Source organism: Streptomyces sp. NBC_01429 (genome assembly GCF_036231945.1).
In the GTDB taxonomy this organism is placed as follows: Bacteria; Actinomycetota; Actinomycetes; order Streptomycetales; family Streptomycetaceae; genus Streptomyces.
The window spans coordinates 5102843-5158406 of sequence record NZ_CP109599.1 but is presented as its reverse complement, the minus strand read 5'-3'; the positions used below and the strand labels follow the sequence as shown (position 1 = coordinate 5158406).

General features: G+C 69.7%; 55 protein-coding genes, 1 tRNA gene, 1 pseudogene and 1 riboswitch (2 of these 58 cut by a window edge). Of the genes and pseudogenes, 25 read left to right on the top strand and 32 right to left on the bottom strand.

What is annotated here, in order from left to right; translation table 11 throughout:
- Nucleotides 1-152 carry the 3' portion of a NaeI family type II restriction endonuclease gene (locus OG627_RS22730; RefSeq protein WP_329067904.1) on the top strand. It extends 811 nt beyond the left edge of the window, so only the last 152 of its 963 coding nucleotides appear in the window; its start codon lies off the left edge, out of view; its stop codon occupies nt 150-152.
- A 14-nt stretch (nt 153-166) separates the two neighbouring features.
- On the opposite strand, the gene OG627_RS22725 is transcribed toward OG627_RS22730, so the two are convergent.
- Complete coding sequence (locus tag OG627_RS22725) at nt 167-991, bottom strand: NgoMIV family type II restriction endonuclease (protein ID WP_329067902.1); 825 nt, start codon at nt 989-991, stop codon at nt 167-169.
- 71 nt (nt 992-1062) lie between these two features.
- On the opposite strand from OG627_RS22725, the gene OG627_RS22720 reads away from it, so the two are divergent.
- Entirely contained in the window at nt 1063-1530 is a 468-nt protein-coding gene (locus OG627_RS22720; protein ID WP_329067900.1) for a very short patch repair endonuclease, read from the top strand.
- Here OG627_RS22720 and OG627_RS22715 read toward each other — a convergent pair.
- Complete coding sequence (locus OG627_RS22715) at nt 1447-2601, bottom strand: DNA cytosine methyltransferase (protein WP_329067898.1); 1155 nt, start codon at nt 2599-2601, stop codon at nt 1447-1449. The two genes, OG627_RS22720 and OG627_RS22715, sit on opposite strands and share 84 nt — an antisense overlap.
- A 158-nt stretch (nt 2602-2759) precedes the next feature.
- Here OG627_RS22715 and OG627_RS22710 point away from each other — a divergent pair, with 158 nt between their 5' ends.
- Nucleotides 2760-3512, top strand: a complete 753-nt coding sequence (locus OG627_RS22710; RefSeq protein ID WP_329067895.1) for an HNH endonuclease — start codon at nt 2760-2762, stop codon at nt 3510-3512.
- A 20-nt stretch (nt 3513-3532) separates the two neighbouring features.
- Here the strand turns inward: OG627_RS22710 and OG627_RS22705 are convergent, their stop codons facing one another.
- Nucleotides 3533-4108, bottom strand: a complete 576-nt coding sequence (locus OG627_RS22705) for an ATP-binding protein (protein ID WP_329067893.1) — start codon at nt 4106-4108, stop codon at nt 3533-3535.
- Between the two features lie 268 nt (nt 4109-4376).
- On the opposite strand from OG627_RS22705, the gene OG627_RS22700 reads away from it, so the two are divergent.
- The 3 genes from OG627_RS22700 (at nt 4377) to OG627_RS22690 (ending at nt 6624) form a co-directional block, all read left to right on the top strand.
- Complete coding sequence (locus tag OG627_RS22700) at nt 4377-5222, top strand: helix-turn-helix domain-containing protein (RefSeq protein WP_329067891.1); 846 nt, start codon at nt 4377-4379, stop codon at nt 5220-5222.
- Nucleotides 5222-5434 carry a DUF397 domain-containing protein gene (locus OG627_RS22695; protein WP_329067889.1) on the top strand — a complete coding sequence of 71 codons (213 nt, stop codon included), beginning with the start codon at nt 5222-5224 and terminating at the stop codon, nt 5432-5434. The genes OG627_RS22700 and OG627_RS22695 overlap by 1 nt, the downstream gene beginning before the upstream one ends.
- A 278-nt stretch (nt 5435-5712) precedes the next feature.
- A complete protein-coding gene (locus OG627_RS22690; RefSeq protein WP_329067887.1) occupies nt 5713-6624 on the top strand; it encodes a hypothetical protein in 912 nt (303 codons plus the stop codon).
- Here the strand turns inward: OG627_RS22690 and OG627_RS22685 are convergent.
- Nucleotides 6605-7612, bottom strand: a complete 1008-nt coding sequence (locus OG627_RS22685; RefSeq protein ID WP_329067885.1) for a hypothetical protein — start codon at nt 7610-7612, stop codon at nt 6605-6607. The genes OG627_RS22690 and OG627_RS22685 overlap by 20 nt on opposite strands.
- A gap of 199 nt (nt 7613-7811) precedes the next feature.
- Between OG627_RS22685 and OG627_RS22680 the strand changes: the two genes are divergently transcribed.
- Nucleotides 7812-8126, top strand: coding sequence for a hypothetical protein (locus OG627_RS22680; protein WP_329067883.1), 315 nt, complete (start codon nt 7812-7814; stop codon nt 8124-8126).
- A gap of 253 nt (nt 8127-8379) precedes the next feature.
- Here OG627_RS22680 and OG627_RS22675 read toward each other — a convergent pair whose 3' ends face one another.
- A complete protein-coding gene (locus tag OG627_RS22675; RefSeq protein ID WP_329067881.1) occupies nt 8380-9879 on the bottom strand; it encodes a DUF445 domain-containing protein in 1500 nt (499 codons plus the stop codon).
- A 178-nt stretch (nt 9880-10057) separates the two neighbouring features.
- Here OG627_RS22675 and OG627_RS22670 point away from each other — a divergent pair, with 178 nt between their 5' ends.
- Nucleotides 10058-11470, top strand: coding sequence for an SGNH/GDSL hydrolase family protein (locus OG627_RS22670; protein ID WP_329067879.1), 1413 nt, complete (start codon nt 10058-10060; stop codon nt 11468-11470).
- A 64-nt stretch (nt 11471-11534) separates the two neighbouring features.
- Here the strand turns inward: OG627_RS22670 and OG627_RS22665 are convergent, their stop codons facing one another.
- From OG627_RS22665 to OG627_RS22640, 6 genes are all read right to left on the bottom strand, one after another.
- A complete protein-coding gene (locus OG627_RS22665) occupies nt 11535-13148 on the bottom strand; it encodes a VWA domain-containing protein (protein ID WP_329067877.1) in 1614 nt (537 codons plus the stop codon).
- Between the two features lie 57 nt (nt 13149-13205).
- Nucleotides 13206-14525, bottom strand: a complete 1320-nt coding sequence (locus OG627_RS22660; protein ID WP_329067875.1) for an AAA family ATPase — start codon at nt 14523-14525, stop codon at nt 13206-13208.
- Between the two features lie 4 nt (nt 14526-14529).
- Nucleotides 14530-15210: a DUF1707 SHOCT-like domain-containing protein gene (locus OG627_RS22655; protein ID WP_329067873.1), complete on the bottom strand. Its 681-nt coding sequence runs from the start codon at nt 15208-15210 to the stop codon at nt 14530-14532.
- 31 nt (nt 15211-15241) lie between these two features.
- A complete protein-coding gene (locus tag OG627_RS22650) occupies nt 15242-16222 on the bottom strand; it encodes an ABC transporter ATP-binding protein (RefSeq protein ID WP_329067871.1) in 981 nt (326 codons plus the stop codon).
- A gap of 12 nt (nt 16223-16234) precedes the next feature.
- The gene (locus tag OG627_RS22645) at nt 16235-17041 is read right to left on the bottom strand and encodes an ABC transporter permease (protein ID WP_329072888.1); all 807 of its coding nucleotides are present in this window, start codon (nt 17039-17041) and stop codon (nt 16235-16237) included.
- A gap of 76 nt (nt 17042-17117) precedes the next feature.
- Nucleotides 17118-17918 carry an ABC transporter permease gene (locus OG627_RS22640; protein ID WP_329072887.1) on the bottom strand — a complete coding sequence of 267 codons (801 nt, stop codon included), beginning with the start codon at nt 17916-17918 and terminating at the stop codon, nt 17118-17120.
- Between the two features lie 296 nt (nt 17919-18214).
- Here OG627_RS22640 and OG627_RS22635 point away from each other — a divergent pair, with 296 nt between their 5' ends.
- Complete coding sequence (locus tag OG627_RS22635) at nt 18215-20689, top strand: transglycosylase domain-containing protein (RefSeq protein ID WP_329067868.1); 2475 nt, start codon at nt 18215-18217, stop codon at nt 20687-20689.
- A gap of 61 nt (nt 20690-20750) precedes the next feature.
- Here OG627_RS22635 and OG627_RS22630 read toward each other — a convergent pair whose 3' ends face one another.
- The 3 genes from OG627_RS22630 to OG627_RS22620 all read right to left on the bottom strand — a co-directional run bounded on the left by OG627_RS22630 (nt 20751) and on the right by OG627_RS22620 (nt 22049).
- A complete protein-coding gene (locus OG627_RS22630) occupies nt 20751-21071 on the bottom strand; it encodes a DMT family transporter (RefSeq protein WP_329067867.1) in 321 nt (106 codons plus the stop codon).
- A gap of 36 nt (nt 21072-21107) precedes the next feature.
- Nucleotides 21108-21176: riboswitch (guanidine-III (ykkC-III) riboswitch) on the bottom strand.
- A 126-nt stretch (nt 21177-21302) separates the two neighbouring features.
- The gene (locus OG627_RS22625) at nt 21303-21605 is read right to left on the bottom strand and encodes a GroES family chaperonin (protein ID WP_051746386.1); all 303 of its coding nucleotides are present in this window, start codon (nt 21603-21605) and stop codon (nt 21303-21305) included.
- 123 nt (nt 21606-21728) lie between these two features.
- Nucleotides 21729-22049, bottom strand: coding sequence for a DUF3618 domain-containing protein (locus OG627_RS22620; protein ID WP_329067866.1), 321 nt, complete (start codon nt 22047-22049; stop codon nt 21729-21731).
- A gap of 197 nt (nt 22050-22246) precedes the next feature.
- On the opposite strand from OG627_RS22620, the gene bcp reads away from it, so the two are divergent.
- From bcp to OG627_RS22600, 4 genes are all read left to right on the top strand, one after another.
- Nucleotides 22247-22714 (top strand): thioredoxin-dependent thiol peroxidase, encoded by a 468-nt coding sequence (gene bcp / locus OG627_RS22615; protein ID WP_329067864.1) that lies wholly within the window; start codon nt 22247-22249, stop codon nt 22712-22714.
- Between the two features lie 110 nt (nt 22715-22824).
- Nucleotides 22825-24321: a glycine betaine/L-proline transporter ProP gene (gene proP, locus OG627_RS22610; protein ID WP_329067862.1), complete on the top strand. Its 1497-nt coding sequence runs from the start codon at nt 22825-22827 to the stop codon at nt 24319-24321.
- A gap of 172 nt (nt 24322-24493) precedes the next feature.
- Nucleotides 24494-25495: an HNH endonuclease signature motif containing protein gene (locus tag OG627_RS22605; protein WP_329067860.1), complete on the top strand. Its 1002-nt coding sequence runs from the start codon at nt 24494-24496 to the stop codon at nt 25493-25495.
- A gap of 48 nt (nt 25496-25543) precedes the next feature.
- Nucleotides 25544-25627: transfer RNA gene (locus OG627_RS22600), tRNA-Leu, on the top strand.
- Between the two features lie 62 nt (nt 25628-25689).
- Here the strand turns inward: OG627_RS22600 and rdgB are convergent.
- The 3 genes and pseudogenes from rdgB to OG627_RS22585 form a co-directional block, all read right to left on the bottom strand.
- Entirely contained in the window at nt 25690-26292 is a 603-nt protein-coding gene (rdgB, locus tag OG627_RS22595) for an RdgB/HAM1 family non-canonical purine NTP pyrophosphatase (protein WP_329067858.1), read from the bottom strand.
- A gap of 112 nt (nt 26293-26404) precedes the next feature.
- Nucleotides 26405-27136, bottom strand: coding sequence for a ribonuclease PH (gene rph / locus OG627_RS22590; RefSeq protein ID WP_329067856.1), 732 nt, complete (start codon nt 27134-27136; stop codon nt 26405-26407).
- A gap of 144 nt (nt 27137-27280) precedes the next feature.
- Nucleotides 27281-27541: pseudogene (locus OG627_RS22585) on the bottom strand (glucose PTS transporter subunit EIIB); the annotation flags it as partial.
- A 158-nt stretch (nt 27542-27699) separates the two neighbouring features.
- Here OG627_RS22585 and OG627_RS22580 point away from each other — a divergent pair.
- Both OG627_RS22580 and OG627_RS22575 read left to right on the top strand, forming a co-directional pair.
- Nucleotides 27700-29001, top strand: coding sequence for a PTS transporter subunit EIIC (locus OG627_RS22580; RefSeq protein ID WP_329067854.1), 1302 nt, complete (start codon nt 27700-27702; stop codon nt 28999-29001).
- A 211-nt stretch (nt 29002-29212) separates the two neighbouring features.
- Nucleotides 29213-30499 carry a PTS transporter subunit EIIC gene (locus tag OG627_RS22575; protein ID WP_329067853.1) on the top strand — a complete coding sequence of 429 codons (1287 nt, stop codon included), beginning with the start codon at nt 29213-29215 and terminating at the stop codon, nt 30497-30499.
- A 96-nt stretch (nt 30500-30595) separates the two neighbouring features.
- On the opposite strand, the gene OG627_RS22570 is transcribed toward OG627_RS22575, so the two are convergent.
- The 8 genes from OG627_RS22570 to clpS all read right to left on the bottom strand — a co-directional run bounded on the left by OG627_RS22570 (nt 30596) and on the right by clpS (nt 36727).
- Nucleotides 30596-31348 carry an MBL fold metallo-hydrolase gene (locus OG627_RS22570; protein ID WP_329067851.1) on the bottom strand — a complete coding sequence of 251 codons (753 nt, stop codon included), beginning with the start codon at nt 31346-31348 and terminating at the stop codon, nt 30596-30598.
- 615 nt (nt 31349-31963) lie between these two features.
- Nucleotides 31964-32914 carry a PLP-dependent cysteine synthase family protein gene (locus OG627_RS22565; RefSeq protein WP_329067849.1) on the bottom strand — a complete coding sequence of 317 codons (951 nt, stop codon included), beginning with the start codon at nt 32912-32914 and terminating at the stop codon, nt 31964-31966.
- Entirely contained in the window at nt 32914-33216 is a 303-nt protein-coding gene (locus tag OG627_RS22560; RefSeq protein WP_329067847.1) for a MoaD/ThiS family protein, read from the bottom strand. The genes OG627_RS22565 and OG627_RS22560 overlap by 1 nt, the downstream gene beginning before the upstream one ends.
- Nucleotides 33217-33348: 132 nt before the next feature.
- Nucleotides 33349-33453 (bottom strand): putative leader peptide, encoded by a 105-nt coding sequence (locus OG627_RS22555; RefSeq protein WP_329067845.1) that lies wholly within the window; start codon nt 33451-33453, stop codon nt 33349-33351.
- An 83-nt stretch (nt 33454-33536) separates the two neighbouring features.
- Nucleotides 33537-33950 (bottom strand): M67 family metallopeptidase, encoded by a 414-nt coding sequence (locus OG627_RS22550; protein ID WP_329067843.1) that lies wholly within the window; start codon nt 33948-33950, stop codon nt 33537-33539.
- Between the two features lie 86 nt (nt 33951-34036).
- Nucleotides 34037-35509, bottom strand: a complete 1473-nt coding sequence (locus tag OG627_RS22545) for an amino acid permease (RefSeq protein ID WP_329067841.1) — start codon at nt 35507-35509, stop codon at nt 34037-34039.
- Nucleotides 35510-35843: 334 nt separating this feature from the next.
- Entirely contained in the window at nt 35844-36422 is a 579-nt protein-coding gene (locus OG627_RS22540; RefSeq protein ID WP_329067840.1) for a DUF2017 domain-containing protein, read from the bottom strand.
- Nucleotides 36422-36727, bottom strand: a complete 306-nt coding sequence (gene clpS / locus OG627_RS22535; RefSeq protein ID WP_329067838.1) for an ATP-dependent Clp protease adapter ClpS — start codon at nt 36725-36727, stop codon at nt 36422-36424. Before clpS ends, OG627_RS22540 begins: the two co-directional genes overlap by 1 nt.
- A gap of 158 nt (nt 36728-36885) precedes the next feature.
- Between clpS and OG627_RS22530 the strand changes: the two genes are divergently transcribed.
- Together OG627_RS22530 and OG627_RS22525 are read left to right on the top strand one after the other, a co-directional pair.
- Nucleotides 36886-38217 carry a nicotinate phosphoribosyltransferase gene (locus tag OG627_RS22530; RefSeq protein WP_329067836.1) on the top strand — a complete coding sequence of 444 codons (1332 nt, stop codon included), beginning with the start codon at nt 36886-36888 and terminating at the stop codon, nt 38215-38217.
- A 141-nt stretch (nt 38218-38358) separates the two neighbouring features.
- Nucleotides 38359-38958: a nicotinamidase gene (locus OG627_RS22525; protein WP_329067834.1), complete on the top strand. Its 600-nt coding sequence runs from the start codon at nt 38359-38361 to the stop codon at nt 38956-38958.
- A 51-nt stretch (nt 38959-39009) separates the two neighbouring features.
- Here the strand turns inward: OG627_RS22525 and OG627_RS22520 are convergent, their stop codons facing one another.
- From OG627_RS22520 to OG627_RS22510, 3 genes are all read right to left on the bottom strand, one after another.
- A complete protein-coding gene (locus tag OG627_RS22520; protein WP_329067830.1) occupies nt 39010-39738 on the bottom strand; it encodes a hypothetical protein in 729 nt (242 codons plus the stop codon).
- A gap of 112 nt (nt 39739-39850) precedes the next feature.
- The gene (locus OG627_RS22515; RefSeq protein WP_329067828.1) at nt 39851-40168 is read right to left on the bottom strand and encodes a hypothetical protein; all 318 of its coding nucleotides are present in this window, start codon (nt 40166-40168) and stop codon (nt 39851-39853) included.
- Nucleotides 40169-40315: 147 nt separating this feature from the next.
- On the bottom strand, nt 40316-42736 hold the full coding sequence (locus OG627_RS22510) for an immune inhibitor A domain-containing protein (protein WP_329067826.1): 2421 nt from the start codon (nt 42734-42736) through the stop codon (nt 40316-40318).
- 418 nt (nt 42737-43154) lie between these two features.
- On the opposite strand from OG627_RS22510, the gene OG627_RS22505 reads away from it, so the two are divergent.
- A complete protein-coding gene (locus OG627_RS22505) occupies nt 43155-43517 on the top strand; it encodes a hypothetical protein (RefSeq protein WP_329067824.1) in 363 nt (120 codons plus the stop codon).
- Here OG627_RS22505 and OG627_RS22500 read toward each other — a convergent pair.
- Nucleotides 43503-44273 (bottom strand): RDD family protein, encoded by a 771-nt coding sequence (locus OG627_RS22500; RefSeq protein ID WP_329067822.1) that lies wholly within the window; start codon nt 44271-44273, stop codon nt 43503-43505. The genes OG627_RS22505 and OG627_RS22500 overlap by 15 nt on opposite strands.
- 118 nt (nt 44274-44391) lie before the next feature.
- Nucleotides 44392-45960 carry an RDD family protein gene (locus OG627_RS22495; RefSeq protein WP_329067820.1) on the bottom strand — a complete coding sequence of 523 codons (1569 nt, stop codon included), beginning with the start codon at nt 45958-45960 and terminating at the stop codon, nt 44392-44394.
- A 436-nt stretch (nt 45961-46396) separates the two neighbouring features.
- Here OG627_RS22495 and OG627_RS22490 point away from each other — a divergent pair, with 436 nt between their 5' ends.
- Complete coding sequence (locus tag OG627_RS22490) at nt 46397-46873, top strand: SsgA family sporulation/cell division regulator (RefSeq protein ID WP_329067818.1); 477 nt, start codon at nt 46397-46399, stop codon at nt 46871-46873.
- 123 nt (nt 46874-46996) lie between these two features.
- Here OG627_RS22490 and OG627_RS22485 read toward each other — a convergent pair whose 3' ends face one another.
- Nucleotides 46997-48364: an FAD-binding oxidoreductase gene (locus tag OG627_RS22485; RefSeq protein WP_329067817.1), complete on the bottom strand. Its 1368-nt coding sequence runs from the start codon at nt 48362-48364 to the stop codon at nt 46997-46999.
- A 97-nt stretch (nt 48365-48461) separates the two neighbouring features.
- Here OG627_RS22485 and OG627_RS22480 point away from each other — a divergent pair, with 97 nt between their 5' ends.
- Nucleotides 48462-50114, top strand: coding sequence for a tetratricopeptide repeat protein (locus tag OG627_RS22480; RefSeq protein ID WP_329067816.1), 1653 nt, complete (start codon nt 48462-48464; stop codon nt 50112-50114).
- A 58-nt stretch (nt 50115-50172) separates the two neighbouring features.
- On the opposite strand, the gene hppD is transcribed toward OG627_RS22480, so the two are convergent.
- Nucleotides 50173-51330 carry a 4-hydroxyphenylpyruvate dioxygenase gene (gene hppD / locus OG627_RS22475; RefSeq protein ID WP_329072882.1) on the bottom strand — a complete coding sequence of 386 codons (1158 nt, stop codon included), beginning with the start codon at nt 51328-51330 and terminating at the stop codon, nt 50173-50175.
- A gap of 196 nt (nt 51331-51526) precedes the next feature.
- On the opposite strand from hppD, the gene OG627_RS22470 reads away from it, so the two are divergent.
- The 5 genes from OG627_RS22470 to OG627_RS22450 form a co-directional block, all read left to right on the top strand.
- The gene (locus tag OG627_RS22470) at nt 51527-52009 is read left to right on the top strand and encodes an Lrp/AsnC family transcriptional regulator (protein ID WP_329067814.1); all 483 of its coding nucleotides are present in this window, start codon (nt 51527-51529) and stop codon (nt 52007-52009) included.
- A 147-nt stretch (nt 52010-52156) separates the two neighbouring features.
- Nucleotides 52157-52804, top strand: coding sequence for an ABC transporter permease (locus OG627_RS22465; protein ID WP_329067812.1), 648 nt, complete (start codon nt 52157-52159; stop codon nt 52802-52804).
- Between the two features lie 160 nt (nt 52805-52964).
- Nucleotides 52965-54173 carry a betaine/proline/choline family ABC transporter ATP-binding protein gene (locus tag OG627_RS22460; RefSeq protein WP_329072880.1) on the top strand — a complete coding sequence of 403 codons (1209 nt, stop codon included), beginning with the start codon at nt 52965-52967 and terminating at the stop codon, nt 54171-54173.
- Nucleotides 54170-55012, top strand: coding sequence for an ABC transporter permease (locus OG627_RS22455; RefSeq protein ID WP_329067810.1), 843 nt, complete (start codon nt 54170-54172; stop codon nt 55010-55012). Before OG627_RS22460 ends, OG627_RS22455 begins: the two co-directional genes overlap by 4 nt.
- A gap of 161 nt (nt 55013-55173) precedes the next feature.
- A protein-coding gene (locus tag OG627_RS22450; RefSeq protein ID WP_329067809.1) for a glycine betaine ABC transporter substrate-binding protein crosses the window boundary here: on the top strand, nt 55174-55564 show its start. Its footprint extends 557 nt past the window's final position; the window shows 391 of its 948 coding nt (coding positions 1-391); it begins with the start codon at nt 55174-55176; its stop codon lies beyond the right edge, outside the window.

The window sequence follows — 55564 nt, the reverse complement described above, 5'->3', positions numbered from 1 at the left end:
CGCGGACCGGGGAGTTCGTGAGCACTCGCGTCAAAAGACTGCCGGAGAGCACGGAAATCACAAAATCCGTGATCATCGATGGCCAGAGATGGGCACCCGCCAGTGACACAGACCCCGTACAGCCGGCGCCCACCCTTCCGTCTACCAAATGAAACCATCCAAGAATTCAATCCGAAAGGATATCATCCGCCAACTCTCGATAGTCACGAAGACGACCCAGCTTAACCATATTATTCCAGTGATCCGCTTGCGACGGTTCACCTTTCCGGAGACGCAATGGCTCGAAATCCCGCACAGCCTCTTTCATCAATTCGAAAGCAACATGATAGACAGAGTCGATTTCCCCCATACCTTGTGTAAGAGAGCTGAGACGACTGGGCAAGGGCTCAGCCGTAACTGCAATTAGATGTGGCGCTCGACCACGACGAGCGCGGATGAGAGAATTGAACTCGTGACGAACATTCTGCGCACGATCTGATCGAATTGTCCATTTACAAGAAATTACAGCTCTCAGAGAATTTCCGTATCGCCCCGGCACCCCAATCGTCACATCGGGGTCGATCAGATAGTCGCCACCAATAATCGCCTCGATGTCTGGATACTTCGCAGCGGCATCCTTAAGATCTTTAATGTGTGAATATTGAGAGAAATCCCAAATCTTCCGGTTCCTGTGAACTTTCCACGGAATGCCAGGAGAACGAGCAGAGAGAGTCTTGGCCAGATCATCGGCAACAGAAATTTCCAGGAGCTTACCCAAGCTCTCCTCGTCGGCCTTTTCGGAATCTTCGCTTACAACTCTCTCAATTTGCAACCGATCGAAGATACTCCCAGAGATTACGAGGCTGGCCCGTTGTGATCCATCAGCAATATTAGGAACCCGGTCACGGTGCAACGCTCTTCTTACGGTATCTAGACTTTTGGGCGTCGGTGGCTTCCAGGCAAAAAGCTCCGGGAGCCACTCCGGAACATTTTCACAAAGATTATTAGTCATCTGTGGTTCCTTCAATTTTTTTGCATTCCTCAGTTTCGTTGCTCAATTCTACCCCTGTTCGGAGGACAGAGTTGTCTGCTGACTGGAATCGACCGGCAGGATCATGGGCATCATCGGCTGCTCGGCGCCGGAATATGCAGGCGATTCGCAGTCGGGACACAAAGCCGGAGATCCTGGTCCGCCGACTGGTGCACGCGCAGGGATTGCGGTACCGAGTCGCGGCTAAGCCGCTCGCAGAGCTTCGCCGGACGGCGGATTTGGTCTTCCGTCCGGCGAAGGTTGCCGTCTTTATTGATGGGTGCTACTGGCACGGCTGCCCCGACCACTACGTTTCACCGAAAACAAATTCCGGATACTGGTCAGAAAAAGTGGCACGGAACATGGCACGCGATCGCGATACAGATCAGCGCCTTACTGATGCCGGCTGGACTGTACTCCGTTTCTGGGAGCATGAATCACCTGACGCCTGCGCTCTCCAGATCACTGCAACGGTCAGCAGGCTGCGCGCTCACGACGGAAGGGACCGCGGATCCGAGTAGCCCATCGCGCTTGGTCGTGGATGCCAATTTCGCACCCTTGAGAGCAGCGTAAATCTGCTCACCTACTGCCTGTGCCACGGGCGGAGGAAAGGCATTTCCAACCTGCCTGTATGAGGCAGTTTTACGGCCAGGAAATTCCCAGTCGGGCGGGAACCCTTGGATGATGGCCGCCTGCTGAACGGTCAGCTTAGGACCTGCTGCCGCAAACAGATCTCGCCCTGAATCGACCATCTCTTGTGGCTTGTTAGCAACACCCAAGCCACACACCCCCAGGTCCTTCCACGCTTTCTTTGCCCGAGTCGGACCAAGATCAGCTCCACCATGCTTTTTCGAACCACCCACTAGCGTTGGAGCTACGCCCTTTGATGCACTCTCAAACCAATCTTCATACGCACTCTCGGCCCGAGGGTCGTCTATAGCGTCGAAGCGCTCTTTCATCGTAAGTGCCAGCGCTTCACCCACCGTCACAAGTGGACGCTTCTTAGGCTCCGCCCACAGGAAGTGTTCCGCGTATTCCTTCTTCATTGCTACCAGAATCGCGCGGGGACGGAGTTGCGGAACTCCATAGTCCTTAGCTTCCAAGACTTTCCAGTAGCATTTGCTGTAGCCCATCGATTCCAAGGATTTCAGGATCTTTTCTCGATAATCTTGGAACTTCTGGTCAAGCAAGCCTCGAACATTCTCAATCATCACAGCCTTGGGCTGGAGTTCATCCACCATCTTGAGCATGGTTGGGAAAAGATCCCGCTCATCATCCTCGCCCAACTGCTTACCGGCGATGGAGAACGGGGGGCAGGGAACGCCTCCCGCAAGAAGGTCCAAATCTCCCTGCTCCAGGCCGATTTGCAACCTGAATTTGTGAGGGTCAAGCTGGAGCAAGTCAGCTTCAATAACTTCGCAGCCCTCCCACTCAGCATTATCTTCGACATTAAGCTTCAGAGTTTCACAGGCATGCTTGTCGATCTCAATCAGCGCCAAATGCCTGAACTTGGCCTCGTGGAGACCGTACGCCTGACCGCCGGCCCCGGCGCAGATCTCTACCGAGGTGAACTCCCTCTTAGTGCTGGTCATGCACCCTCCTTACAAACTCGTACAGCGGACACTCTTTGCAACCCGCCTTCACAGAGGGTGACAGACTGCACTGACAACGCCTCTCCCGACAGCACGGCGCGACTCGCCAGACCCGGAACTTCACTTGCGACACTGCGAACACTCATACGATATTGCCTATGCGTAGCCCCAACTGGACACGAGACGAGCTGGTACTGGCTTGCGCCTTGGTCGTCAAGAACGGCTGGCGCGAACTGAGGGAGGGCGATCAGGCCGTCCAGGAGCTGTCTGACCTGCTCCGATCGCTGCCTCTGCACAGTGGTGTGGCGAACCAACTTCCCGAGTACCGGTCTGTCGGCAGTGTGAGCCATAAAACTACTGACCTAGCCACGAATCACCCTAAACACGGAGGAGGTAGAACAAAGGGAGGCAAACTTGACTTGATTGTTATCAATGATTTCATTGACGACGAGTCCAGGATGCTCCGCAGCGCCCAGGCGATCCGTGACGGGATCAGCTCTGGCGAACTGGCTGTAATCCAGGAACAGCCCGATGAGATCGCGGAGGACGGCACTACTGCCCGGGAAGGCCGCCTGCTGGCGCGCTGGGCACTCTCGCGCGAACGCAACCCACGGCTTCGGGCTAGCAAGATCAAAGCAGCCCGTAGGCTCGGTCTGCCCATCCAATGTGAAGTCTGCGACTTCAACTTCGGTCGGACGTACGGAGAGATGGGTGAAGACTTCATTGAGGTGCACCACGTTCTGCCCCTCCACATCTCAGGGCCTCGCGAGACCAGGCTCGCCGATCTTGCCTTCCTCTGCTCCAACTGTCATCGCATGTGCCACAGAAGCTACCGGGGCGAATCATGGCGCACTCCAGCGGCCGTGCGTGTAGAGATTGAGGAAGCCTTGACAGCCGCCGAGGACGCCTAGACGTCGCTCTGGCCGAACCATCAGACAGCTTCCGCCTCGTAGTGCATCTGTGCGCGGTCGAGCACAGCATCCGGGTCGGCGCCGTGGGCTGCCAGCCAGTGAAGAAGATCGGCGATCAGGTCAGTTGCGCACTCCTCCGCGACTGGCCGGCGTGACACATCAGGTCCGGTCGGAGCGCCGGGGAGATGCTGATACGTACCAAGCACTGTGGACGCGCGGTGGACGCGGAGGCACTGCCTGTCCTGGCCGAGGGGGAACTCGCACCAGACCGCTTTCCCCGTTGCCGTGATGGTCGTGCCCCAGTCCGCGGCTACCGCCGCCAGCAGGTGGAGACCCCGGCCGCATTCGTCGCCGCAGCCGGCGTGCCTGAGCGTCGGCATCTCGTAGCTGGTGTCGTGCATCTCGATGCGGAGTCCGTCTTCCGCCGGCTCCATGACGAGTGTTGCCGAGACTCCGCGGCCCACGTGCTTGATGACGTTCGTCGCGAGTTCCGTGACCGCGAGCTGCGTCTCGTCAGCGAGTGCGGAGGCGTTCCAGGTCTTGAGCTGCTCCCGTACGACTCTTCGCAGGATGTGGAGCTGGACCGGGTCCGCCACGAAGGGGAGGACGCAGCGGACACGAGGGCGGATCTCTCCGTACCTGCACATGAAGCACTCCCTTCTTCGCCACGTCAGTACTGCAACAGAACGCATCCATGCGACTGCTCTGAGTAGCCCCTCGATGTGAGTATGGCACCGAGAAGTCTCTCTATGTAACTTCTCATCAGACTCTCCTGGGTGAATCTGCGCGTTCATGAACGACGGTCGGCCAAGCACCTGTTGGGTGGGCGACGGATCCCCGGCTCGAAGTGGAAGGCTGTTTCCCATGTCAGCGAGGACTACAACCCGTCGTCGGCAGCTTGGCGCGATGATGCGGAAGCTCCGTGCGAACAAAGGCATGACGCTGGAGGAAGCGGGCCGGCTGGTCGGGGTGTCGAAGGCGACCGTCAGCCGGTACGAGACCCAGGAAGGCCCAGTGAAGTGGCCGATCGTGGATGCGCTCTGCCGGGAGTACGGTGTGAGCGAGGCGGAGCGGAACGCGGTGGTGGGGCTCGCCAAGGATGCCAAGAATCAGGGGTGGTGGGCTCCGTTCACCGACTCCATCCCTGCGGACATGAACCTGCTCCTGACGCTGGAAGATGAGGCCGTACGGGAGGACCACTTCTCTTGCGTCTACGTCCCGGGACTTCTCCAGACCCGGAACTACAACACCGCAATCCAGCAGGCCAATGAGATGCGCCTCGCGGCTGAGGAGATCGAGCGTCTCGTGGATATCCGGATGAAGCGGCAGGAGATCCTGAGCCGCGCCAAGCCTCCGCACCTCTGGGCGATCCTCGACGAGTCCGTGATCCGGCGCGTGGTCGGGTCTCCGGAGATCATGCGCGAGCAGCTTGGCCATCTCCTGGAAGCCAATGAGTCGCCGCACATCACGCTTCAGATCCTGCCGTTCGCGAAGGGGGCCCACAGCGCGGCGCTGGGCAGCTTCGTGATCCTCGGCGGAGCAGAACCGTCACTGGACGTGGTGTACGTCGATCTGCATGTCGGCTCCGTCTTCATGGAGAAGGACACAGAGCTGGACCGCTATCGGCTTGCGTTCGACTACCTTCGCGCACAAGCGTGGGACATGGCCGCTTCATCGGCCATGATCCGGCGAGTTCGCGAGGAGATGTGATGGTTGCGGTGGTCCGGTCCACAGACTCTCTTGAGTGGTTCAAGTCGTCCTACAGCGGCGGCAACACCACGGAGTGCGTCGAAGCCGCGCGCCTGCCCGGCTCGACGGCCATACGTGACTCGAAGAACGCCGACGGACCCCGACTCGTCTTTCGGCAGCCCAGTTGGGACGGGTTCGTGGGGGCGGTTCGGGGCTCGGGGCTTGGGGGGTGAGTTGGGTGTGGGGGAGGTTGTGAGCTGGGGCGTTGGGGGGCTTTGGGTGCTTGGGGGTTGAGCTTCGGGGGGCGAGCTCTGTTTGTTGGAGTGGTTGGTTCTTGTTTCCCACCCACCCTCCCTACCTCCCGCGAGGGGACGGGGGTTGACTTTTCGCGTTCGGCTTGCGACTTAGGGTGACTGCGGTTTAGCGTGCCCCTCGGACGTAAACAGCCCCCGCCGGTGTTGGAGCACCTGGCGAGGGCCTGACCACACGAGATCGAAAAGAGCGATCCCTCATGGCTGACAGCCAGTTTAGTGATGCTCCGCGCCCCGCGCACGCTGCTCCCCATCCCATGGCCCGCGCCGGGTTCGGCAAGCGCTCCTTGGCCGGGCAACCGGCTCCTTCCGCCGATGACTTCGCGCTCCTGCCCGGGCGCGAGGCGGCCATCGCCTCGTTCATCGACCGGCTGCCGGACGGTGCCGATATTTCGGTGAAGGCCCTGGCCAAGGTGATGGATTACGGCCAGTGCGCCCTGCGTACCGCCCTCAACTTCCTTCAGCGCGCCGGGCATCTGTTCCGGAAGCGGGAACATGTCGTCGGGCCGCACGGTGCTCGGTGGGTCACTCGTACGTGGTTCTCCCGGGCCGCCCGGGAGGATGCCGAATGGGGTGTGGGCGCCGATGAGGGTGAGCCGGTTCCCGCTTCTGTTCCGGCGCGGCTGCCCGAGCGGTCCCGGGGGTATTCCCTGCTCGCCTCCCTCGGGCGCCGGTGTCCCGTTCTGTCGTTGTCCGCCGCCGAGTGTGCCGCCCTGGAGCCGCTGGCCGCCGAGTGGTTCGCGCGCGGTGCCGGTGAGGAGGATGTGCTGCGTTCTCTCAGCTACGGGCTGCCCTCGCCCATTCATCATCCGGCCGGGCTCGTCCGCGCGCGGCTCACCGCCAAGCTGCCGCCCTGGCCCGCGGCGGCTCCGGAGGTGTTCGTGCGGGCGCCTTCTCGGATCGTGGAGTGCGCCAAGTGCCGGGCTCCCGGTCGGGCCGAAGCCCTGGTGGGCGGCGAGTGCGGGGCCTGCCGGGGTGAGCCCGCGCCCGTACGGAGCGCCGGGGCGCTGGCGCCGGACCGGGTTCGGGCGCGGGCCGCCGAGGCGCGGGCCGCCGCTTCCCCAACTGGCCCAGCTCCCTTCCGCTCTCGCGCTATCGGTACGGGCGGATGATGACGTCCGGGCGGTCCGGGCGGGCCTTGGCCTGACGGAGTTTGGCCATGACCGCCCTGACCAACTCCTGGGGGTGGTCGCGGACCAGGGCGGGGACGGCGCTGACCACGTCGATGCCGTGGGCCTCCATACGGAGGCGGCGGCGCAGGGTGGAGCGGTATTCGGCGACGCCCCGGTGGAACTGTTCCGAGTCGATCTCCAGAGCCACCCCCGCGAACGCCCAGTAGGCGTCCGGGCGGGCGAGGAAGGTGCCCGTGGAGGTGAGGAGCGTCGGGTTCCAGAGGGCGTCGGGGACGCCTGCGGCACGCAGGGTGTCGCGGGCCTGCCCTTCCGCGATGGACTGGATACCCGCGCGGAGTTCGTCCAGGACCGCCCGTACGGCCGGGTTGCGCAGAGCGTGGGAGGCGCGGAGTTCGGCACGGAGGTCCTCCGGGTGGCAGGGACACTTCTGGACGGTGGCCGCGAGGATCGCGCGGACGCGCTCCAGCGACGGTTCGTGGGCCGCGAAGTCGGAGGCCGCGCGGACCGGGCGTACGCAGGGGATGCCGTCGACCAGCAGGGTGGGCGGCCAGCGGTTGGTACGGCGCACGCGGACGTACGACCTGTCGCGCAGGCCACGCCGGGCGTCGACCAGGACATCGGCGCGCTCGCCACCCGCCCCGCGTACCCCGTACAGCGACAGCGCCGCCTCGCCCGTCAGCGCGGACCTCGGGAGACCTGAGGAGGGGCTGTCGACGTCTCGTTCGCCGCCCGCGCCCGTATCCCCGTACAGCACCGCCGCCAGCAGCCGTTGCCGCGCGGTCGCGTCTCCTGTCTGTATCAGGACCACCCCCGGCAGCGGGCGCTGCCAGGGACCGCCCGGCCGGCACCGGCGGGCCACGGTGCTGGACGAGAGGCCGGCGGCCCGCAGTTGGCGGGAGGTCGCCAGCCGCATCCGCGTGACGGAGAGCTGTTCAATGGCCGCGTCGGCGGCGGTCTTTCGGATCATGGGGAGTTCGTGCCCACCCCTCGCCGGAAACGGACACATCCGCACCGGCCGTGACAATCTCTTGTGTCCTCAGCTGCGTTCGCGGGAGACCGGATACCGCGCGGGGCATGGCCGAAGGCGCTCGTTAGGCTCGGTCGACAAAGAACCTCGAAAGACATCAAAGAGGACAGAGGTGGCAGAAGTGACAGGGGTGGCACAGGTGACAGCCGCAACGAAGATCCCCGCTACGGCCGTGGCGGCGGGCGGCATCATCGGCGGTTACGGGATCGCCCGCTGGACGAAGAAGCGGCCCCTCGGCGGGGTCGCGCTGGCCGGCGCGGGCGCCGTGGCCGTGTACGAGTGGCACCGTACGGGCGGGACGAAGGCGGCCGTCGGGCTGAGCGCCGCGTACCTCGCCGCCTTCGCCGGATCGCATCCGCTGGCGAAGAAGGTCGGCGCGTGGCCCGCGGTGTTCGCTGTGGCGGGCGGGGTGGCCGTCGCGTCCTGGGCCGTCACCCGCCGCGCGGGGGCGTGACTCCGGACCGCCGGGGCGTGACTCCAGCCCATCGGGGCGTGGCTCCAGCCCATCGGGGCGTGACTCCGGGGCGTCGGGGCGTGCCGGCGGACAGGCTGGAGAAATAAGTTTCGCGCCTGTTGAACACTCCCGGCACGCCTTCCGTATTCAAGAGCAACTCCCCCATGGTGGCTGGGCGCGTGAACGGACGACAGGGTCCGCGTCACGCGCCCAGCAATCTTTTGGGCGCCCGGAGCATCAGCCGTCCGGAGCGTCAGCCGCCCAGCGCGTGCGACACCGTATAGATCAGCAGGCCCGCCAGCGCGCCGACCACCGTGCCGTTGATCCGGATGAACTGAAGGTCGCGGCCGATGTGCGCCTCGATCTTCTTCGAGGTGTCGTCCGCGTCCCAGCCCGCCACCGTGTCCGAGATCAGCGAGGTGATCTCGCCCCGGTACGTGGACACGACATACGCCGCCGCCTCCTCGACCCAGCCGTCCAGCTTCCCCTGGAGCCGCTCGTCCGTCGCCAGCCGCGAACCCAGCGACAGCAGCGAGGCGCGGGCCCGCAGACGCAGTTCGCTGCGGTCGTCCTCGGCCGCCGACATGATCATGGCGCGTACGGAGGACCAGGCGGAGGCGATGATGTCCTGCACCTCGGGGCGGGCCAGCAGCTCCGACTTCAGCCGCTCGACCCGCGCGCGGGTGTCCGTGTCCGACTGGAGGTCGGTGGCGAAGTCGCGCAGGAAGCGGTCGATGGCGCCGCGCGCCGGGTGGGCGGGCATGTCGCGCATCTCGGTGATGAAGCGCAGCAGCTCCTTGTAGACGCGGTCGCCGATCCTCCGGTCGACGAAGCGCGGCGTCCAGCCGGGGGCGCCGCCCTGGACGGCGTCCATGACCGAGTCGCCGTGTTCGACCAGCCAGTCGTGCGCGCGGGCGCAGATCAGGTCGACGGCGCGGTGGTGGGCGCCGTCGGAGACGACCTTTTCGAGGGTCTTGCCGATGCCGGGGGCGACCTCCACCGCGTCGGCGCGGCGGGTGATCGCCTCACCGACCACCGCCTGGACGTCGGAGTCGCGCAGGACGGTCAGCGCGCCGCGCAGCGCGGTGGCGAGTTCGGCGGTGACGCGGTCGGCGTGGGCGGGTTCCGCGAGCCACGTACCGAGCCTGCGGCCGATGCCGAGGACGCGCAGCCGGTCGCGTACGACGGCGGCCGAGAGGAAGTTCTCGCCGACGAACGTGCCGAGGGAGGCGCCGAGCTGGTCCTTCTTGTTCGCGATGATCGCGGTGTGCGGGATGGGCAGGCCGAGCGGGCGCCGGAACAGCGCCGTCACCGCGAACCAGTCGGCCAGCGCGCCGACCATCCCCGCCTCGGCCGCCGCCGCGACATAGCCGGCCCAGCCGCCCGCGCCGGAGTTCTTCGCCCAGGTGGCGAGGACGTAGATCACGGCGACCAGGACGAGCAGCCCGGTGGCGGTGGTCTTCATCCGGCGGACGCCGCGGAACTTCTCCTCGTCGGCGGCCGTGTACGAGAAGGACCCGAGGCCGCGCGGGGCCGGTTTCCCGGCCGCGTTCTTGTCGGCGACAGCCCCGTCGGCAGTCTCGTCGGCTGCCCCGCCGACTGCCGCGCCGACTGCCCCGCCGGCGGGAACGTCTTTCCCCCCGAGAGCGTCTTCCCGGGCGCGCGCCTTCTCCGGGGGCCCCTCCGGCGTGCTGTCGCCGTCGCCGTCCCTGTCCCCGTTGTCCGCCGCTCTGTCCGGATCCGTACGTTCCATCCGCTCCACCGTTCGTTCCGCCCGTCCGCGTACATACCGCGCCGCACGCCGCATCCCATCCGTACGCATTGTCCCTGCCCGGGGTTTCCGTCTGTCGTACTCCCGGGGCGCCCGTCGAGTTCCCGCGCCATGCCGGATGATGTCTTCTGTACAGAGGTATGAGGGGGAACCAGGACCCATGACCAGATATCGCGGATTCGCCCTGCTCGGAGCGCTCGTCGGGGTGGTGGTGCTGGTGTGCGGCGCCATCATCGCCGGATTCGGCGCGGGGACGAGTACGGGCGCCAGTACGAGTACCGGTACGGGTACGGGCTCAGGAGCACGGACGGGTACGGGTACGGGTACGGGTACGGGTACGGGTACGGGTACGGGGAGCAGCGGCAGCGGCGCCCAGGCCCGTACCCCCGTGGGCAAAGCCGCGCCCGCCTCCGCCGACACCTGGACCGGCACCTGGGCCGCCGCCCCCGCCGGGGCCGAGCCGGGGGCGCCGAACGGGTTCCCGGGGCGCACCATCCGTAACGTCGTGCACACCAGCATCGGCGGCACCAGCGTCCGGGTCACCCTCTCGAACCTCTACAGCCCCACCCCGCTGCTGATAGGCCACGCCTCGGTCGCGGTCGGCCGGGGCGGCGGTACCGGCGGGAGCAGCGCCGAAGCGGTGCCCGGGAGCATGCGTCAGCTGCTGTTCGGGCAGCGGGCGGCCGTGACGATCCCGCCGGGCGGCCGGATCGTCAGCGATCCGGTGCCGCTGGCCGTGCCGTACGCGGGTGATCTGCTGGTGACGCTCTACACCCCGGCGTCCGGCGGCCCCGTCACGTATCACCGGCACGCCGTCCAGACCTCGTACCTCGCCCTCGGTGACCGGACGGAGGACCTCGACGGCACCGCGTACACCGAGCAGGCCAAGGTCTGGCGCTATCTCACCGCGGTCGACGTCCTCAACCGCCGCGCGCCCGGGGCCGTCGTGGCCTTCGGGGACTCGATCACCGACGGGGTCGGCTCGCGCGCCGACACGAACCGGCGCTGGCCCGACGTCCTGGCCGGGCGGCTGCGCGAGCGGCACACCGGCGTGCTCAACGAGGGCATCGGCGGCAACCGTGTCCTGCTGGGCTCGCTGGAGCTGGGCAGAGGCGCGAGCGGGGTCTCGCGCTTCCAGCGCGACGTCCTGGACCGGGCGGGCGCGAAGACCGTCGTCATCGACCTCGGCATCAACGACATTCTGCGCGGCGAGACCGACCCCGCGCGGATCACCGCCGGGCTCAGGGACCTGACGCGGCAGGCGCACGCGCGCGGGCTGCGGGTCGTCGGCTCGACGCTGACGCCGTTCGGCGGGTACCACGCGTACAACCCGGTCACCGAGTCCGTACGGGAGCGGGTCAACGCGGAGATCCGGGCGGGGCGGGTCTTCGACGACGTGGTGGACTTCGACCGCGCGGTCCGCGACCCGTACGCGCCGGACCGGCTCAGGCCGGCGTACGACTCGGGCGATCATCTGCACCCGAACGACGCGGGCTACCTGGCGATGGGGCGCCATCTCGATCTCCGGTCGCTGTCGCTGCCGCTGGAGGAGAAGGCCGCCGCGCGGCTGTGACCCGCCTGCCGCAGCTCCCGTCGGATCACGCGGACGCTGGCGTGAGATCACGCGGACGCTGGCGTCAGATCACGCGGAAGAGGTCGGCGGCGGCGTGGACGTCGGTGAGGTCCTCGATGGAGCGGAGGTTGTCGCACAGGACGTCCAGGACCGAGTCGGCCTCGGCGGCGCGCGGCGCGTCGATGGCCACGCCGAAGACGCGGAAGCCCAGCAGGTGCTTGGCGTCGTTCCAGCCGCGCATCCATTCCTCGGTGACGCCGCACTCGTCGTCGGTGATCATCACGATGTCGCCGCGCGCGCGGGCGGCGTCGTTGAACTCCTCCCTCAGCAGCTCGCCGGCCGCTGACAGCGGCGTCTGGTAGCTGGTGCCGCCGCCGAGGAAGGTCTCCGCGAAGTCGAGCACCCGGGCGATGTCCGCGGGCCGGCCGGCCGGGAAGCGGAAGACCTGGATCTTGTCGGCGGCGGAGAACAGGATGCCGACGAAGTCGCGCTCGGCGTGGCGGGCCTGGTCCAGCAGCGCCAGCGCGCACGCCTTGGCCCACGCCTCCCTGGTGACTCCGCCGGGCCCCGCCACGTACATGGAGTGCGAGGTGTCCACGCACGCGATGATGGCGCCCCGGCCGGTGGACCGCTCCCCCTGGCTGTCGTAGAGCATCAGCTCCCCGGCGGCGTAGCGCGCGGCGAACACCGCGCGCAGCTCGGGCAGGCCGAGGTTGGCCAGCTCGGAGGGGATGAGGCGGGAGAGGTCGTCGCCGAGTGTGACGCCGACCAGCTCCCCGGTGACGTTCTCCACCTTGCGGGCGCGCTCGCCGCTGGCCATCTGCCGGAAACGGCCGATCAGTTCGGCCCACCGTGCGAGACGGCTGGTGCGCAGCCGCTCGGCGAGCCGGGCGCGCCGCTCGAACGGCATCCGCTCCAGCTCGCCGGGAGCGACGCCCCAGGCCCGCATCAGCGCGGCCTCCTGCCGGGCGCCCTCGGCGGCCTTCGCCGCCGCGTTCCGCGCGTCGGCGCCGGTACCGGGGGCCGCCGCCACCGCGAGGGCCTGCGCGGCGGCCCGGGTGGCCTGCCGCGCGGCGGCCTCGGCGGCCTCGACGGCCTTGTGTACGGCGTCGGCGGCCGGGGCCGGCACGGTGCCGTTCTCGTCGGCCTCGTCGGCGGCCTGCTGGAGCGCCTCGCCCACGGCGGTCGCGGCGCCTTCGGCGTCCCGCTGGGCCTTCTTCGCCCGCTCGGCCTGTTCCCGGGCGTCCCCGGAGCGCTCCAGCATCCGGCGCAGCGCGGCGGCCTGGGCGAGTACGGCCATGGCGGCGGCATAGGGGTCGCCGGCCGTCTCCCGGCGCAGCTCGGCGAACTCCGCCGACTCCATCAGTGAGGTGACGACCTGGTGGTTGAGCAGCCGGGCGGGGTCCATCTCCGCGCGCTCGCGCAATCGCGGGCCGACCTTGTAGGCGGCCAGGAACGCGTCGGTGAGGAGGTCGGTGGCGCACTCGTAGCGCTCGTTCAGCTCCTCGGCCAGCTCGCGCAGGCCGGCCGACTGCTCGTAGGTGTCGCGCCAGGTGATCCGTTCGAACCGGTCGGCGACGACGGCCGCGGTGTGCCGCTCGGGGACGGTGCCGGGCAGGCCCAGCCACGTCCCGGCCCGGCCGGCCAGTTCGTTGAGCGTGCGCGGTGTCCCGCCCATGGCCTTGGTCTCCCGATGTGGTCTCCCGATGTGGTCATCCGGCGTGGTCCCCGGTGTTCAGAGCTGGGCCTGCACCATGCTCGCGTCCATGCCGAGGGCCTCGGTGAGGACACGGGCGCGGACGGCGCGCTGGCGGCCGGTGACCCGGTCGATGGCGGCGGTGGAGCGGCCGGCGGCCGCCGCCTCCTCGCGCATTTTCTCCAGCCGCTTGCCCGCCATGGCGAGCTTGTTGTGGGCCTTCTTGATGACCCATTCGCTCAGCGCCTCGCGGGACTGCCCGGCCATGGCGTCGAGCTGGGCCTCCAGCTCCTCGATGGCGTCGGCCAGGTCGAGCGCCTCCTTGGCGTCGGGGTTGACCAGTTGCAGCACCTCGCGCTCGACGGCCGGGCGCTCGGCGGGGGAGTTCCACAGCACGTGCGTCAGCACCGACAGGTCGGTCTCGGCGACCGCCGGGCGGCCGTCGAGGTACGCGGATGCCTGGAGCAGGCCCACCGCCTGCCGCCAGCGGCGGTCGGAGGCGACGAGTTCCTTGCGGCGCAGGGCGGCCCGCAGCGTGCACACCGCGTCCACGATCGCGTCGGGGACGTCCACGGCCGGGACGGCTCCGGTCACGGCGTCCTGCAACGCGGCCAGTTCGATGGTGGTGCGGGCCGGTGGAGCCGGGCGGCTGACGGCGGAGCGGACCAGCGCGGCGAAGTTCGAGGGATCCGCCAGATACCCGACCTCGATCCGTACCAGCAGCCGGTCGTAGATCGCGGCCGTGTCCTCGCCGCTGGGCAGTTCGTTGCTCGCCGTGATGGCGCCGATCAGGGGGCAGCGGATGGGCTCGCCGCCGCTCTCGGGGTGGTAGATCCGCTCGTTGAGGTAGCCCAGCGTCTCGTTGAGCGCCGCCGTGGAGCACTTGAATATCTCGTCGATGAACGCGACGTGCGCGGTCGTGGCGCGGCCGTCGTAGACCTGGCGGTACTCGCCGCGGGCCAGCGCGGCGACGTCGATGGGGCCGAACATCCTGGTCGGCGCGGTGAACTTGGACAGGAGGATCTCCCAGTAGGCCGCCCCCTCGATCCTGCCCGTGAGTTCCCGGGCCAGCTCGGACTTCGCCGTTCCGGGCGGGCCGAGCACCAGCGAGTGCTGCCCGGCCAGCAGCGTCACCAGCAGCGTCCGCACCACGTCGGCCCGCTCGTAGAAACGGTCCGACACCTCGTCGCTGATCGCCCGCAGCCTCTTGGCCGTGTCGTGCGCGTCCGGCGTGTCCGGCGTGTCCGGCGATTCCGGCGTGTCGTGTGCGTCCGGCGTGTCGTGTGCGTCCCGCGCGCCGCCGCGTGAGCCGCGTGCGTCCCGCGCGCCGGGTAAGTCCTGTGCGTCCAGGCCGGCCATCGTCTCAGCTCAGCTCCTTGCGGCGCTTCTTCTCCAGGCGCCGCCGCTCCCGCTCCGCCTTCGTCACCTTCCGCTCGACCCCGACCCCGCCCATCAGCGCGAACCCGGTGACGATCACCCGGGGCGAGCCCGGGGCGACGACCGCCTCCTCGCGGCCCTCCTCGCCGAAGCCGCCCATCAGGCCGAAGCCCCGGACCTCGACCTCCATGTCCGGCGGTACGGTGACATGGACGCCGCCCATGACCGCGAAGCAGCGGATCACCACGTCGCGCTCCGCGAAGCGCGCCTCGCGCAGGTCGATCTCGCCGCCCGCCTGGAAGACGGCCGCCGTGAACGTACGGCCCACCGTCCACCTGCCCTTGCGCCCGAAGCCGCCCCAGAACGCGAACGCGCCCCTGGACGTGGCGGGGCCCCGGCCGATCCGCTCGCCCCAGACGTCCGGCGCGCCGCCCGTCTGCGCGGCGAGCGCCACACCCGTCACGGTCCCCGGCGCGGGCAGGTCCCGTACGAGCGGCACCAACTCGCCGTGCGTGCGGGCCTTGTACGCGGTGTCGAGGCGCTCCTCGAACTCCTCCATGTCGAGCCGGCCCTCGGCGACGGCCTCACGCAGCCGCTCCGCGATCTGCTCCCGCTCGGCGTCGGAAGCGCGGGTATCCGGCAGTGATTCGGGCCGCTCACTCGTCATGGCATCAGAGTAGTCAACCGTGCGGTCCACGTCACACAGCTGATCGATCGGCGTACATCTTGGCGATCACGTCCTCGATGTCCGGCTCCCGCACCGACAGATCCACCAGCGGATACTCCGCCGCGATCCGGGCCACCAGCGGCGCCGCCGACTCCGTCGCGGGAAACGCCAGCCACTGCCTCGGCCCCTGCGTCCGTACCGTCCGGACGCGGGTGCCGGGCAGTTCGACCGGCGGGAGTTCCCGCTCCAGATCGACGACGAGCATCCGCTCGCTCTCCCCCACCTCGTGCAGCCCGGTCAGCGCGCCGTCGTACAGCAGCCGGCCGTGATCGATGACCATGACCCGCCGGCAGAGCTGTTCGATGTCGGTGAGGTCGTGCGTCGTGAGCAGCACCGTCGTACCGCGCTCCGCGTTCAGGTCCCGCAGGAAGCCCCGGACCTTGGCCTTGGAGATCACGTCGAGACCGATCGTCGGCTCGTCCAGATACAGCACCTCGGGATCGTGCAGCAGCGCCGCCGCGATGTCGCCGCGCATCCGCTGGCCGAGCGAGAGCTGCCGAACCGGTACGTCCAACAGCTCGCCCAGGTCGAGGAGTTCGACACAGCGGTCCAGGTTCTCCCGGAACCGCGCGTCCGGGACGCGGTACATCCGGTGCACAAGCCGGTACGAGTCGATCAGCGGCAGGTCCCACCAGAGCGTGGTGCGCTGCCCGAAGACGACCCCGATGCGCTGCGCGAGCCTCGTGCGCTCCCGGGACGGGTCGATGCCCGCGACCCGCAGCCGGCCGGCGCTCGGAGTGAGGATGCCGGTGAGCATCTTGATGGTGGTGGACTTGCCGGCGCCGTTCGGACCGATGTAGCCGACCATCTCGCCGCGCTCCACGCGAAAGGAGATGCTGTCGACGGCGCGCACCTGATGTCTCTCACGACGCAGGAGCCCCACTTTGCGGCGGACGTCGAAGACCTTCTCGACGCCGTCCAGTTCGATGAAATCCCTGTCGTCCGTACCCACGGCAACCCCTTCTCAGCTTCCCGTACTGCGGTACGCCCGCAGCCCCGCCCGCCACGCCACCCCTGCCAGCGCGCAGCACACCACCGCCACCACCGGCGGCAGGAACGCGACCGCCCGCGGCAGCCCGAGCGGGACCTCGCGCCCCATGACGTAGAGCGCCGGGACCCAGTTGACGAAGGCCAGCGGCACCACGAACGTCACCCCGCGCACCAGCTCCTTGCCGAAGACCGACGGCGGGTACTGGAGCAGCGTCGTCCCGCCGTAGGTGAAGGCGTTCTGCACCTCGGAGGCGTCCTGCGCCCAGAACTGGAACGCCCCGCCCACCACGAACACCGCGCCGAAGATCGCCGCACCGCTCAGGATCATCATCGGCAGCATCAGCACCCGCACGGCCGTCCAGTCGATGTTCAGCGCCGCCAGCCCGTACGCCAGCGCCAGCAGCCCCTGGACGATCCGGCCGAGCCGCCGCAGGGCGAACTTGTCCGCCGCCACCTGCGCCAGTACGGGCACGGGCCGCACCAGCAGCGTGTCGAGCGTGCCGTCGCGCACCCTGCTGCCCAGCCGGTTCATCGATCCGAGGAACAGCTCGGCGAGGCCGAAGGCCGTACCGGCGGTCCCGTACAGGAACGCCACCTCGGGCAGCGAGTAGCCGCCCAGGGAGTCGATGTGGGAGAACATGATCAGGATCGCCAGGAAGTCGAAGGCGGTCGCCGCGAAGTTCCCGAACGCCATCATCGCGAAGGACGCGCGGTACGCCATCGTGGACCGCGTCCACATCGCGACGATCAATCCGTACGCCCGTAGCCCGTTCCACAGCATCGCCCCACGCGACGGCTTCGGAATCAACCGTTCCGTATCGGGCGCGGCCTGCTCTCCCGCGGTGAGAGCCGTCTCCTCAGCCACCCTGGACCACCACCCTCCGCGTCGCGACGGACTGGAGCGCCCGGCCCGCCGCGAGCAGCGCCAGCGCCCAGGCCGCCTGGAACCCGAACGCGCCCACCAGGTCCCACCCGGTGCGCTCCCCCAGGAAGACATCCGCCGGGACCTGGAGCAGCGACGACCAGGGCAGCGCCCGCGCCACCTCGCCCAGCGCCCCGGGGAAGATGTTCAGCGGCAGCAGCATCCCGGAGAAGAACATCGCCGCCAGCATCCCCAGCTGCGCCACCCCCGCGCCGTCCAGCAGCCAGAACGCGGAGAGCGCGATCAGGAACCTGATCGCGAAACTGACCACGAGCCCGAGCAGCACCGCGAACAGGAACGCCAGCCAGGTCAGCGGATCACCCGGCAGTGCCAGATCGAAGGCGACCGCGGCGACCGCCATCGGTACGACCCCGCGCCCCAGCAGCTGGAACGCGGCCCGGCCCAGATCCGCCGCCAGCCACCACAGCTGGAGATCGACGGGCCGGTAGAGATCGACGGCGACGTCCCCGGTGCGGATGCGTTCGATCAGCTCGTCCTCGAAGCCGCCGCCGATCGTGGCGCAGGCGGCGAGCAGCGCCTGGCCCAGCCACACGTACGTCACCGCCTGCGCGAGGTCGTAGCCGCCGAGCCGGGGCCTCTCGTCCCAGAGCGCCGTGTAGGCGTACGCCATGATGAAGCCGAAGACCGTGTTGGTGAACACCCCCGCGACGGTCGCCACGCGATAGGTCGCGTACCGTCGGAATCCGCCCGCGGCCACGACCGCGTACAGCCGCACCACTTTCGCCCCCCTGTCCATTGGTCGTCCCCCGCCTGCCGCCTGCCGCCGTCTCCAGCTCCAGCTCCAGCTCCAGCTCCAGCTCCAGCTCCAGCGTCTTCAGGCACAAGCGCCCGACCGTAGTCCACGGGGGTCAGCCGCCGCGACCCAATATCCGGCCGCCCGCCTGACCGGCCCGCCGCCGTGTTTCATGGGGAGTGCACAGCCTTTCTTGCGGCTGCACCACTAATCGCCTGATACGACACCGTTATGCCGGAGAGTGAACCGCCGGCCGCGGCCGAGGAGTCTTCACACATATGAGTGACGAGCCACAGCAGCAGGGCTGGGCCCCCCGGGACCCCTCGGCCCCGGGCGCCCCGGGGCCCGCCGGCGACGGTGCGAACAGCGACGGTGTGAGCAGCAAGAAGGCCAAGCGCCTGGCGCGCAAGCGCAAGCGCACCGGCTGGCGCAGGCTCTTCCCGACCTGGCGCATGCTGCTCGGCGCGTTCGTGCTCGGCGCGCTCGTCCTCGTCGGCGGCTTCGTCCTGGGCTACAAGCTGGTCCCCATCCCGGCCGCCAACGCCGCCGCCACCGCCCAGTCCAACGTCTACCTGTACGCGGACGGCACCCAGATCGCCCGCGACGGCGAGGTCAACCGCGAGAACGTCTCGCTGTCCCAGGTGCCCAAGACCGTGCAGCGCGCCGTGCTCGCCGCCGAGGACCGCGGCTTCTACAGCGAGCCCGCCGTCGACCCGCAGGGCATGGCCCGCGCCGCCTGGAACACGGTCAGCGGGAAGGGCACCCAGGGCGGCTCGACGATCACCCAGCAGTACGTGAAGAACTACTACCTCGGCCAGGAACAGACCGTCATCCGCAAGACCAAGGAATTCTTCATCGCGATCAAGCTCAATCGCGAGGTGTCCAAGGAGCAGATCCTCCAGGGCTATCTGAACACCAGCTACTTCGGCCGCAACGCCTACGGCATCCAGGCGGCGGCCCAGGCGTACTACGGCAAGGACATCGAGGACATCAACACGGCGCAGGGCGCCTATCTGGCCTCCCTGCTCAACGCGCCCAGCGAGTTCGACGTCGTCGTCCACCCCGAGAACAAGCCGGCCGCCCTCGCCCGCTGGAACTACGTGCTCGACGGGATGGTCAAGGAGAAGTGGCTCGGCGCCGGCACCCGCGCCGCCACCACCTTCCCGCAGCCGCGCGAGGTACGGACCTCCTCCACCGGGCTCTCCGGCCAGCGCGGCTACATCGTCCAGGCCGTCAAGGACTACCTCACCAGCAACAAGATCATCGACGAGAACACCCTGGCCACGGGCGGCTACCGCATCACCACCACCCTCGACCGCAAGAAGCAGGACGCCTTCGTCAAGGCCGTCAAGGACAAGGTCACCTCCCAGCTCAGCGACGAGCGCGCGGCCGACCGGAACGTCCGGGTCGGCGGCGCCTCCATCGACCCCGAATCCGGGCAGGTCGTCGCGATGTACGGCGGCATCGACTACACCAAGCAGTACGTCAACAACGCGACCCGCCGCGACTACCAGGTCGGCTCCACCTTCAAGCCGTTCGTCTTCGCCTCCGCCGTCGAGAACGGCTCCGAGACCCAGGACGGCCGGACGATCACCCCCAACACCATCTACGACGGCGACAACCAGCACATGGTCGAAGGCCCCGACGGATCCACCGGCTACGCCCCCTCCAACGAGGACGACGTCGACTACGGCCCCATCACCGTCAGGACCGCCACCGACAAGTCCGTCAACGCCGTCTACGCGCAGATGGCCGAGGACGTCGGCCCCGCCGACGTCCGGAAGACCGCCGTCGCCCTGGGCATTCCCACCAACACGCCCGACCTCACCGCCTCCCCCTCCATCGCCCTCGGCCCGGCCACCGCGAGCGTCCTGGACATGGCGGAGGCGTACGCCACCCTCGCCAACCACGGCGCGCACGGCACGTACACCCTGGTCGGCAAGGTCGCCAAGAACGGTACGAAGGTGACGCTGCCCGCACGCGACACCAAGCAGACCATCAGCCGCGAGGCCGCCGACACCACCACCTCCATGCTGCGCAGCGTGGTCGACGGCGGCACCGGCACCGCCGCCCAGGCCGCCGGCCGCCCGGCGGCGGGCAAGACCGGTACGGGCGAGAACGACAAGTCGGCCTGGTTCGCCGGCTACACCCCGGACCTCGCCACGGTCGTCGCCGTGATGGGCGCCGACCCGAAGACCGCCGAGCAGAAGCCGCTGTACGGAGCCCTCGGCCAGCCGCGCATCAACGGCGGCGGGCCGCCCGCCCAGATCTGGGGCGCGTACACGGCCGCCGCCCTCCAGGGCAGCGAGGCCCAGGACTTCGACCTCCAGTTGCAGGACGGCGCGAACGCGGTGTCGTCCCCGGACCCCGGACAGTCCGACGAGTCCGCGCCGCCCGGCCGGTCGTCGAGCCCGGGGGCCACCGCGGGCGGGACGCAGGGCCAGAGCGACGAACCCACGCAGAGCGCGACGGGCGGCAGCACCACCGGCGGCGGCCAGACCCCGGACACCACGGAGGGCCAGACGGGCGGCGCCACCACGGACGGCGGCCAGACCCAGGGCCAGACCGACGGCGGCACCGCCACGGACGGCGGCGCGACGGCCGACGGCGGTACGGGGACGACGACCACGGGCGCCGACACCGCGGGCTCGGCGGCCGACGGCGGCGCGGCGAACGGCGGCACCGACACCGGCGCGACGGCCGGAGCGGGCGCACCGGCACGTACCTCCACGGGGGACCCGGTGCTGCCGTAAGAGGCCGGTCCGCAAGCACCGCGGGCGGACACGCACCCACGTCGGCCCAGGGCATGTCGCGTCAGTGACCCGAGGTGACCTTCAGCCCCACCACCGCCACCAGCAGCAGCGAGACGAAGAAGATCCGGGCGGCGGTCGCCGGCTCCCCCAGCGCCACCATGCCGACCACCGCCGCGCCGGCCGCGCCGATGCCGACCCACACGCCGTAGGCCGTACCGATCGGCAGGGTCTTCGCCGCCTGCGCCAGCAGCAGCATGCTCACCACGATCCCGGCGCACGTGAACACGCTCGGCCACAGCCGGGTGAACCCCTCGGTGAACTTCATCCCGATCGACCAGCCGACCTCGACCAGACCGGCCACGATCAACAGAACCCACGCCATGACGGCACCTCCCGGCGAGAAACACACGGAACAACAGGTGCGTCGTCTTTCGATTGGACCCGGTACGGCGCGTCTCGTCGGGGTCCCGCCACCGTAGCAAAAAGACCTGGTGAGCAGGGTCACCAGGTCTTCACGAAGGCTGTAGGCGCGGGTACCGCGGAGTTCTTGAGGTCGCGGAGTCTTGAGGTCGCGGAGTTCCAGAGGTCGCGGGGCTCCAGAGGTCGCGGGGTTCTAGAGGTACAGCCCGGTCGAGTCCTCGGAGCCCTCGAACCGGTCCGCCGCCACGGCGTGCAGATCGCGCTCGCGCATCAGTACGTACGCCACCCCGCGCACCTCGACCTCGGCGCGGTCCTCGGGGTCGTACAGCACCCGGTCCCCCGGCGTCACCGTCCGTACGTTCTGCCCCACGGCCACCACCTCGGCCCAGGCCAGCCGCCTGCCGACCTCGGCCGTCGCCGGAATCAGGATGCCGCCGGACGAGCGCCGCTCGCCCTCCGGGATGTCCGTCCTGACCAGAACCCGGTCGTGGAGCATCCGGATGGGCAGCTTGTCGTGCTCACTGCGGGGTTTCTCGCTCACGCCCCAGAACCTACCTGGCCGTCACGGCGCGCTGCGCCATAGGGGTCATGGGGCGCGCGGTCGGCACGTCGCGCGCGCTCAGGAGCGGCGCCGCCGCGTCGACACCACCAGCAGTCCGACGACCCCGACGGTGACCAGCGCCACCGGGACCAGCCGCTCCAGCCGGGGCCCGCCGTCGTCGCCGACGAACGAGGCGCGCACGCCCGCGATCGTCCTGTTCACCGCGACGAACGCCCGCCCCGCCGTCTGGTCCACCGTGGAGGCCACCTTGGCCTTCGCGTCGCCGACGATCGTCTTGGGGTGCACCCGTACCCCGATCTCGTCGAGCGTCTCGGCAAGCTGTCCGCGCCGGCGGACGATGTCCGCCTCGATCTGCGCCGGGGTCCTGGATTCCGACACCGCGCTGCCTCCGTGGTCTTGTCCGGTAGTCCTTCTTCGACAGTCTGTCAGCTCCGCCGCCGCCGCACCCGGCGGCACCCCCGATTACGCTCGGCGGCGTACCGGCGGCTACCCCCGAGGAAGCCCGTCACGCCACACGGTCGCGCCCCACCGGGATCATCCCCGCCGCCGGGGCGCCGGCCCGACCGAGGAGAACCATGAGCGAGCGCCTCCAGCCCGGCGACACCGCCCCCGCCTTCACCCTGCCCGACGCGGACGGCAAGGACGTCTCGCTCGCGGACCACAAGGGCCGCAAGGTGATCGTGTACTTCTACCCCGCCGCCCTCACCCCCGGCTGCACCAAGCAGGCGTGCGACTTCACCGACAACCTGGAGCTGCTGGCCGGCGCGGGCTACGACGTCATCGGCGTGTCGCCCGACAAGCCGGAGAAGCTGGCGAAGTTCCGCGAGCAGGAGAACCTGAAGGTCACGCTGGTCGGCGACCCGTCCAAGGCGGTGCTGGAGGCGTACGGCGCCTTCGGCGAGAAGAAGATGTACGGCAAGACGGTGACCGGCGTCATCCGCTCCACGTTCGTCGTGGACGAGCGGGGCCGGGTCGAGCAGGCCTTCTACAACGTGCGCGCGACCGGACACGTAGCGAAGATCATCAAGGACCTGGGCATCTGAACCGTCCCGCCCTGTGACCGAGGTCCCACTTTCGTGGGACCTCGGTTTGCATCCGCCACGATCGCGCAGAAGGTCTCCTTGGAGTTTCACCCCGAGGAAAGGACCGACCCATGGCCGGCCAGGAGCACGAAGAGGTGGCCGACCCCGCCGCGGTCAAGCGCCATCCCGCCCTCTTCCGGGCGATCAGACAGCGGAAGAACCCCAAGCTCCGGCGGTCGGACATCACCGTCACCGACGACGCGGCGGTCAGGCGCGCCGTCAAGGCGGCCTCCCTGGGTAACGCCATGGAGTGGTTCGACTTCGGGATCTACAGCTACCTCGCCGTCACGATCGGGCACGTGTTCTTCCCGTCCGGGAACCCCACGTTCGAGCTGCTCTCCTCCTTCGCGACCTTCGCCGTGGCCTTCCTCGTACGGCCACTCGGCGGAATGTTCTTCGGCCCGATGGGTGACAGGCTGGGCCGCAAAAAGGTCCTCGCGCTGACGATGATCCTGATGGCCATCGGCACCTTCGCGATCGGCCTGATCCCCTCGCACGCGACGATCGGCCTCTGGGCCCCGGCCCTGCTGGTCTTCTTCCGGCTGGTCCAGGGCTTCTCCACGGGCGGCGAGTACGGCGGCGCTTCGACGTTCATCGCGGAGTACGCCCCCGACAAGCGCCGCGGCTTCTTCGGCAGCTTCCTGGAGTTCGGCACCCTGGCGGGCTATGTGGGCGCGGCCGGTCTGGTCACCGCGCTCACGGCGGTACTGGGCAGCGACACGATGGAGTCCTGGGGCTGGCGGATCCCCTTCCTGGTCGCGGGGCCGCTCGGCCTGGTCGGCCTCTACCTGCGGCTGCGCCTCGACGAGACGCCGGCCTTCCAGAAGCTGGAGGCGGGCAACGTGCACGCCTCCGACGCGGCGGACGCCGTGGAGTCGACCACCGCGCGCGACCTCGGCAAGATCTTCCGGCAGTACTGGCCGTCGCTGATCCTGTGCGTCGCGCTGGTCGGCGCGTACAACATCACGGACTACATGCTGCTGTCGTACATGCCGACGTACCTCTCCAACGAACTGGACTACGGCGAGACGCACGGCCTGCTGATCCTGCTGGGCGTCATGGCCGCGCTGATGCTGGTCATCAGCCAGGTGGGCAGGCTCAGCGACCGTTTCGGCCGAAAGCCGCTGCTGATGGCGGGGATGCTCGGCTTCTTCTTCCTCTCGCTGCCGGCGTTCCTGCTGATCAAGCAGGGCAGCATCCCCGCGATCGTCATCGGCATGGCGATGCTGGGCTTCTCCCTGGTCTGCCTCCTCGGCACCATGTCGGCGGCCCTCCCCGCCCTCTTCCCGACCGAGGTCCGCTACGGCTCGCTGTCCGTCGGCTACAACTTCTCGGCCTCCCTCTTCGGCGGCACGACACCCTTCGTCATCACCGGCCTCATCAGCCTCACGGACAACAACCTGATGCCCGCGTACTACGCGATGGCGGCGGCGCTGGTGGGGGTGATCGCGGTGGCGTGCATGAAGGAGACGGCCCAGAAGCCGCTGGCGGGTTCGCCGCCGTCGGTGGAGACGGACGAGGAGGCGGCGGAACTGATCCACGCCCAGACACCGGACCCGAAGTTCTGACCCGAAGTTCTGCCCGCCCCCGCCCCCGCCCCGGAACGCCCCGCACCACTGACCGCCCCGCGCCAAGTCCCCATCCGGTGCGGGGCGTTCCGCTTTTCGGACGTGACGGTCCGGAATCCGGCTCGTTATCCAGTGCGACGCCACGAACGCGTGCCCGGGTCGAGGGGGGATCATGTCCGAGCCGTACGACGGGGACCGGCTGGCCGACGCGGTCGCCGCGGCGGAGAGCTGGGCCGATCTGATGCGGCGGCTCGGGGTCCGCGCGAGCGGGGGCCGCAGACGCGCCCTCCAGGGCAAGGTGGCCGAACTCGGCCTCGACACCACGCACTTCAAGCGGCGGAGCACGTGGCGGAAGTACCCGGACGAGATCATCGCCGCCGCCGTCACGACCTCCACGACCTTGCGCGAGGTCGCCGTGAGGCTGGGCGCCGCGCCCGCCACGGGCACGCTGTCGCACCTGGCGCGCCGTATCGAGACGGCCGGGATCGACGTCAGCCACTTCCCCGGCATGAACCGCGTACGGGCCGAGTCGCCGTTCACCACCGTGGAGCTGGCGGCGGCAGCCGCCCGTGCGCACAGCGTGCGCGGAGTGGCCCGCGCGCTCGGCGTACCCGACGACGGGCGGTCGCGCGCGGCGCTCGGCCGGATACTCAGGGAGCGGGGTGTCGACACCGCCCATTTCCGCAACGCGCGCGTGGCGATCCCGGAGACCGCTCTGCGCCGGGCGATACCCGCCGCCTCCGGTTACGCGGACGTCATGCGGACCCTCGGGCTCACCGTGAACGACACCAATCACCGCCGGGTACGCCGGAAAGTGGCCGAACTCGGCCTCGACACCGGCCACTTCAAGCGGCGGACCTGGGGTTCCGTGCGGCCGCGCACCCCGAAGCCGGTCGCCGGGGACACGCTCGTCGTCCTGCCGGAGCGCTCACCGCGCACCAACCGGTCCCGGCTCCACCGTGCCCTCCAGGAGATCGGCGTCCCGTACCGCTGCGCGTCGTGCGGGAACACCGGTGCATGGCTCGGGCAGCCGATGACGCTACAGATCGACCACATCAGTGGTGACCGGCTCGATAACCGCGCCGGGAACCTGCGCTACCTGTGCCCGAACTGCCATGCGCTCACGGACACGTGGTGCCGCAACCGCCGGGCGAAACCCCGGCCCGCACCGTAGCCACCTCCGCCGGGAGGTCAGGGCGCCCGGTACGATGGTGGGCGGCGAGCGGCCGTAGCCAAACTGGTATCGGCGGGTGTTTTAGGGGCATCTGGGAGAAATCCTGTGTGGGTTCGAATCCCACCGGCCGCACTGACCATGGAACCGAAGGGCGGGCACCCAGCGTATGGGGCCCGCCCTTCGGCATACCCGTGTCAGCCCAGCAGTTCCGCGACCACCGGGGCCAGGGCCCTGAACGCCTTGCCCCGGTGGCTGATCGCGTTCTTCTCCGCCGCCGACAGCTCCGCGCAGGTGCGGGTCTCGCCGGCGGGCTGGAGGATCGGGTCGTAGCCGAAGCCGCCCGTGCCGGCGGGGGTGGTGCGGAGGGTGCCTTCGAGGCGGCCTTCCACGACCCGGTGGGTGCCGTCGGGGAGGGCCAGGGCCGCCGCGCAGGCGAAGTGGGCGGCGCGGTGGGGTGGGGCGATGTCGGCCAGCTGGGCCAGCAGGAGGTCCAGGTTCGCCCGGTCGTCACCGTGCACGCCTGACCAGCGGGCGGAGAAGATGCCGGGGGCGCCGCCGAGGACGTCCACGCAGAGGCCGGAGTCGTCGGCGACGGCGGGCAGGCCGGTGGCGGTGGCCAGGGCGTGCGCCTTGAGCAGGGCGTTCTCGGCGAAGGTGACGCCGGTTTCCTTGACGTCGGGGATCTCGGGGTAGGCGTCCGCCCCGACGAGGTCGTGGGGCAGGCCGGCGTCCGCGAGGATGGCCTTGAGTTCGATGAGCTTCCCGGCGTTGCGGGTGGCGAGGATCAGGCGGGTCATGCCGTTCAGTATCGGACGGGCGCCCCGGCCGGTCCGACCCGGTCCACCCGGTCCACCCGGTCCGCCCCGGGACGGGTCGGGGGTACGGGCATGCGCCCGTACCCCCTCCGTCTCAGAGAGTCTGCTCCAGCGCCGTGCGCTGGAGGGTCGCCAGGTCCACGCAGCCCGCCGTGGCGAGGTCGAGCAGCGCGTTCAGCTCCTTGCGGTCGAAGGGCTCGGCCTCCGCCGTGCCCTGGACCTCGACGAAGCGGCCGTCGCCGGTACAGACGACGTTCATGTCGGTGTCGGCGCGGACGTCCTCCTCGTAACAGAGGTCGAGGAGCGGCGCACCGTCCACGATGCCGACGCTCACGGCGGCGACCGTGCCGGTCAGCGGGCGGCGGCCGGCCTTGACGATCTTCTTGCCCTGGGCCCAGGAGACGGCGTCGGCGAGGGCGACGTAGGCGCCGGTGATGGCGGCCGTACGGGTGCCGCCGTCGGCCTGGAGGACATCGCAGTCGAGGACGACGGTGTTCTCGCCGAGCGCCTTGTAGTCGATGACCGCGCGCAGGGAGCGGCCGATGAGGCGGCTGATCTCGTGGGTGCGTCCGCCGATCTTGCCGCGGACGGACTCGCGGTCGCCGCGGGTGTTGGTGGAGCGGGGCAGCATCGAGTATTCGGCGGTGACCCAGCCTTCGCCGCTGCCCTTGCGCCAGCGGGGGACGCCCTCGGTGACCGAGGCGGTGCAGAAGACTCTGGTGTCACCGAAGGAGATGAGGACGGAGCCCTCGGCGTGCTTGCTCCATCCGCGTTCGATGGTGACGGGACGGAGCTGTTCGGGGGTGCGGCCGTCGATTCGAGACATGACCGTGAGCCTATCGGGACCTTGGGGAGGGGCCTGTTCCGGTGGTCGGGATCAGGCCCTTCCCCCGACGGCCGGTTGACGGGCCGCCGTTGTCGACCGTTGTCGACCGCCAGTCGACCGTTGTCGGTCGCTATCGGCCGCTGGTCACATCATGTCTTCGATGTCGGCGGCGATCGGGTCGGCGTCGGTGCCGATGACGACCTGGATCGCGGTGCCCATCTTGACGACGCCGTGGGCTCCGGCGGCCTTGAGGGCCGCTTCGTCGACGAGGTCGGGGTTGACGACCTCGGTACGGAGGCGGGTGATGCAGCCCTCGACCTCTTCGATGTTGTCGAGCCCGCCGAGTCCGGCGACGATCTTCTCAGCCTTGGTGGCCATGTCTTTCTCCCTGGCTCTCTGACGCTGTGCTCCGGCTGCCCGGTGCGACTCCGGTCCGCTTCGTCACGGTAACGCACGGTTGGAGCATCTTCACGGGCGGACCGTCACCCCGTACCGAAGGATGGAGCCTATCGCAACTGGTCTACACCAGTCGCGAACGGTGGGAGAACGACGGGAGAACCACGATGAGCGCCGACAGCGCGGCAACTCCGCACCCCGGACCGGCGCACCGGGCGGGGCGGTCCGGACCGGGCGGGCGCTGGTGGAACGGGCTGTTCCAGGGGCTCCAGAAGATCGGCCGCAGTCTCCAGCTGCCGGTGGCGGTCCTGCCCGCCGCGGGGCTGCTGGTCAGCCTGGGGAATCTGTTCGCCGCCTATCTGCACGGCGCCTTCTGGGACAAGACGGCGAAGGTGTTCAGCCTGGGCGGGACGGCCATCCTGGACGGGGCGTTCGGGCTGCCGCTGCTGTTCTGCATCGGGGTGGCGATCGGATTCGCGAAGAAGGCGGACGGCTCCACCGCGCTCGCCGCGGTCGTCGGCTTCCTCGTCTTCCACGGCGTGCTGGCCGCCTTCCCGATCGGCGGCTCGGTGACGAAGGAGCTGCCGGAGGGCACCCCGCAGAACCCGGGCGTGCTGGGCGGCATCCTGATCGGGCTGCTGACGGCGGTGGTCTGGCAGCGGTTCCACCGTACGAGGCTGGTCGACTGGCTGGGCTTCTTCAACGGCCGCAGGCTGGTGCCGATCCTGATGGCCTTCATCTGCGTGATCCTCGGGGTGCTGTTCGGGCTGCTGTGGCAGCCCGTGGGCGACGCGCTGACGTCGTTCGCGAAACAGCTGATCAGCCTGGGCGCCTGGGGCGCGGGGATCTTCGGTGTCGCCAACCGGCTGCTGATCCCGATCGGGATGCACCAGTTCCTGAACACCTTCTTCTGGTTCCAGGCGGGTTCGTTCACCAAGCCGGACGGCACGGTCGTCCAGGGCGACCTGACCCGGTTCTTCGCCGGGGACCCGTCGGCGGGCCAGTTCATGTCCGGCTTCTTCCCGATCATGATGTTCGGCCTGCCGGCCGCCGCGCTCGCCATCGCGCACTGCGCGCGCCCCGAGCACCGCAAGCGGGTGGCGGGGCTGATGCTCTCGGTGGCGCTGACCTCGTTCGTCACCGGGGTGACGGAGCCGCTGGAGTTCTCCTTCATGTTCGCGGCGCCGCTGCTGTACGGGGCGCACGCGCTGCTGACCGGGGCGTCGATGGCGATCACCTGGGCGCTGGGGGTGCACGCGGGCTTCAGTTTCTCGGCCGGCCTGATCGACTACGTGGTGAACTGGCATCTCGACACCAAGCCCTGGCTGATCATCCCGATCGGGCTCTGCTTCGCGGTGGTGTACTACGCGGTCTTCCGCTTCGCGATCACCAGATTCGACATCCCGACGCCCGGGCGCGAGCCCGAGGAGCTGGAGGAGGAGGTCGAACAGCAGAACACCAAGGCGTAGCAGGCCAGTTGGGCGGTACGACACGTTCCGGTCAGCGGCCGAAGCGCCCCGGAGCGTGCGAGCGAGGGCCCTCGGAGGGTTTATCCGGGGGCCTTTCGACTGTTCCTTATCTCTTCCTCACCGTGCTACAACTGGTCTACACCACTGATGGTGTAGACCACACGGCCGCGCGCCCACAGCGTCGCACGCCGCGTTCCACTGGAGGAAGTTGATGTCCACCGCCGGCGCCGCCACCGCGGCTGACAAGAAGCCCGCAGCGGAGCGGAAGGGGCTGGGCAGCCGCGCGATGGCTGTGATGCAGCGTATCGGCCGCAGCCTGATGCTACCCGTCGCGGTTCTGCCCGCCGGTGCGCTGCTGGTGCGTCTCGGCAACCCCGACATGCTCGGCCGCGACTCGTTCCCCGCGTTCATCACCAAGATCGCCGGCTTTATGGCCGCGGGCGGCAACGCCATCCTGGACAACATGCCGCTGCTGTTCGCCGTCGGCATCGCGATCGGCTTCGCCAAGAAGGCGGACGGCTCCACCGCGCTCGCCGCCGTCACCGGCTACCTGGTCTTCAAGAACGTCCTGGGCACCTTCACCGACTCCAACCTGCCCAAGGTCGCGCAGGTCGTGGACGGCAAGATAGTCATGGTCGACGCGGCCGTCGACGCGAAGGTCCTCGGCGGAGTCGTCATGGGCATCGTCGTCGCCCTGCTCTACCAGCGCTTCTACCGTACGAAGCTGCCCGACTGGGCGGGCTTCTTCGGTGGCCGCAGGCTCGTCCCGATCCTCGCCGCCTTCGCGGGCCTCGTCATCGGCATCATCTTCGGCTACATCTGGCCCGTCCTCGGCTCGGGTCTGCACAACCTCGGCGAGTGGCTGGTCGGGTCGGGCGCCGTCGGCGCGGGCATCTTCGGCGTGGTCAACCGCGCGCTGATCCCCATCGGCATGCACCACCTGGTCAACTCGTTCCCCTGGTTCCAGGCCGGTACGTACGAGGGCAAGAGCGGCGACATCAACCGCTTCCTCGCGGGCGACCCCACGGCCGGACAGTTCATGACCGGCTTCTTCCCGATCATGATGTTCGCCCTCCCCGCGGCCTGCCTGGCGATCTACCACTGTGCCCGCCCTGAGCGCCGCAAGGTCGTCGGCGGCATGATGCTCTCGCTGGCCCTCACCGCGTTCGTCACCGGCGTGACCGAGCCCATCGAGTTCACCTTCATGTTCATCGCCCCGGTCCTGTACGCGATCCACGCCGTACTCACCGGTGTCTCCATGGCCCTGACCTGGGCACTCGGCATGAAGGACGGCTTCGGCTTCTCGGCGGGCGCCGTCGACTTCTTCCTCAACCTGGGCATCGCGACGAATCCCTGGGGCCTGGCGCTCGTCGGACTCTGTTTCGCGGTGGTCTACTACGTGGTCTTCCGCTTCGCGATCACCCGGTTCAACCTTCCGACGCCGGGACGCGAGTCCGACGAGGAGCTGGCGGAGCTGCTCAAGGCGGAGGCGAAGTAGGAGCCGACCGCTCCAGTGCTCCGTGGGCCCGGCCGTTGTCAGGAACGGTCGGGCCCGCGGTTTCGTGTCCGGGGCGCCGCGTCGGACCGCGTCGCGTCAGATCTCGTAGACCATGCCCGGAGCGGCCAGCTCCGAGGGGCCCGCGTAGACCTCGCGCGCGTCGGAGAGATTCAGCTCGCCGTCCGTCCACGGCGGTACGTGCGTCAGCACCAGCCGCCGCGCCCGCGCCCGGGTGGCGTGCGCGCCGGCCTCCCTGCCGTTGAGGTGCAGGCCCTCGACGTCCTCCTTGCCGAACGTGAAGGCCGCCTCGCAGAGAAAGAGGTCGGTGTCCTCGGCCAGCTCGACCAGCGCCTCGCTGGCCCCCGTGTCACCGGAGTAGACGAGCGACCGGCCGCCGTACTCGACCCGGATCCCGAACGTCTCGACCGGGTGCGCGACCTTCTCCGTACGGACCGAGAAGGGGCCGATGTCGAAGGAGCCCGGCTTGAGCGTGTGGAAGTCGAAGACCTCGCTCATGGACTTCTCCGTCGGAGTGTCCGCGTAGGCCGTGGTGAGGCGCTGCTCGGTGCCTTCGGGGCCGTAGACGGGGATGGGATCGCAGCGGCCGCCGTCGAAGCGGTAGTAGCGCGCCACGAAGTAGGCGCACATGTCGATGCAGTGGTCCGCGTGGAGATGGCTGAGGAAGATGGCGTCGAGGTCGTAGAGACCACAGTGGCGCTGCAGCTCGCCAAGGGCGCCATTACCCATGTCGAGGAGCAGCCGGAAGCCGTCGGCCTCTACGAGGTAGCTGGAGCAGGCCGAACCCACGGAGGGGAACGAGCCCGAACAGCCGACGACGGTGAGCTTCATGGAGCGTGAACCTCCGTGGCGTGGAAGGGGGGCGACGGGGGTCGTGCGGTTTGTCGAGCGTAAAGCGCGAAAGGGCTGGTCGCTCCTCCACGGTGGCCCTGTGTGGGGGAACTCACCCACGGTGTCACCGGTTCGGATGGCGGAACGCGATTTCGGGCGGGGTGGTGGTGGGGGCCGGTGCGCCGTGGTGCGGGGGCCGGGGCACTCCGGAGGCGCATGTCCGGACGGCATGCTGTGCTTTTCCGGGGGACACCCCCGGCCCCCCGTACGCCGCGTGCGGGCCGGATCTTCGGGTGCGGGTCGCCGAGCGGCACACATCACGCTTTATTGTCCGGACGCGCACCTCCTGCGACCCCGGCCCCCTCCCGCCGGTGGGGCCCGACGTACCGACACCCAGGGCCGGGCCCGCCGGGTCTGTGCGGGCGGGGAAGGGGGGCCCGCAGGGGGTGCGTCCGGGACAATACAGCGTGATTTGTGGCGCACACGGCCCGCAGGGGAATCACCGGCCCGCACGCGCCGTAAATCATGCCGTCCCGGATGCACCCCCGGAGGGACACCCGGCGACGGCCCGCACACAACCACCGGGCCGCGCCAACAACGCGCCCCGAAAAGGCGCTACGCCCAGAGTTGGCCGTGCAGCGCCTCGATCGCCTCTTCCGTCGTCGCCGCCGTGTACACGCCCGTCGACAGGTACTTCCAGCCCCCGTCGGCGACGACGAACACGATGTCCGCGCTCTCGCCCGCCTTGACCGCCTTGCGGCCCACGCCGATCGCCGCGTGCAGAGCCGCGCCGGTCGAGACGCCCGCGAAGATGCCTTCCTGCTGGAGCAGTTCGCGGGTGCGGGTCACCGCGTCGGCCGAGCCGACGGAGAAGCGGGTGGTGAGGACGGAGGCGTCGTACAGCTCGGGGACGAAGCCCTCGTCGAGGTTGCGCAGCCCGTAGACCAGGTCGTCGTAGCGCGGCTCGGCGGCGACGATCTGGATGGACTCGACGTGCTCGCGCAGATAGCGGCCGACGCCCATGAGGGTGCCCGTCGTGCCGAGGCCCGCCACGAAGTGGGTCACGGAGGGGAGGTCGGCGAGGATCTCGGGGCCGGTGGTGGCGTAGTGCGCGCCCGCGTTGTCGGGGTTGCCGTACTGGTAGAGCATCACCCAGGAGGGGTTCTCCGCGGCCAGTTCCTTCGCCACCCGTACGGCGGTGTTGGAGCCGCCCGCCGCCGGGGACGGGACGATCTCCGCGCCCCACATGGCGAGCAGGTCGCGCCGCTCCTGGGAGGTGTTCTCCGGCATGACGCAGACGATGCGGTAGCCCTTGAGCTTGGCCGCCATCGCGAGCGAGATGCCGGTGTTCCCGCTGGTGGGCTCCAGGATGGTGCAGCCCGGGGTGAGGCGTCCGTCCTTCTCGGCCTGTTCGACCATGTGGAGCGCGGGCCGGTCCTTGATCGAGCCCGTCGGGTTGCGGTCCTCCAGCTTGGCCCAGATCCGTACGGTGTCCGAGGGGGACAGCCTGGGGAGCCGTACCAGGGGCGTGTTGCCGACCGCCGCCAGCGGGGAGTCGTACCGCATCAGGCCGTGTGCGCTTCGAGCGCGCCACCGGCCACGGCCGGGAGGATGGTGACGGTGTCGCCGTCGGCGAGCTTGGTGGAGATGCCGTCGAGGAAGCGGACGTCCTCGTCGTTGAGGTAGACGTTCACGAAGCGGCGGAGCTGGTTGTCCTTGGCCGGGTCGATGAGCCGCTCCCGGATGCCCGCGTGCCGGCTTTCGAGGTCGGCGAAGAGCTCGGAGAGCGTCTCGCCGGTGCCGTTGACCGCCTTGGCGCCGTCGGTGTAGGTGCGGAGGATGGTCGGAATGCGGACCTCGATGGACATGGCGTGGGCTCCTGTCGGGAGGTGACGTGTCGGGCGCGCGGCTCGGCCCCCCGCGCGAGGGGTGTGGGTGGTGCGGATCGCTGGTCGCGTGCGGCGGAGTGCGCTCGGGGCTGTGGCTCAGCCGGTGGTGCCCTAGTCCGTACAGATGGCACTGGCGAGGCGGCACAGGTCGACGTGCAGCCGCGCGACGAGCAGCGGGGTGCTCGGCGTCTTGTCGCTCACGTCGTGGGAAACCATGCGGTCATCGTATCGATTCCCGGTCCGCGCCCGGGTAGGGGTGCTCGGATGGTGGACGGCGGGCGTTCGGCTGGTGGACGACGTCAGACGATCTCCACGTCCTCCTCGGAGACCTCGCCCTCGACGATGCGGTACGAGCGGAACTGGAAGGGGCCCGCGCCGTCGGTGTCGGCCGTGGAGACCAGGACGTAGTGGGCGCCCGGCTCGTTGGCGTAGGTGATGTCCGTACGGGACGGGTATGCCTCGGTCGCGGTGTGCGAGTGGTAGATGATCACCGGCTCTTCGTCGCGGTCGTCCATGTCGCGGTAGAGCTTGAAGAGATCGGCGGAGTCGAACTCGTAGAAGGTGGGCGAGCGGGCGGCGTTGAGCATGGGGATGAACCGCTCGGCCCGTCCGCTCCCGGCGGGGCCGGCGACCACGCCGCACGCCTCGTCGGGGTGGTCGGCTCGGGCGTGCGCGACGATCTGGTCGTGCAGGGCCTGGGTGATGGTGAGCATGGTGAGAAATATAAAGGGACCCGACGCGGCGACGGCCCGGGACCGGGGGTCCTGGGCCGTCGCCGGTGGCGCGTGAGCGGGGAGGGTTACGGCTGCTCGCCCGTCCGCGCGTACTCCGGCTCGGTCCTGGCCGAGGCCGGGGAGCCGCTGCGCTTGAGGTACTGCCAGCCCGCTCCCAGGACGACGGCCCAGACGGCGCCGACGTAGAGGGAGACCCGCGCGTCGTCGTCCAGCGCGATCAGGAGGGTGACGAAGCTGAGGAAGAAGACCGCGACCCAGCTGAAGAGCGCGCCCCCGGGTGCGGGGAACGACGAGAGGGGCAGGACGCCGGCCCTGGCCCCGCGGCGGTAGCGGATGTGGCTGATCAGGATCATCATCCAGGTCCAGATGCCCGCCGCGGTCGCCACGGAGGTCACATAGCCGAAAGCTTTCTCCGGGACGATGTAGTTGAGGATCACGCCGATGCCCATGAGGGCGACGGAGACGCTGATCCCGACGGCCGGGGTCTTGCGGGAGTTCAGCCGCGTGAACGCCTTCGGCGCCTCGCTGTTGGCCGCGAGATTGCGCAGCATCCGGCCGGTGGAGTACATCCCGGAGTTGCAGGAGGAGAGCGCGGCGGTCAGCACGACGAAGTTGACGATGCCCGCAGCGAGCGGGATGCCCATCTTTTCGAAGGCGTGCACGAAGGGGCTCGCGCCCGCCGAGAACTCGGTCCACTTGACGACGGCGAGGATCACGCTGAGGGCGCCGACGTAGAAGACGATGATGCGCCAGGGCAGCGTGTTGATGGCCTTGGGGAGGGTCTTCTCCGGGTTCTCGGACTCGCCGGCGGTGACGCCGACCAGCTCGACGGCGAGGTAGGCGAACATCACGCCCTGGAGCGTCATCAGGCTGGAGCCGATGCCGTTCGGGAAGACCCCGCCGTGCGCCCAGAGGTTGGAGGTGGACGCGGTCTCGCCGGCCTCGGAGAAGCCGAGGGTGAGGACGCCGAGGCCGATGACGATCATGCCGATGATCGCGGTGACCTTGATCATCGAGAACCAGAACTCGACCTCGCCGAAGATCTTCACCGAGATCAGGTTGACGCCGAAGAGCACCACGAGGAAGACCAGCGCGCTGACCCACTGCGGGATCCGCGGGAACCAGAAGTGGATGTAGATGGCGGCGGCGGTCAGCTCGGCCATGCCGGTGACCACCCACATCAGCCAGTACGTCCAGCCGGTGGCGAAGCCGAAGAAGGGGCCGAGGAACTCGCGGGCGTACTCGGCGAAGGAGCCCGAGACCGGCCGGTAGAGGAGCAGCTCGCCGAGCGCCCGCATGATGAAGAAGATCACGACGCCGGCGAGGGCGTACATGAGGATGATGCTGGGGCCGGCCTTGGCGATGTTCGCTCCGGCGCCCATGAAGAGCCCGACGCCGATGGCGCCGCCGATGGCGATCATCTGGACCTGACGGCTGCCGAGTCCGCGCTCGTACTCCTCTTCCGGCGCGTTCGCGCCGGTGGGGCCGCCCGTGGCGCCGTCGCCGGGATGTTCCCTGTCGACCTGCGCTGAGGTCATGGTCGTGTTGCCTTTCTCCACACCGCTCCGCGCCGCTCTCGTCGGCCGCGGACCAGTTCCTGATCCCCCCGGATATGGATGGAGTGCCACCGGCGGTCGGCCGGGGAAGGCGCCCCCTGGGGACAGGGGTGACGTCCCCGGGAGGTCGTGAAGATTTATCACGGCGGCAACAGTCGCCCACGGGGGCCGCTGTGGCACAGCCCACAAGGAAATAGGGACAAATCAATCACACCACCGCAAGGGTCGATCGCGCGGTGATGTGATTGTTACACCAAATTGAGCCTTATATGAGGATATGAAGAGATTCCCTTGAGGTCCCGTTACGACGCGCTGCTTACGGCATCAGCGTTTCGACGAGCGTCTCCTGGAGCGCCCCGAGCCACAGGTACGCCATCACCATCGGCTTGCGCGGGTCGGAGTCGGGCAGCCGGTACAGCTCGCCGCCCTCGTCCTCGTCGGTGACCTCCAGCCGCGTCCCGATGGTCAGCCGCAGGTCGTTGAGCGCGCCGAGCCAGTGCCGGCAGTCCTCGGCGGTCAGCTTGAGCACGGCGCCGCCCTCGCCCGTCGGGGCGAGCGCGTCCAGCGTGCGGACGAGCGCCATTCCGTCCTCGCGCTTGCGGTCGCGCAGATCGTTCTCCGTGAAGCGTCTGAACTCGGACGAGTACTCGCGCAGTTCGTCGTCGTCATCCCCGTACGCGTCCGGGAAGAGCCGGGCGAGGGCCGGGTCGGCGGGCGGTTCGCTGGGGCCGGGGGCGAAGAGGGAGGCGAGCGGGTCCTCGCCCTGGGCCGGTTCGTCACCGGGCCCGATCAGCTCCAGCAGCTGTACGGCCAGGGAGCGCAGGATCGAGATCTCGACCTCGTCGAGCGCGACGGCGGCGCCGCCGCCCGGGATCGCCTCGAAGTGCCCGGCCATCAGGCGCGGTCCTGCGAGAGGGTCGCCCAGAGCCCGAATCCGTGCATCGCCTGCACATCGCGCTCCATCTCCTCGCGGCTGCCGCTGGAGACGATCGCGCGGCCCTTGTGGTGGACGTCGAGCATCAGCTTGTGCGCCTTGTCCTTCGAATAGCCGAAATAGGTCTGGAAGACGTAGGACACGTAACTCATGAGGTTGACCGGATCGTTGTGGACGATCGTCACCCACGGCACATCGGGTTCGGGGACGGCGAAGGTCTCCTCGGCCGATTCGGGGCGTTCGATCTCAGTCGGAGCAACACTCACGGTTCGGGACGACCTTCTTCTCTGCCGGGACCTGCTGAACCTGCCGGGCCTACCAGGGGCGTGCCCCACAGGTCCCATGCTGCCACCCTGAGCGGCCTGTCGCACAAACGCCTGACCCAAATCGTCACTCTGACGAGTATTCGGGGTAGCATCGTCATATGAACACTGGGGATCTTGGGCTGCGCCGGGTGGGCGTGCCGTCGACCGCGCTCTTCACCGACCAGTACGAGCTGACGATGCTCCAGGCAGCCCTGCGGGCCGGGACGGCCGACCGCCGCTCGGTCTTCGAGGTCTTCACCCGGCGGCTGCCGGAGGGGCGCAGGTACGGGGTGGTGGCGGGCACCGGGCGGGTGCTCGAAGCCGTGCGGAACTTCCGTTTCGACTCCGATCAGCTGGCCTTCCTGCGGGACAAGGACATCGTCGACGGGCCGACGCTCGAATGGCTCGACTCGTACCGCTTCAGCGGTGACATCTGGGGCTATCCGGAGGGCGAGGTGTACTTCCCCGGCTCGCCGATCCTGCGGGTCGAGGGCACCTTCGCCGAGTGCGTGCTGCTGGAGACCGTGATCCTGTCGATCCTCAACCACGACTCGGCGATCGCCGCCGCGGCCTCGCGGATGGCGGCGGCGGCCGGCGGCCGCGGGCTGATCGAGATGGGCGCGCGCCGTACGCACGAGCTGTCGGCCGTCGCCGCGGCCCGCGCGGCGTACGTGGGCGGCTTCGACACCACCTCCGACCTGGCGGCCGGTTTCCGCTACGACATCCCGACGGTGGGCACCAGCGCGCACGCCTTCACCCTGCTGCACGACAGCGAGCGCGACGCGTTCCAGGCGCAGATCGACTCGCTCGGCCGGGGGACGACGCTGCTGGTCGACACGTACGACGTGGCCGAGGCCGTGCGGACCGCCGTGGAGATCGCGGGGCCGGAGCTGGGCGCCGTCCGCATCGACTCGGGGGATCTGCTGCTGGTCGCGCACCGGGTACGGCAGCAGCTGGACGAGCTGGGCGCGGTGAACACCAGGATCGTGGTCACCTCCGACCTGGACGAGTACGCCATCGCCTCGCTGGCGGCGGCGCCGGTGGACGCGTACGGCGTCGGCACCCAGCTGGTGACCGGCAGCGGGCACCCCACCTGCTCCATGGTCTACAAGATCGTCGCCCGCGCGACCTCGTCGGACCCGCTGGCGGCGCTGCACCCGGTGGCGAAGAAGTCGCTGGGCGGCAAGACGTCGATCGGCGGCCGCAAGTGGGCGGCGCGCCGGCTGGACGCGGAGGGATACGCCGAGGCCGAGGTGATCGGCACCGGTCCCGTACCCCCGGGGCTGCTGGACCGGCAGCTGCTGGTGGAGCTGGTCAAGGGCGGCGAGATCGTGGCGCCGGAGCCGCTGGACGCGGTGCGTGAGCGCCATATCGCGGCGCGTGCGGGGCTGCCGCTGTCGGCGGTGCAGCTGTCGCGCGGCGAGCCGGTGATTCCGACGGAGTACGTGTAAGCCCCTTGGCCACCACGTGTGAGGTGCGCGGGGCGGTGGTAGCAGTTGTGCATCCCCTCCGCAAGGGGGCCCCGGCCGGACCGGACACCGTCCCTCTCGCCCCCGGTTTCCCCGTCCCCCCACTACCGAAGGATCATCATCATGCACCGCGCGTTGATCGTCGTGGACGTTCAGAACGATTTCTGTGAGGGCGGCAGCGTCGCGGTGACGGGGGGTGCGGAGGTCGCCGCCGCCATCACCGATCTGGTCGGCCGGGCGACCCCCGGCTACCGGCACGTGGTCGCCACCCGTGACCACCACATCGACCCGGGCGCGCACTTCGCCACTCCCCCGGACGTCCCGGACTTCGTGAACAGCTGGCCGGTGCACTGCGTCGCCGGTACGGAGGGGGGCGGCTTCCACCCGAACTTCGCGCCGGTGGTCGCCTCCGGCGCGATCGAGGCGGTCTTCGACAAGGGCGCGTACGAGGCGGCGTACAGCGGCTTCGAGGGCGCCGACGAGAACGCCGTGGGGCTGGCGCGCTGGCTGCGCGAGCGGGAGGTCACGGAGGTCGACGTGGTCGGCATCGCGATGGACCACTGCGTCCGCGCCACCGCGCTGGACGCCGCCCGCGAGGGCTTCACGACGCGCGTGCTGCTCGATCTGACGGCGGCGGTGGCGAAGGAGACCACGGAGCGCGCCCTGGAGGAGCTGCGCGCGGCCGGCGTGGAGCTGACCGGCACGCCGGTGCTCGCCTCCTAGGCGCGGGCCTGGGGGGGGGCAGCCACCGGCGCGACGGCTGGTCCCGGCGGGTCAGCTGCCCATGACCTGCTTGCGGAACTCGTCCATGGGCATCGTGTCGGACGGCATGGTGATCGTGTTCTTCTGCCCGAACTTCCCGTAGTTCGTGGTGCTGGTCCGGCCGTCCCGGGCCGAGTCCATCCGCAGGAGGTACGGAGTGCCCTCCGCCGCCACGTGGTAGGTGTCGGACGTGCCGCTGACCGAGATGGTGAGGGCCACCGTCTTCTCGCCGTCGACCTCGCCGTTCTTGTCCTTGGCGAACTTCGCGCTCTCGTCGATGCGGTAGTACGCGTCGCAGCCCTGGCCGGTGTTGTTGGTCACGTACACGTCGGAGAGCCGGCCGGGCACGGTGATCTTCTGGCCGGACTGCTCCACGCTCGCGGCCAGCAGGGAGGCGCTGATGAAGTTCTCGCTGCCCTTGCAGTAGATCTCGCCGGATCCGGCGTCGCCGCTCGACTTCATGCGCAGCCCCTGCTCGGGGTCGGACCAGGTCTCCTGGGTGCCGCCGCCGAGGGCGGTGGACGTTCCGGAGGCGTGGAAGGCCGTCCCCCGCATGGCCTTGTTGACCTCCTTGACGAGGTCACCGGCCTTCTCGTACGAGGCGGCGTTCTTGTCGGAGCCGCTCCCGGAGCCGTCGTCCGAGCCGCTGTCGCAGCCGGTCACGGCGGTCGCGGCGGTCAGCAGCGCGGCCGTGACGATCAGCGGGCGGAGGAGGGCGGCCGGTCGGCGGGTGTTACGCACAGGTGATCCCCGGAATCCTGTCAGTGACGGTTTGCTGGTCAGCGGGCCAACCTAGCAACTCCGTACCGGCTCCGTCACTCCGCGTACGGGGACGGGCGGACCCGGGGGCGGGTCAATGGGCGGGCGCGGGTGGTCTGAGCAGGGACCGTATCGGCTGCCAGAGCTGCTCGCGGCACTCCGGAGTGGTGCGCCAGAGCAGGCCGTCCGGGTGATGCAGGACGGCGGTGATCTCGTCCGGCGTCGGCGGGTCCGCGTTGCCCCGCAGATAGACCGCGCGCAGCCCGAGGTTGCGCAGCCGGGTCAGGGCGCGCGCCCGGTTCACCGCGTGCACGAGGACGCGCACCGTACCGCCCTCGGCCGTGGGTCTGGGCAGCGTCACCGCCACCACGACCTTGCCGTTCGGGAGCTTGCTGAAGCCTCCGCCTGCCATCCGTTTCATCTCCCCCGCGAGCTGTCCTGAGACATGCCGTGAGACATCGTGTCAATAAGAGATCCGTAGGAGGCACCTAAACACGATCGGCCGCCGCCCGCTAGGGGGCGACGGCCGATCATGGCTCTGAGCTGGGATTACCTAGGGTTACTTGCCGGACTTACCGACCTTGACCGTCATCGTCCCGCCGTCCAGCGGCTGGCTGACAATGCTGATCTTGGTGTTGGTGTCAGGAACCTTGACGCTCGCGCGCGGGTTCTCGGCGTACCAGTAGGTGCCCTTGCGGTCGTCGAAGACCGGCGCCCCGAGCCGCGGCGCGATCCTGGTCGCGACGTCCGCCTTGTGCAGCGTCAGACCGGCGGTCGGCCACCAGCTGAACGTCGAGTCGTACGACTGGATCCTGGTGCGCATCAGTGTGCCGTCGGACCACTTCAGCGGCTTGGCGTGGGCGTCGATCGGCAGGACCAGGCCCTCGCCCTCGTGCTGGCTGGTGTTGTTGTCCTTCTGCGAGGTGTCCCACAGCCAGATCAACAGGCCGTTCTGGTAAGCGAAGTGCTCGACCTTGCCGTCGTTCGGCGCCGTGAAGCCGAAGTTGTACGGGCCGGTCTTGAGGGTCTTGTCGTACGAGACGTACTGCCGGTTCTCGGCGATGTAGTACTGGTCGTAGTCCTCGGTGAACGACTCGCCGATGCGCGAGAAGCCCTTCGGGGTCCAGCCGGCGTCGTCCGTCTCGGCGTTGTCGGTGAAGACCGGCGCGCCGTCGGCGGTCAGGGTGATGTCGTCCGCGGTGAAGCCGTGGCCGCTCACGCCGCCGTCGGTCTGGTAGCGGAAGCGCAGGTCGATCTTCTGTCCCGCGTAGGCGTCCAGCGGGAAGACGAGCTTCTTGTACGCGCCCGAGACACCGGTGAGGACCGGCTTGTCGGCCGCGTCGCGCGGGAGGGCCACGCCGTCGGCCGTACCGTCGACCGGGGTGTAGCTGGCGCCGCCGTCCGTGGAGACCTCCGTGTAGAGGAAGTCGTAGTCGGCCTCGATGTCCCACCAGCCCTGGAGTTCCAGCGCCGCGCCCGACTTGCCCGTCAGGTCGACCGGACGGGTGAGGGTGTTCTTGAGGTCGTCGCCCATCCCGCTCCACCACTGCTTGGAGCCCTCGGCGGGCTTCACCACGGTGGTGGTCTTCGTCTTCTTCGGCAGCTCGACCAGGAGCGCCTGCGGGTTCTTGGTGTTGTACTCCGAGACGCCCAGCTTGTGGGTGGAGTTGGTGGCCGCCTTGGCCTCGGCGTAGTCGAGCCAGCCGAGCTGGAGCTTGTCCCAGGCGGTCATGTCGCCGGGCGTGTCACCGATCGCGTCCTTGCCGGTGCCGAGCCAGGATCCGGAGGACATCAGCGTCCAGAAGGCGGTGGAGTTCTCGCCGCCCGCGGTGTCGTACAGGTCGGGCAGGCCCAGGTCGTGGCCGTACTCATGGGCGAAGACGCCGAGTCCGCCGTTCTCCGGCTGCATGGTGTAGTCACCGACCCAGATGCCGGTGTCACCGAACTGCGCGCCGCCGGACTTGTTGTCCGAGGGGCCGGTGGCACCGGCGTCGGTGCCGTACGCGTACCAGCGGTGCGCCCACAGGGCGTCGGTGCCCTGGACGCCGCCGCCCGCGGACTCGTCCTCGCCCGCGTGGACGATCTGGAAGTGGTCGATGTAGCCGTCGGGCTCGTTGAAGTCGCCGTCGTTGTCGTAGTCGTACCGGTCCCACTGGTCGTACTGCGAGAGGATTTCCTTGATCTCGGCAGTCGACTTGCCCTGGGCCTTCTGGTCGGCCGTCCAGGCGTTGACGCCGTCGCGGACCAGGTCCCAGACGTTGGCGCAGTTGCTGGAGCCGCAGTAGTTGGAGCCGTAGCGCGCTTCGTTCCAGGGGACCTTGACCCAGTCGGAGACCTGGCCGTCGACCGAGTAGCGCCCGGAGGACGTCTTCTCGTAGTAGGTCTTCAGCGATTCCTTCTGCCGGCCCTTGGCGTCCTTGCCCTGGCCGAAGTAGAGGTCCTGGAAGTGCGACTGGCTGTAATCGGCCTGCCAGGCGGTGGAGTTGTCGACCTTGCGGTCGGGCTCCGCTATCTCGTTGTGCAGGGGGCCGGGCGTGCCGCCGTACTTCACGACGGGCGGCAGCGGGCCGTTGGGGCCCTGCGGGGTGTACATCGTGGTGTCGTCGACCTGGTCGCCGAACTCCACGAGGATGGTGAAGATCTTGTCGGTCTTCTCGCGGCCCAGCTCGACGTACTTCTTGTTGTCGAGCTTGACGACCTGGGAGCCGCCGCGCTTCTGCACCGTGGCGTCACCGGAGATGACCTGCTGGAGCGCGGCCTCGCGCTGCTTCGACTGCTGCTTGCTGAACGGGCCGTCCAGGTCGTGTTCGACCTCGCCCTTCTGGGGCGCCGGGTCACGGCGCTCGATTGCCGTGGGGGCGGCGGAGCCGGCCGGGCCGTCCTGAGCCTGGGCCGTCGTGACGCCCGTGGCCGTGGCGGCGGTCGCGGCCAGCGCCACGATCACCGCGGACACTCTTCTTGCCCGTCGATTGCTGATCACTTGGTGGTTGTCCTCCCCGGCGTACGCGGAACGCGGACCGGAAATGGGGAATCCGCGCGCGTAGACGCGTCATAAGTGACGACATTGGACCGGAGTTGAAGGAGAAAAGACAGTCCTTGACTTGCACCGGTCAACTGCACTATGCGCCTGTCGGGTTCCGTTATCCGGACACAGCGTCAAGCATGGAGAAAATCGGACAACAGGCACACTTTTTCAGCCAGTTGCCTGAGGCGAATGACTCGGTGCGCCCCCCGTGCACCGGCACCATGGGTGAGGCCGCGCTTACTTCCCGTTCCCCTCGGGCATCCACCGTCGTAGAGTCGCCTGACAGCGCGACCCATGTGCGCGATACGCGAGACACTCCCGAAGATCCCCAAAACAGACCCCCAAAACGATGTTCCGAGGGACGGATACCGCCATGCCGCGTCCGACTGCCGCACAGCTCGCCTACGGTTCCGCCACCATCGTCTGTTCCGCGCTCGTCATGCTCCTGCTCTCCGGCACCACCACGGGCGTCGGTGCCGCGCTGGTCGGTGTCGCGGCGCTCGCCCTCGGCCTGCTGGTCGCCGTGATCCTCCCGCTGCCCGGCCGGGGCAAGGTGCGCCCCCCGCGCAGCCCCGGGGCCTCCCGCGCCCAGGGAACCTCGCGGTCCACCTCCCCGGGGGCGTCCCGTACGGGGCACTCGGGGACGGCGGAAGCGACGGCCCACCTGCCGGGCCGGCGCCCCGCCCCGTCCGGAGGCGAGGCCCGGATCGGCCGGCCGCAGTCACTGCGCCGCTGACCCCGCCGGGACGTCCGACACGACGACCGTCCTGGCCGCCTTGTCGTGCAGGCCCTGCCGATAGGGCCTGCTGGCAAGGATCGTCGCGACGATGATGATCCACCAGAGCACGAAGCAGCAGAGCAGCGCGGGCAGCCAGAGCACGGCCGCGCGCAGCAGCGAGGCGTTGGTGTCCGGCACGGCGCCGTTGTTCAGCATCGCGACCCGGATCTTCATCCAGCGCTTGCCGAGGGTCTGCCCGTACTTCTTCGTCATATAGGTGTCGTAGCCGACGTACACGACGAGGGAGATCAGTGACCAGATCCAGTGCCGGCCGGTGTTCACCTGATTGGTGACGTTGTCCCACTCCCCGTTGCCGTTGGCCGAGCCCCAGGCGCCGCCGGTGAACGCCGAGATGATCGCCAGCGGGATGAAGATGATCAGTACGTCGATGATCCGCGCCAGCAGCCGCTTGCCGAACGGCGCGAGCGGCGGCATCCCGGCGAGGGGATCGGTACCGCCGTACGGGGAGCCCCCGTAGGGAGTGCCGCCGTACGGGGAGCCTCCGTAAGGGGAACCCCGATCGGCGTTCGGGTCGTGGGGCGACGCCGGGGGCGGGCCGCTGTCGCCCCCGTAGGGGGACCCGGGCGGCGGGCCGTGCGGGGGCTCGTGCGGGGGCTCGTGCGGGGTGCTTCCCGGTCCCTCGGACGGTGGCGGCTTCTTGAGGAACGGGTCGTCCTCGGGCGGCTGGCCGGGCGGCGGCTGATCGTTGCTCATGGGGGCAGTGCACCCCGGCGGACACGGGCCCGCAACGGCTCGACGGCCGTTCGGAGGAACGCCGCGAGGCGGCCGTCGCCGCCCCGTCAGCTCACCGGCCGTCAGCCCGGCGGTTTCGTCAGCCCGCCACGAAGGTACGGGCCGCCTTGTCGTGCCAGCACTGGCGCCAGGGCCGGTCGATCAGGCACCACAGCACATTGACGACGCCGATCACGACGAGCCCGAGCAGCCCGTAGACCAGCCAGCGGCGCAGCGCGGCTCCGAAGCCCGGTGCCTCGTGGGACTCGATGTCCCGCACGTCGAGTCCGCAGAGCTTCTTGCCGAGCGTGCGCCCCCACTTGGCGGTCGGCAGCGCCTCGTACAGCGCGCCGACGACCAGCAGCGCGACGAGGACCGCGCCGAGGTACGCGGCGGTCGTGCCGTCGAGCAGCCAGACGGTGACGGTCTCTCCGGTCCGCCGGGCCGCGTCGATCTTGTCGTCGATATGGGCGAGGGCCCGGGAGACGAGCGGCACGGCGAGCGCGCCGACCACCACCCCGAGGACGAGGCTGTCGATCAGCCGGGCCACGAGCCGCTTGCCCAGTCCGGCCGGGCGGGAGGCCGCCTGGGCGCGCGCCGCCTGGAGGAAGGGGTCCTCGACGGGCGGCTTCCAGGGGACGACGGGCTGGTCGGCGTCGTCGGCTCTGGCGAGCTGGTGCACCTGCTGCGCCCATGAGGTGGCGCCGCCGCCGCTGCCGGTGGAGATCGGGGTGTCCGGTACGGAGGGGGCCTGGACCTCCGGTACCGGCGCGGGCGTGGGCTGTGGGCGGCTGCGGGACGGAAGTTGCGGCTGCGCCTGCGGAAGCTGGGGCGGCGGGGACTGCGGGGGCACCTTGGGCAGGGCCTTGGCGGCCTTGCTCGCGCCGGTGGCGCCCTGGCTCAGGGCGCGGATCGCCATCGTGCCGTCGGTCTGGCCCGTACGGCCCGCAGCGGCGTCGCCCTCGGCCTTCGCGCGCCGGGCGGCCCGCAGCGCGCGGATGGCGACGGTGCTGTCCACCGGCGGCTGCGTGCTGGTGGGCGGCACCAGCGGCCGGGCGGGCGTACCGGCGTCGCCGCCCGTACCCGTACCCGGGTCGCCGCCCGCGCCGCGCCGCGCCGGGCGGATCGCGACGGTGCCGTCGGAGACCGGTCCGTCGGCGGCCGGCGCGGAGCCGTCGGCGCCGTGCTGCGGGCCGCCCGCCGCGTCGGCGCCCAGGGCGCGCATGCCGGGCAGCGCGCCGCCGGTCGGGTCGCCGGGGCCGGGCGCCCCGGCCGCCGGGTCGATCCTCGGGTCCACGGGTCCGGCGGAGGCCGCGGGGCGGGGAATCCGGGGGTCCTGGCCCGGCGCGCCCCAGGAGACCCGGGCATCGCCGTCGCCGCCGAAGCCGGACTGGCGGGAGGCGTCGGCCTGCCACGCCGAGGCCGGTTCCTGCCGGGCCGGTCCGACGGGCTCCTCGTCCAGGAAGACCGGCCCGGTCTCCTCGAAGCCGGGCCGGGCGGGGGCCGGTGGCAACGCGGCGCGCGGCCCCTCCTCGTCCTGCGGCGCGGGCCGGCTCGTACCGGGCACCCAGGCCGCGCCGTTCCAGTACCGGACGTATCCGGGGATCGACGGATCCGGGTAGAACCCTTCCCGGGGTACGTTCCCGCCGTCACCAGGAGGAGTAGCCACTGACCCCAACTCCGTTCATTCGCACCATGGTTGACCTGTCCGGGCTGTCCGCTGCCGAATCCGCCCTGGCGCGTGCCTCCGCTTGTCCAAGGAAGACATTAACGAAGAACGCGGGGCCCTGAGGAAGGAGACCGACAGAAAGAATCGCACGTGGACGCCCGGCCGCAGGCGTCGATGCGCAGCGTAAGGCCACGGGGTGGGATCCGTTCGCCAGGGCGTACGAATTGACGTACACGCGTGCCCACGGGACGCCCCCAGACCCTCCACGCACCCCGCACGCGCGCACGCGGGAAGCCCTTGGCCGAACGGCCCCGGGATCGGTCCGCGAAATCAATTCGCGAAAGTCGCCGTAAGTCGCGTCATAGCCGCGGGGCTGGCGCCTCTCACCTGGTACGGCCCCGGTGCGGGGCCCCTGTCAGGAGAGGAAGTGCCGCCCATGCACACCGTGGTGGAGCGCGAACTGGAGCTGAATCTGGTGCTGTCGCCCGAGCGCAGCATCCCCGTACCGGCCCGGCTGACGTACCGCACGAACGATCCGTACGCCGTGCACATCACCTTCCACATCGGCTCGGACACCCCCGTGCACTGGACCTTCGCCCGCGAGCTGCTGGTGGAGGGGGTGTTCAGGCCGTGCGGCCACGGGGACGTACGGATCTGGCCGACGAAGGTCACCGGCCGGTCCGTGCTGTGTTTCGCGCTCTCCTCGCCGGACGGCGACGCGCTGCTGGAGGCGCCGTCGGGGCCGGTGTCGGCCTGGGTGGAGCGGACGCTGCGGATCGTGGAGCCGGGGACGGAGGCCGAGCAGCTCGGCATCGACGAGGGGCTGACCGCGCTGCTGTCCCCGCTGCCGGCCGACGAGCTGTGGCTGCGGGACCCGTGGCCCTCGGACGAGTCGGTGGACGGCGATGCGTAGGCCGGCCCCGGACGGACCGGTGAACAGGACGGACGGGACGGACGGATCGGCGGGCGGGACGTACGGACGGGACGGACGGCCGCGGGGGCCGTCACGTACCCGTGGCGCCGCGGCGGCCCCGGCTCAGAACAGCTTGCCGGGGTTGAGCAGGCCCAGCGGGTCGAAGGTCCGCTTGATCCCGCGCTGCATCTCCAGCCCCACCGGGCCCAGTTCCCGGGCGAGCCACTCCTTCTTCAGTACGCCGACGCCGTGTTCCCCCGTGATCGTGCCGCCCAGTTCCAGACCGAGCGCCATGATCTCGTCGAACGACTCGCGGGCCCGCCGCGATTCGTCGGGGTCGGCCTGGTCGAAGCAGACGACGGGGTGAGTGTTGCCGTCGCCCGCGTGGGCGCAGACGCCGATGGTCAGGCCGTACTTCTCGGCGATGGCCGCCGTGCCGTCGAGCATCGCGGCCAGCCGTGAGCGCGGTACGCACACGTCGTCGATCATCGTGGCCGATCTGACGGTCTCCAGCGCGGTCAGGGACAGCCGGCGGGCCTGGAGCAGCAGCTCCGACTCGGCGGCGTCCTCGGCGGGCACCACCTCGGTGGCGCCCGCCGCCGCGCACAGCTCGCCGACCGCCGCCAGGTCGGCCGCGGGGTCGGGGGTGTCGAAGGCGGCGAGCAGCAGCGCCTCGGTGGTCTCGGGGAGGCCCATGTGCGCCATCGCGTTGACGGCCCGGATCGTCGTGCCGTCCATGAGTTCGAGGAGGGACGGGGTGTGTCCGCGCTCCATGATCCGGCAGACGGCGTCGCACGCGGCGGCGGCCGTGGGGAACTCGGCGGCCAGCACCAGCTGCCGGGGCGGCCGGGGGCGCAGCGCCAGCACGGCCTTGACGACGATGCCGAGGCTGCCCTCCGAGCCGACGAAGAGACGGGTCAGGTCGTATCCGGCGACGCCCTTGGCGGTACGGCGGCCGGTGGTCATGAGGCGGCCGTCGGCGAGGACGACGTCGAGTCCGAGGACGTACTCGGCGGTGACGCCGTACTTGACGCAGCACAGCCCGCCGGAGGCCGTGCCGATGTTCCCGCCGATGGTGCACGTCTCCCAGCTGGAGGGGTCGGGCGGGTAGTAGAGCCCCTGTTCGCCGACCGCGCGGGAGAGCGTGGCGTTGACGACGCCCGGCTCGACGACGGCGATCCGGTCGACCGCGCTGATCTCCAGGATCCGGTCCATCGCGGTCAGGGACAGGACGATGCACCCGTCCGTGGCGTTCGCCCCGCCCGACAGTCCGGTACGGGCGCCCTGCGGGACCACCGGTACACGCAGCGCGGTCGCCGTGCGCATGACGTGCTGGACCTGTTCGACCGTACGCGGCCGGACGACGACCGCGGGCGTTCCCGCCGCGCAGAAGCTCGCCATGTCGTGGGCGTAGGACCGGGTGACGTCGGGGTCGGTGATCAGGGCGTCGGCGGGGAGCCCGGCCCGCAGCTGTGCGAGGAGATCATCCATGGTCCCAGCGTCGCATCCGGGGCCATCGGTGTGAACCCGTCGCGATCCACCCCGGCAAGCCGGGGCCACCCAGTCATATTGACGCACAGTAACCCGTATGAACGTCATGAAGGCGGAGCAGACCAGGCAGATCAGAAGGGCGGCTCTGGCGGCCGGGGTGGGGGCCGTGCTGGTCGCGGGTGTGCTGTTGTTCGTGCCCGACCGGGACCGGGAGGCGGCGGCACCCGGCCCCGAGGCGCGCGCGATGGCGGCGGTGGGCGCGGGGGCGCCCGCAGCGCCCACCGATCTGGCGGCGCTCATCCGCGACCGGGAGACCTGGCTGCGCACGCACCCCGACGACGGGGCGGCGTGGGCGGTGCTCGGTTCCGCTTACGTACAGCACGGGGTGGGGCTCGCGGACCCCGCGTACTACCCGAAGGCCGAACAGGCGCTGCGGCGCTCGCTCGCCGTGGCCGAGGCGGCGGCCGCGCGCGAGCGCGGGGCCGAGAAGGGCGGCGGTACGGGGGCGGGGAACGGGAACGACGACGGCAAGACCGGCGCCGCCCGCAACCCGGAGGCGCTGCTCGGGCTCGGCGCGCTCGCCAACGCCCGGCACGACTACGCCGCCGCGAAGCGGTGGGGCGAGACCGTGCGCGGGAGCCACCCCGGGCAGTGGGCGGCGTACCCCGTCCTGATCACCGCGTACAGCGGGCTCGGGGAGTACGCGGCGGCCGGGCGCGCGCTCAGCAAGCTCAAGGACCTGCGCACGGACGCGCCGGTCCTGACGCGCGCCGCCGAGGTCTACCGGGACAAGGGCTGGCGCGAGGACGCTGCGGCCAAGGCGACCGAGGCCGTGGCGGGCGCGACGACGCCCGCCGAGAAGGCCCAGGCGCTGTACACGCTCGGCGAGCTGGCCTGGGAGCGCGGCGAGCCGACCGAGGCGCTGGGCCACTACAACGCGGCGCTCGCGGTGACCCGCGACCACGCCGCGTCGCTGGCCGGCCGGGCCCGGACCCTGGTCGCGCTGGGCAGGACGGACGAGGCGGCCCGCGACTACCAGGCGGCGCTCGGCAAGCTGCCGCGCCCCGAATACGCCCTGGAGCTGGGCGAGTTGTACGACTCGATGGGGCTGGACGGCGATGCCAGGACCCAGTACGAGGCGCTGCGCGCGCGGACGGTGAAGGCGCGGGGCCACGGGGTGAACGAGGAGCTGGTCCTCGCCAGGTTCGAGGCCGACCACGGCGATCCGCAGGCCGCCGTCCTGCGGATGAAGTCGGAGTGGGGGCAGCTGCACCGGAGCACGGAGGCGGCGGACGCGCTGGGGTGGGCGCTGTTCCGGGCGGGCCAGGAGAAGGAGGCGCTGAAGTACGCGAAGCGCGCCACGAACCAGGGGGTGCGCAGCGCGCTCTTCTCGTACCACCGGGGCGAGATCGAGCGGGCGCTGGGGATGTACGGTCCGGCCCGGCGCCACATCGAGGACGCGCTGCGCACCAATCCGCGCTTCTCGCCGCTGCTGGCGCCGAAGGCGCTGGACGCGCTGGAGGCGTTGGGCGAACCGGCGGACGGCGGGCCGGTGGACGTGGACGGTACGGGTCCAGAGCCGCCCACGCTGGCGCGGAAGACCCCGGCGGCTCCGGCGGCCACGGCGTCGCCGGGCTCCCCGGCGGCCAGCGGGTCGCCGTCGGCCGGGACGCCGGTACCCGCCGTCACACCCGTACCCGTGCCACCGGCCGCGACGGCTGCGACGGCTTCGTCCGTGCCCGGGGTGTGAGCCCGCCCCGGGCAGGGACGGCAGGGACGGCAGGGACGGCAGGGACGGCAGGGACGGATCAGAGGTTGCCGCGCTTCTCCTGCTCGCGCTCGATCGCCTCGAAGAGCGCCTTGAAGTTGCCCTTGCCGAAGCCCATGGAGCCGTGCCGTTCGATCATCTCGAAGAAGACGGTCGGCCGGTCCTGGACCGGCTTGGTGAAGATCTGGAGCAGGTAGCCGTCCTCGTCGCGGTCCACCAGGATCTTCAGCTCGCGCAGGGTGTCGACGGGCACCCGGGTCTCGCCCGCCCACTCGCCGAGGGTGTCGTAGTAGGAGTCGGGGGTGTCCAGGAAGCGCACGCCGGCGGCGCGCATCGCCCGTACGGAGGCGACGATGTCGTTCGTGGCGAGGGCGATGTGCTGGACGCCCGCGCCGCCGTAGAACTCCAGGTACTCGTCGATCTGCGACTTCTTCTTGGCGATCGCGGGCTCGTTGATCGGGAACTTCACCTTGAGGGTGCCGTCGGCGACGACCTTCGACATGAGCGCGGAGTACTCGGTGGCGATGTCGTCGCCCACGAACTCCTTCATGTTGGTGAAGCCCATGACCTCGTTGTAGAAGCCCACCCATTCGTTCATCCGGCCCAGCTCGACATTGCCCACGCAGTGGTCGATGGCCTGGAAGGTGCGCTTGGCCGGGGGCTCGACGATCGGCTCGGCCGCGTCGAAGCCCGGGAGGTAGGGGCCGTCGTAGCCGGAGCGCTCGACGAGGGTGTGGCGGGTCTCGCCGTACGTGGCGATGGCGGCCAGCACGACGGTGCCGTGCGCGTCCTTGGTCTCGTACGGCTCGTCGATGCCCCGGGCGCCGTGCTCGACGGCGTAGGCGTAGGCGGCGCGGGCGTCCGGTACCTCGATGGCGAGGTCCACGACGCCGTCGCCGTGCGCGGCGACATGCTCGGTGAGGAAGCGGCCCCACTCGGTGGTCGGCTTGATGACGGAGGTGAACACGAAGCGGGCCGCGCCGTTGGTGAGTACGTAACTCGCCGTCTCACGGCTGCCGTTCTCCGGTCCCGAGTAGGCGACCAGCTTCATGCCGAAGGCCGTGGAGTAGTAGTGCGCGGCCTGCTTGGCGTTGCCGACGGCGAAGACGACCGCGTCCATTCCCTTGACCGGGAAGGGGTCGGCCGTGCGGGCGGTGTCAGGGGTGGCGGCGGCGTTCGCCGAGGTGTCAGCACTCATCGAGATGTCAGCCATGGGCTCAGCGTCCCGCCGTTCCACAAGGTGCGCAACAGTTCGCGTTTTCACTGGGCAATCTGTACAGCAGAGAGCGGGAAACACCAGACTGTTCGCACAGGATGACCATGTTTGACGGCACCAGCGGCGTTGAGTGACGCCGATGAGTTGAGTGCCGCCGACGAGCGGCAGGGAGACGGCCATGAGCATCGACGGACTCGACGGCAGGCTGATCGCGCTCCTCGCGCGGGAGCCCAGGATCGGGGTGCTGGAGGCGTCGCGCCGGCTGGGGGTGGCGCGCGGGACCGTACAGGCGCGGCTCGACCGGCTTCAATCGAATGGAGTGATCAAGGGCTTCGGCCCGACCGTCGACCCGGCGGCCCTGGGCTATCCCGTCACGGCCTTCGCCACGCTGGAGATCAAACAGGGGAAGGGCACGGCGGTACGGGCCCACTTGGCGACCGTGCCCGAGGTGCTCGAACTGCACACCACCACGGGCGAGGGCGACATGCTGTGCCGGCTCGTGGCGCGCTCGAACGCCGATCTCCAACGAGTGATCGACCGGGTTGTCGGGTTTGATGGCATTGTCCGGGCCTCCACGGCGATCGTCATGGAGAACCCGGTACCGCTGAGGATCATCCCCTTGGTGGAGCAGGCGGCGACGGACACCGACGGCGGAGCGTGACGAAAGGGCGGAGTACGGCGAAGGGCGGAGTGCGGCGAAGGCCGGAGCGTGACGAAGGCCGGAGCGTGACGAAGGGCGGACTGTAACTGATTCGCGCCGGAAAAGCGGGGCAGGTTCCAGCCAGAAGGTGAAACGAGAGGGGCATGAGTGAACTTCTGGGACTATCTCAGCAGTCGGCACCAACAACTGCTCACAGACGCGTTCCAGCACGTCAGCGCCGTCTTCCAGTGCATGGTCATCGCGACCGTGCTGGGCATCCTGATCGGGATGGCCACGTATCGCAGCCCCTGGGGCGGAAATCTGGCCATCCTCTCCACGGCCTCCCTGCTGACGATCCCCTCACTGGCCGCGATCGGTCTGCTGATTCCGCTGGTCGGTCTCGGGGTGGCCCCCACCGTGATCACCCTGACGCTGTACGGGCTGCTGCCGATCGTCCGTAACTGCATCGTCGGACTGCGCGGCGTGGATCCGGCCCTGGTGGACGCGGCCAAGGGCATCGGCATGTCCCGTACGGCCCGGATGCTCCGGGTCGAGCTGCCGCTCGCCTGGCCACCGATCCTCACCGGTATCCGGGTCTCCACCCAGATGCTGATGGGGATCGCCGCGATCGCCGCGTACGCCTCCGGGCCGGGGCTCGGCAACGAGATCTTCCGCGGGATCGCCTCGCTGGGCAGCGCCAACGCGCTCAACCAGGTCCTCGCGGGGACGATCGGCATCGTCATCCTCGCCCTGCTCTTCGACGCCGCGTACATCCTGCTCGGCCGACTGACCATCCCGAGGGGGATCCGTGTCTGAGACCTACGACTCCGAAAGCGGCGCCGGAAGCCATGCGGCGGACAGCGCCGCCCCCGGAGGGGGACCGGGGACCGACTCCGGGTACGGGTCCGGAACCGACTCCGGGTCCGGCCCAGGGGCGAGTTCGGGGGCCGGTTCGGGCGCCAGTTCAGGGGCCGGGATCCTGCTGGAGGGGCTCACCAAGCGCTACCCGGGCAGCCGGCAGCCGGCCGTGGACGACGTCCACATGGAGATCAAGCCCGGCGAGACGGTGATCCTGGTCGGCCCGTCCGGCTGCGGCAAGTCGACGACGCTGAAGATGATCAACCGGCTGATCGAGCCGTCCAGCGGCCGGATCAGGATCGGCGACGAGGACGTCACCGACATCGACCCGGTGAAGCTGCGCCGCAAGGTCGGCTACGCGATCCAGTCCTCCGGACTCTTCCCGCACATGACCGTCGCCGAGAACATCGCGCTCGTGCCCAAGATGGTCGGCTGGTCCAAATCACGGGTCAAGGACCGGGTCGAGGAGATGCTCGACCTGGTCGGGCTCGATCCGCGCGAGTTCCACGGCCGCTACCCGCGCCAGCTCTCGGGCGGCCAGCAGCAGCGGGTGGGCGTGGCGCGGGCGCTCGCGGCCGATCCGCCCGTGCTGCTGATGGACGAGCCGTTCGGCGCGGTCGACCCGATCACCCGCGACCACCTCCAGGACGAACTGATCCGGCTCCAGCACGAGCTGCACAAGACCATCGTCTTCGTCACCCACGACTTCGACGAGGCGATCAAGCTCGGGGACCGGATCGCGGTGCTGCGCGAGCAGTCGCACATCGCGCAGTTCGACACCCCGGAGGCGATCCTCACCAACCCGGCGGACGACTTCGTCTCCGGGTTCGTGGGGGCGGGCGCGGCGCTGAAGCGGCTCAATCTGACCCGGGTGCGGGAGGTGGAGATCGCCGATTTCCCCACCGTGACCGTCGAGGACCCGCTCCAGTCGATCTTCAACAAGCTGCGCTCGGGGCCGCACAACGAGCTGCTGATGCTGGACCGCAGGAACCGTCCGTACAAGTGGCTCAGGCGCGGCGACCTGATGCGCGCCAAGGGTTCGCTGGCCCGCGCGGGCCAGCTGGTGCACGACACGGTGACCAGGGACGCGACCCTGCGCGACGCGCTGGAGGCGGTCCTCACCGACAGCGGCGGGCGGGTGGCGGTGACCGGGCGGCGCGGCGAGTACATCGGGGTGGTGGACATGGAGACCCTGATGAACTCCGTGCACGAGATGCTGGAGGCCGACCGTCTGGCCGCCTTCGAGCACCAGCACGAGCAGGCCGAACTCCTCACCGGCCCACAGGGGCAGCACGGTGAGCAGTTGGAGGACGGTGCCGAGGTATGAGTTCCCCCGCGCAGGAGGAGCGTCGGTCCGGCGAACCGGACGAGAAGACCCCGCCGCTGTGGGAAGAGGAGGAGGAACCCACCCCGCCGCCCACCCCGCCGAAGCGCCGGATCACCTGGCGCAAGCTGGTGACCGTACCGGCCGTGGTCCTGGTCATCCTGCTGCTGACCTGGCTGTACATCAGCAATGTGCAGCTCGACTCGATCGCCAGGAACTCCCTGGGCGGCGGCAATGTGCAGCTGCGGCTGCGCCAGCACATCCAGCTCACCGCGATCTCCACCTTCTGGGTGCTGATCATCGCGCTGCCGCTGGGGATCGCACTGACCAGGCGCCGGCTGCGCAAGGCCGCGCCGGTGGTCACGGCGATCGCCAACGTGGGGCAGGCGGCGCCCGCCCTCGGTCTGCTGGCGCTGCTGGTGATCTGGCTGGGCATCGGGCAGTCGACGGCGATCACCGGCATGGTGATCTACGCGGTGCTCCCGGTCCTGGCCAACACGGTCGCCGGTCTGCGCGCCATCGACCCGACCCTGGTCGAGGCGTCCAAGGGCATCGGCATGTCGGCGCGCGGAACGCTGACGCGGGTGGAACTGCCGCTGGCCGTACCGCTGATCCTGGCGGGCGTACGGACGGCGCTCGTCCTGAACGTCGGTACGGCGACGCTCGCGACCTTCGGCGGCGGCGGCGGGCTCGGTGACCTGATCACCTCGGGCATCCAGACGCAGCGGATGCCGGTGCTGATCGTCGGCTCCGTACTGACGGTGTGTCTGGCGCTGATCGTGGACTGGCTGGCCTCGCTGGTGGAAGTCGTCCTCACACCGCGTGGACTGGAGGAGAACTGATGCGGCACACCCGGTTCACAGGGCGGCTGCCCGTCGGGGCACCGGCCATGGGGCGGACAGCGTCCCATGGGACATCCCCGGGGACATCGCCATCGCCGGGGACATCTCCGGGGACATCTCCGGGGCGCTCGCGGCTCGTCCGGCGCACCCTGCCCGCCGCGATGGCGCTGCTGCTGACGGGGGCGGGGCTCGCGGGCTGCGGCCTCAAGAGCGGCTCACCGATGGTCGACGACGTGAAGCCCGGCCGCCTCGGCGCGGGCCAGCCCCTCAAGGGCGCCTCGCTGACGGTCACCTCGAAGAACTTCAGCGAGAACATCATCCTCGGCGAGATGATCGGCCTGGTCTTCAAGGCGGCGGGCGCCGAGGTCCTGGACCGTACGAACCTCCCCGGCTCGATCAGCGCCCGCGAGTCGATCGTCAAGGGCGACGCCGACGCGATGTACGAGTACACGGGTACCGCCTGGATCACCTATCTGGGCCACGAGAAGCCGATCGAGAACGGCCAGAAGCAGTGGGAGGCGGTACGCGACGCCGACCGCGCGCACGGGGTGA

Bases quoted from the DNA above. Each gene is read 5' to 3' on its own strand.
- OG627_RS22570 (WP_329067851.1), bottom strand. From the start codon at position 31,348: ATGAAGCTCACCGTCGTCGGCTGTTCGGGCTCGTTCCCCTCCGTGGGT.
- OG627_RS22685 (WP_329067885.1), bottom strand. From the start codon at position 7,612: ATGATCCGAAAGACCGCCGCCGACGCGGCCATTGAACAGCTCTCCGTC.
- OG627_RS22525 (WP_329067834.1), top strand. From the start codon at position 38,359: ATGCACCGCGCGTTGATCGTCGTGGACGTTCAGAACGATTTCTGTGAG.
- OG627_RS22480 (WP_329067816.1), top strand. From the start codon at position 48,462: ATGAACGTCATGAAGGCGGAGCAGACCAGGCAGATCAGAAGGGCGGCT.
- OG627_RS22645 (WP_329072888.1), bottom strand. From the start codon at position 17,041: ATGCTGTGGAACGGGCTACGGGCGTACGGATTGATCGTCGCGATGTGG.
- OG627_RS22605 (WP_329067860.1), top strand. From the start codon at position 24,494: ATGTCCGAGCCGTACGACGGGGACCGGCTGGCCGACGCGGTCGCCGCG.
- hppD (WP_329072882.1), bottom strand. From the start codon at position 51,330: ATGAGTGCTGACACCTCGGCGAACGCCGCCGCCACCCCTGACACCGCC.
- OG627_RS22490 (WP_329067818.1), top strand. From the start codon at position 46,397: ATGCACACCGTGGTGGAGCGCGAACTGGAGCTGAATCTGGTGCTGTCG.
- OG627_RS22630 (WP_329067867.1), bottom strand. From the start codon at position 21,071: ATGGCGTGGGTTCTGTTGATCGTGGCCGGTCTGGTCGAGGTCGGCTGG.
- OG627_RS22545 (WP_329067841.1), bottom strand. From the start codon at position 35,509: ATGACCTCAGCGCAGGTCGACAGGGAACATCCCGGCGACGGCGCCACG.
- OG627_RS22500 (WP_329067822.1), bottom strand. From the start codon at position 44,273: ATGAGCAACGATCAGCCGCCGCCCGGCCAGCCGCCCGAGGACGACCCG.
- OG627_RS22580 (WP_329067854.1), top strand. From the start codon at position 27,700: ATGAGCGCCGACAGCGCGGCAACTCCGCACCCCGGACCGGCGCACCGG.
- OG627_RS22710 (WP_329067895.1), top strand. From the start codon at position 2,760: ATGCGTAGCCCCAACTGGACACGAGACGAGCTGGTACTGGCTTGCGCC.
- OG627_RS22635 (WP_329067868.1), top strand. From the start codon at position 18,215: ATGAGTGACGAGCCACAGCAGCAGGGCTGGGCCCCCCGGGACCCCTCG.
- OG627_RS22530 (WP_329067836.1), top strand. From the start codon at position 36,886: ATGAACACTGGGGATCTTGGGCTGCGCCGGGTGGGCGTGCCGTCGACC.
- OG627_RS22565 (WP_329067849.1), bottom strand. From the start codon at position 32,914: ATGCGGTACGACTCCCCGCTGGCGGCGGTCGGCAACACGCCCCTGGTA.
- rdgB (WP_329067858.1), bottom strand. From the start codon at position 26,292: ATGACCCGCCTGATCCTCGCCACCCGCAACGCCGGGAAGCTCATCGAA.
- OG627_RS22690 (WP_329067887.1), top strand. From the start codon at position 5,713: ATGGCTGACAGCCAGTTTAGTGATGCTCCGCGCCCCGCGCACGCTGCT.
- OG627_RS22515 (WP_329067828.1), bottom strand. From the start codon at position 40,168: ATGGCAGGCGGAGGCTTCAGCAAGCTCCCGAACGGCAAGGTCGTGGTG.
- OG627_RS22725 (WP_329067902.1), bottom strand. From the start codon at position 991: ATGACTAATAATCTTTGTGAAAATGTTCCGGAGTGGCTCCCGGAGCTT.
- OG627_RS22470 (WP_329067814.1), top strand. From the start codon at position 51,527: ATGAGCATCGACGGACTCGACGGCAGGCTGATCGCGCTCCTCGCGCGG.
- OG627_RS22700 (WP_329067891.1), top strand. From the start codon at position 4,377: ATGTCAGCGAGGACTACAACCCGTCGTCGGCAGCTTGGCGCGATGATG.
- OG627_RS22660 (WP_329067875.1), bottom strand. From the start codon at position 14,525: ATGGCCGGCCTGGACGCACAGGACTTACCCGGCGCGCGGGACGCACGC.
- rph (WP_329067856.1), bottom strand. From the start codon at position 27,136: ATGTCTCGAATCGACGGCCGCACCCCCGAACAGCTCCGTCCCGTCACC.
- OG627_RS22575 (WP_329067853.1), top strand. From the start codon at position 29,213: ATGTCCACCGCCGGCGCCGCCACCGCGGCTGACAAGAAGCCCGCAGCG.
- OG627_RS22670 (WP_329067879.1), top strand. From the start codon at position 10,058: ATGACCAGATATCGCGGATTCGCCCTGCTCGGAGCGCTCGTCGGGGTG.
- OG627_RS22555 (WP_329067845.1), bottom strand. From the start codon at position 33,453: ATGGTTTCCCACGACGTGAGCGACAAGACGCCGAGCACCCCGCTGCTC.
- OG627_RS22455 (WP_329067810.1), top strand. From the start codon at position 54,170: ATGAGTTCCCCCGCGCAGGAGGAGCGTCGGTCCGGCGAACCGGACGAG.
- OG627_RS22485 (WP_329067817.1), bottom strand. From the start codon at position 48,364: ATGGATGATCTCCTCGCACAGCTGCGGGCCGGGCTCCCCGCCGACGCC.
- OG627_RS22505 (WP_329067824.1), top strand. From the start codon at position 43,155: ATGCCGCGTCCGACTGCCGCACAGCTCGCCTACGGTTCCGCCACCATC.
- OG627_RS22675 (WP_329067881.1), bottom strand. From the start codon at position 9,879: ATGGAACGTACGGATCCGGACAGAGCGGCGGACAACGGGGACAGGGAC.
- OG627_RS22655 (WP_329067873.1), bottom strand. From the start codon at position 15,210: ATGACGAGTGAGCGGCCCGAATCACTGCCGGATACCCGCGCTTCCGAC.
- OG627_RS22695 (WP_329067889.1), top strand. From the start codon at position 5,222: ATGGTTGCGGTGGTCCGGTCCACAGACTCTCTTGAGTGGTTCAAGTCG.
- proP (WP_329067862.1), top strand. From the start codon at position 22,825: ATGGCCGGCCAGGAGCACGAAGAGGTGGCCGACCCCGCCGCGGTCAAG.
- OG627_RS22665 (WP_329067877.1), bottom strand. From the start codon at position 13,148: ATGGGCGGGACACCGCGCACGCTCAACGAACTGGCCGGCCGGGCCGGG.
- OG627_RS22560 (WP_329067847.1), bottom strand. From the start codon at position 33,216: ATGTCCATCGAGGTCCGCATTCCGACCATCCTCCGCACCTACACCGAC.
- OG627_RS22540 (WP_329067840.1), bottom strand. From the start codon at position 36,422: ATGGCCGGGCACTTCGAGGCGATCCCGGGCGGCGGCGCCGCCGTCGCG.
- OG627_RS22715 (WP_329067898.1), bottom strand. From the start codon at position 2,601: ATGACCAGCACTAAGAGGGAGTTCACCTCGGTAGAGATCTGCGCCGGG.
- OG627_RS22550 (WP_329067843.1), bottom strand. From the start codon at position 33,950: ATGCTCACCATCACCCAGGCCCTGCACGACCAGATCGTCGCGCACGCC.
- OG627_RS22625 (WP_051746386.1), bottom strand. From the start codon at position 21,605: ATGCTCCACGACCGGGTTCTGGTCAGGACGGACATCCCGGAGGGCGAG.
- bcp (WP_329067864.1), top strand. From the start codon at position 22,247: ATGAGCGAGCGCCTCCAGCCCGGCGACACCGCCCCCGCCTTCACCCTG.